This is a genomic window from Streptomyces triticisoli (genome assembly GCF_003270085.1).
GTDB classification, from domain to species: domain Bacteria; phylum Actinomycetota; class Actinomycetes; order Streptomycetales; family Streptomycetaceae; genus Streptomyces; species Streptomyces triticisoli.
Genome location: NZ_QFDQ01000068.1, coordinates 1 through 55,182, shown reverse-complemented (window position 1 = coordinate 55,182; position 55,182 = coordinate 1). Strand labels below are relative to the sequence as shown.

The 55,182-nt window shown below is 70.5% G+C and carries 54 protein-coding genes and 8 pseudogenes (1 of these 62 only partly in view); 26 read left to right on the top strand and 36 right to left on the bottom strand.

The genetic code is table 11. The features are described 5' to 3' along the window. The 3 genes from DEP02_RS12255 to DEP02_RS33955 all read left to right on the top strand — a co-directional run. A protein-coding gene (locus DEP02_RS12255; protein WP_198668400.1) for a serine hydrolase domain-containing protein crosses the window boundary here: on the top strand, positions 1–552 show its final stretch. 651 nt of this gene lie to the left of the window's left edge; only the last 552 of its 1,203 coding nucleotides appear in the window; its start codon lies off the left edge, out of view; its stop codon occupies positions 550–552. Then, the gene (locus DEP02_RS12250) at positions 549–2,069 is read left to right on the top strand and encodes an alpha/beta fold hydrolase (RefSeq protein ID WP_112467362.1); all 1,521 of its coding nucleotides are present in this window, start codon (positions 549–551) and stop codon (positions 2,067–2,069) included. The genes DEP02_RS12255 and DEP02_RS12250 overlap by 4 nt, the downstream gene beginning before the upstream one ends. A gap of 208 nt (positions 2,070–2,277) precedes the next feature. Further along, positions 2,278–2,547, top strand: coding sequence for a TetR/AcrR family transcriptional regulator (locus DEP02_RS33955; RefSeq protein ID WP_232839069.1), 270 nt, complete (start codon positions 2,278–2,280; stop codon positions 2,545–2,547). A gap of 574 nt (positions 2,548–3,121) precedes the next feature. Here the strand turns inward: DEP02_RS33955 and DEP02_RS12235 are convergent. Next, the gene (locus DEP02_RS12235; protein WP_112467359.1) at positions 3,122–3,859 is read right to left on the bottom strand and encodes a VOC family protein; all 738 of its coding nucleotides are present in this window, start codon (positions 3,857–3,859) and stop codon (positions 3,122–3,124) included. A 140-nt stretch (positions 3,860–3,999) separates the two neighbouring features. Next, on the bottom strand, positions 4,000–4,350 hold the full coding sequence (locus DEP02_RS12230; RefSeq protein WP_332871957.1) for a recombinase family protein: 351 nt from the start codon (positions 4,348–4,350) through the stop codon (positions 4,000–4,002). Between DEP02_RS12230 and DEP02_RS33950 the strand changes: the two genes are divergently transcribed. Further along, entirely contained in the window at positions 4,285–4,479 is a 195-nt protein-coding gene (locus tag DEP02_RS33950) for a hypothetical protein (protein ID WP_198668399.1), read from the top strand. The two genes, DEP02_RS12230 and DEP02_RS33950, sit on opposite strands and share 66 nt — an antisense overlap. A gap of 413 nt (positions 4,480–4,892) precedes the next feature. On the opposite strand, the gene DEP02_RS12225 is transcribed toward DEP02_RS33950, so the two are convergent. Next, positions 4,893–5,837 carry an aminoglycoside phosphotransferase family protein gene (locus tag DEP02_RS12225; RefSeq protein ID WP_438947756.1) on the bottom strand — a complete coding sequence of 315 codons (945 nt, stop codon included), beginning with the start codon at positions 5,835–5,837 and terminating at the stop codon, positions 4,893–4,895. 44 nt (positions 5,838–5,881) lie between these two features. Between DEP02_RS12225 and DEP02_RS34600 the strand changes: the two genes are divergently transcribed. Further along, complete coding sequence (locus DEP02_RS34600; RefSeq protein WP_232839068.1) at positions 5,882–6,331, top strand: hypothetical protein; 450 nt, start codon at positions 5,882–5,884, stop codon at positions 6,329–6,331. 737 nt (positions 6,332–7,068) lie between these two features. On the opposite strand, the gene DEP02_RS12210 is transcribed toward DEP02_RS34600, so the two are convergent. From DEP02_RS12210 to DEP02_RS12200, 3 genes and pseudogenes are all read right to left on the bottom strand, one after another. Beyond that, complete coding sequence (locus tag DEP02_RS12210) at positions 7,069–8,127, bottom strand: right-handed parallel beta-helix repeat-containing protein (RefSeq protein ID WP_232839067.1); 1,059 nt, start codon at positions 8,125–8,127, stop codon at positions 7,069–7,071. Positions 8,128–8,322: 195 nt separating this feature from the next. Then, positions 8,323–8,527 (bottom strand): annotated as a pseudogene (locus DEP02_RS12205) (cold-shock protein). A 291-nt stretch (positions 8,528–8,818) separates the two neighbouring features. Next, positions 8,819–9,073 carry a hypothetical protein gene (locus DEP02_RS12200; protein WP_232839066.1) on the bottom strand — a complete coding sequence of 85 codons (255 nt, stop codon included), beginning with the start codon at positions 9,071–9,073 and terminating at the stop codon, positions 8,819–8,821. Between the two features lie 478 nt (positions 9,074–9,551). On the opposite strand from DEP02_RS12200, the gene DEP02_RS34590 reads away from it, so the two are divergent. Further along, the gene (locus DEP02_RS34590; protein WP_232839065.1) at positions 9,552–9,719 is read left to right on the top strand and encodes a UvrB/UvrC motif-containing protein; all 168 of its coding nucleotides are present in this window, start codon (positions 9,552–9,554) and stop codon (positions 9,717–9,719) included. 461 nt (positions 9,720–10,180) lie between these two features. Here DEP02_RS34590 and DEP02_RS12185 read toward each other — a convergent pair whose 3' ends face one another. Then, positions 10,181–11,683 (bottom strand): LVIVD repeat-containing protein, encoded by a 1,503-nt coding sequence (locus DEP02_RS12185; RefSeq protein ID WP_112467353.1) that lies wholly within the window; start codon positions 11,681–11,683, stop codon positions 10,181–10,183. Between the two features lie 221 nt (positions 11,684–11,904). Here DEP02_RS12185 and DEP02_RS12180 point away from each other — a divergent pair, with 221 nt between their 5' ends. After that, entirely contained in the window at positions 11,905–12,450 is a 546-nt protein-coding gene (locus tag DEP02_RS12180) for a DUF305 domain-containing protein (RefSeq protein WP_438947755.1), read from the top strand. 1,171 nt (positions 12,451–13,621) lie between these two features. Here DEP02_RS12180 and DEP02_RS35295 read toward each other — a convergent pair. Together DEP02_RS35295 and DEP02_RS12170 are read right to left on the bottom strand one after the other, a co-directional pair. After that, positions 13,622–13,753 carry a hypothetical protein gene (locus DEP02_RS35295; RefSeq protein WP_269809357.1) on the bottom strand — a complete coding sequence of 44 codons (132 nt, stop codon included), beginning with the start codon at positions 13,751–13,753 and terminating at the stop codon, positions 13,622–13,624. Positions 13,754–14,163: 410 nt separating this feature from the next. Continuing rightward, the gene (locus DEP02_RS12170; protein WP_232839064.1) at positions 14,164–15,471 is read right to left on the bottom strand and encodes an MFS transporter; all 1,308 of its coding nucleotides are present in this window, start codon (positions 15,469–15,471) and stop codon (positions 14,164–14,166) included. A 474-nt stretch (positions 15,472–15,945) separates the two neighbouring features. On the opposite strand from DEP02_RS12170, the gene DEP02_RS33945 reads away from it, so the two are divergent. From DEP02_RS33945 to DEP02_RS12155, 3 genes and pseudogenes are all read left to right on the top strand, one after another. Beyond that, on the top strand, positions 15,946–16,101 hold the full coding sequence (locus tag DEP02_RS33945; RefSeq protein ID WP_198668398.1) for a hypothetical protein: 156 nt from the start codon (positions 15,946–15,948) through the stop codon (positions 16,099–16,101). A gap of 84 nt (positions 16,102–16,185) precedes the next feature. After that, complete coding sequence (locus DEP02_RS12160; protein ID WP_438947754.1) at positions 16,186–16,551, top strand: hypothetical protein; 366 nt, start codon at positions 16,186–16,188, stop codon at positions 16,549–16,551. Between the two features lie 142 nt (positions 16,552–16,693). Beyond that, positions 16,694–17,361 (top strand): annotated as a pseudogene (locus DEP02_RS12155) (MFS transporter); the annotation flags it as partial. 149 nt (positions 17,362–17,510) lie between these two features. Here DEP02_RS12155 and DEP02_RS12150 read toward each other — a convergent pair. From DEP02_RS12150 to DEP02_RS12125, 6 genes and pseudogenes are all read right to left on the bottom strand, one after another. Next, complete coding sequence (locus DEP02_RS12150; RefSeq protein WP_112467350.1) at positions 17,511–17,888, bottom strand: hypothetical protein; 378 nt, start codon at positions 17,886–17,888, stop codon at positions 17,511–17,513. Positions 17,889–18,287: 399 nt separating this feature from the next. Continuing rightward, positions 18,288–20,168, bottom strand: a complete 1,881-nt coding sequence (locus tag DEP02_RS12140; protein ID WP_112467348.1) for a propionyl-CoA synthetase — start codon at positions 20,166–20,168, stop codon at positions 18,288–18,290. A gap of 8 nt (positions 20,169–20,176) precedes the next feature. After that, positions 20,177–20,668 carry a helix-turn-helix transcriptional regulator gene (locus tag DEP02_RS34585; RefSeq protein WP_232839063.1) on the bottom strand — a complete coding sequence of 164 codons (492 nt, stop codon included), beginning with the start codon at positions 20,666–20,668 and terminating at the stop codon, positions 20,177–20,179. 415 nt (positions 20,669–21,083) lie between these two features. Further along, positions 21,084–21,263: pseudogene (locus DEP02_RS35835) on the bottom strand (IS701 family transposase); the annotation flags it as partial. A gap of 123 nt (positions 21,264–21,386) precedes the next feature. Next, a complete protein-coding gene (locus DEP02_RS12130) occupies positions 21,387–21,944 on the bottom strand; it encodes a DoxX family protein (protein WP_112467347.1) in 558 nt (185 codons plus the stop codon). Positions 21,945–22,146: 202 nt separating this feature from the next. Then, on the bottom strand, positions 22,147–22,950 hold the full coding sequence (locus tag DEP02_RS12125) for a helix-turn-helix transcriptional regulator (protein WP_332871954.1): 804 nt from the start codon (positions 22,948–22,950) through the stop codon (positions 22,147–22,149). A 479-nt stretch (positions 22,951–23,429) separates the two neighbouring features. On the opposite strand from DEP02_RS12125, the gene DEP02_RS12115 reads away from it, so the two are divergent. The 5 genes and pseudogenes from DEP02_RS12115 (at position 23,430) to DEP02_RS12085 (ending at position 26,743) form a co-directional block, all read left to right on the top strand. Further along, the gene (locus tag DEP02_RS12115; RefSeq protein ID WP_112467346.1) at positions 23,430–23,831 is read left to right on the top strand and encodes a hypothetical protein; all 402 of its coding nucleotides are present in this window, start codon (positions 23,430–23,432) and stop codon (positions 23,829–23,831) included. 1 nt (position 23,832) lies between these two features. Further along, positions 23,833–24,486, top strand: a complete 654-nt coding sequence (gene folE, locus DEP02_RS12110; RefSeq protein ID WP_112467345.1) for a GTP cyclohydrolase I FolE — start codon at positions 23,833–23,835, stop codon at positions 24,484–24,486. 57 nt (positions 24,487–24,543) lie between these two features. Further along, positions 24,544–24,713 (top strand): annotated as a pseudogene (locus tag DEP02_RS35475) (NF041680 family putative transposase); the annotation flags it as partial. 136 nt (positions 24,714–24,849) lie between these two features. Then, a complete protein-coding gene (locus DEP02_RS12100; RefSeq protein ID WP_112467344.1) occupies positions 24,850–25,395 on the top strand; it encodes a DoxX family protein in 546 nt (181 codons plus the stop codon). Positions 25,396–26,296: 901 nt separating this feature from the next. Then, positions 26,297–26,743 (top strand): DoxX family protein, encoded by a 447-nt coding sequence (locus DEP02_RS12085; RefSeq protein ID WP_112467342.1) that lies wholly within the window; start codon positions 26,297–26,299, stop codon positions 26,741–26,743. Between the two features lie 512 nt (positions 26,744–27,255). Here DEP02_RS12085 and DEP02_RS12075 read toward each other — a convergent pair. The 5 genes and pseudogenes from DEP02_RS12075 to DEP02_RS12055 form a co-directional block, all read right to left on the bottom strand. Then, positions 27,256–27,606, bottom strand: a complete 351-nt coding sequence (locus tag DEP02_RS12075; RefSeq protein ID WP_157977427.1) for a hypothetical protein — start codon at positions 27,604–27,606, stop codon at positions 27,256–27,258. Between the two features lie 173 nt (positions 27,607–27,779). Continuing rightward, a pseudogene (locus DEP02_RS12070) lies at positions 27,780–28,084 on the bottom strand (cation:dicarboxylate symporter family transporter); the annotation flags it as partial. Positions 28,085–28,555: 471 nt separating this feature from the next. Beyond that, a complete protein-coding gene (locus tag DEP02_RS12065) occupies positions 28,556–29,233 on the bottom strand; it encodes a DsbA family oxidoreductase (protein WP_112467340.1) in 678 nt (225 codons plus the stop codon). A gap of 99 nt (positions 29,234–29,332) precedes the next feature. Continuing rightward, complete coding sequence (locus tag DEP02_RS12060; RefSeq protein WP_112467339.1) at positions 29,333–29,728, bottom strand: MFS transporter; 396 nt, start codon at positions 29,726–29,728, stop codon at positions 29,333–29,335. Continuing rightward, positions 29,725–30,411, bottom strand: a complete 687-nt coding sequence (locus DEP02_RS12055; protein ID WP_157977426.1) for an MFS transporter — start codon at positions 30,409–30,411, stop codon at positions 29,725–29,727. Before DEP02_RS12055 ends, DEP02_RS12060 begins: the two co-directional genes overlap by 4 nt. A 300-nt stretch (positions 30,412–30,711) precedes the next feature. Here DEP02_RS12055 and DEP02_RS12050 point away from each other — a divergent pair, with 300 nt between their 5' ends. Beyond that, a complete protein-coding gene (locus DEP02_RS12050) occupies positions 30,712–31,239 on the top strand; it encodes a transglycosylase SLT domain-containing protein (protein WP_112467337.1) in 528 nt (175 codons plus the stop codon). A gap of 163 nt (positions 31,240–31,402) precedes the next feature. Here the strand turns inward: DEP02_RS12050 and DEP02_RS12045 are convergent. The 3 genes and pseudogenes from DEP02_RS12045 to DEP02_RS35825 all read right to left on the bottom strand — a co-directional run. Continuing rightward, a pseudogene (locus DEP02_RS12045) lies at positions 31,403–31,800 on the bottom strand (transposase); the annotation flags it as partial. A gap of 45 nt (positions 31,801–31,845) precedes the next feature. Continuing rightward, on the bottom strand, positions 31,846–32,208 hold the full coding sequence (locus DEP02_RS35830; protein WP_198668397.1) for a transposase: 363 nt from the start codon (positions 32,206–32,208) through the stop codon (positions 31,846–31,848). Positions 32,209–32,382: 174 nt separating this feature from the next. Beyond that, positions 32,383–32,735 (bottom strand): annotated as a pseudogene (locus DEP02_RS35825) (transposase); the annotation flags it as partial. 266 nt (positions 32,736–33,001) lie between these two features. Between DEP02_RS35825 and DEP02_RS12030 the strand changes: the two are divergent. Together DEP02_RS12030 and DEP02_RS12025 are read left to right on the top strand one after the other, a co-directional pair. Next, positions 33,002–34,000 carry a DUF1259 domain-containing protein gene (locus DEP02_RS12030; protein WP_112467335.1) on the top strand — a complete coding sequence of 333 codons (999 nt, stop codon included), beginning with the start codon at positions 33,002–33,004 and terminating at the stop codon, positions 33,998–34,000. Continuing rightward, positions 34,000–35,205, top strand: coding sequence for a cytochrome P450 (locus tag DEP02_RS12025; RefSeq protein WP_112467334.1), 1,206 nt, complete (start codon positions 34,000–34,002; stop codon positions 35,203–35,205). Before DEP02_RS12030 ends, DEP02_RS12025 begins: the two co-directional genes overlap by 1 nt. Before the next feature lie 14 nt (positions 35,206–35,219). Here the strand turns inward: DEP02_RS12025 and DEP02_RS12020 are convergent, their stop codons facing one another. The 9 genes from DEP02_RS12020 to DEP02_RS11980 all read right to left on the bottom strand — a co-directional run bounded on the left by DEP02_RS12020 (position 35,220) and on the right by DEP02_RS11980 (position 44,732). Continuing rightward, complete coding sequence (locus tag DEP02_RS12020; RefSeq protein ID WP_112467333.1) at positions 35,220–35,984, bottom strand: ABC transporter ATP-binding protein; 765 nt, start codon at positions 35,982–35,984, stop codon at positions 35,220–35,222. Beyond that, entirely contained in the window at positions 35,981–36,781 is an 801-nt protein-coding gene (locus DEP02_RS12015; RefSeq protein ID WP_112467332.1) for an ATP-binding cassette domain-containing protein, read from the bottom strand. The genes DEP02_RS12020 and DEP02_RS12015 overlap by 4 nt, the downstream gene beginning before the upstream one ends. Continuing rightward, complete coding sequence (locus DEP02_RS12010; protein ID WP_112467331.1) at positions 36,778–37,656, bottom strand: ABC transporter permease; 879 nt, start codon at positions 37,654–37,656, stop codon at positions 36,778–36,780. Before DEP02_RS12010 ends, DEP02_RS12015 begins: the two co-directional genes overlap by 4 nt. Next, positions 37,653–38,618, bottom strand: a complete 966-nt coding sequence (locus tag DEP02_RS12005) for an ABC transporter permease (RefSeq protein WP_112467330.1) — start codon at positions 38,616–38,618, stop codon at positions 37,653–37,655. Before DEP02_RS12005 ends, DEP02_RS12010 begins: the two co-directional genes overlap by 4 nt. Further along, positions 38,618–40,138, bottom strand: coding sequence for an ABC transporter substrate-binding protein (locus DEP02_RS12000; protein WP_112467329.1), 1,521 nt, complete (start codon positions 40,136–40,138; stop codon positions 38,618–38,620). The genes DEP02_RS12005 and DEP02_RS12000 overlap by 1 nt, the downstream gene beginning before the upstream one ends. Before the next feature lie 46 nt (positions 40,139–40,184). Next, the gene (locus DEP02_RS11995) at positions 40,185–40,913 is read right to left on the bottom strand and encodes a DUF1684 domain-containing protein (RefSeq protein WP_112467328.1); all 729 of its coding nucleotides are present in this window, start codon (positions 40,911–40,913) and stop codon (positions 40,185–40,187) included. A 218-nt stretch (positions 40,914–41,131) separates the two neighbouring features. Next, entirely contained in the window at positions 41,132–42,583 is a 1,452-nt protein-coding gene (gene rox / locus DEP02_RS11990; protein WP_112467327.1) for a rifampin monooxygenase, read from the bottom strand. 203 nt (positions 42,584–42,786) lie between these two features. After that, entirely contained in the window at positions 42,787–43,680 is an 894-nt protein-coding gene (gene rbsK, locus DEP02_RS11985) for a ribokinase (protein ID WP_112467326.1), read from the bottom strand. Continuing rightward, positions 43,677–44,732, bottom strand: coding sequence for a LacI family DNA-binding transcriptional regulator (locus DEP02_RS11980; protein WP_112467325.1), 1,056 nt, complete (start codon positions 44,730–44,732; stop codon positions 43,677–43,679). Before DEP02_RS11980 ends, rbsK begins: the two co-directional genes overlap by 4 nt. Before the next feature lie 306 nt (positions 44,733–45,038). Between DEP02_RS11980 and uriH the strand changes: the two genes are divergently transcribed. Both uriH and uriT read left to right on the top strand, forming a co-directional pair. Continuing rightward, a complete protein-coding gene (gene uriH / locus DEP02_RS11975) occupies positions 45,039–45,986 on the top strand; it encodes a uridine-preferring nucleoside hydrolase UriH (RefSeq protein ID WP_112467324.1) in 948 nt (315 codons plus the stop codon). Then, a complete protein-coding gene (gene uriT / locus DEP02_RS11970) occupies positions 45,983–47,425 on the top strand; it encodes a uridine transporter UriT (protein ID WP_112467323.1) in 1,443 nt (480 codons plus the stop codon). Before uriH ends, uriT begins: the two co-directional genes overlap by 4 nt. 57 nt (positions 47,426–47,482) lie before the next feature. Here the strand turns inward: uriT and DEP02_RS35820 are convergent, their stop codons facing one another. From DEP02_RS35820 to DEP02_RS11950, 4 genes are all read right to left on the bottom strand, one after another. Further along, entirely contained in the window at positions 47,483–47,659 is a 177-nt protein-coding gene (locus tag DEP02_RS35820; protein WP_269809356.1) for a hypothetical protein, read from the bottom strand. A gap of 182 nt (positions 47,660–47,841) precedes the next feature. Continuing rightward, positions 47,842–48,654 carry an SAM-dependent methyltransferase gene (locus DEP02_RS11960; protein ID WP_112467322.1) on the bottom strand — a complete coding sequence of 271 codons (813 nt, stop codon included), beginning with the start codon at positions 48,652–48,654 and terminating at the stop codon, positions 47,842–47,844. 322 nt (positions 48,655–48,976) lie between these two features. Next, the gene (locus tag DEP02_RS11955) at positions 48,977–49,984 is read right to left on the bottom strand and encodes a 1-aminocyclopropane-1-carboxylate deaminase (protein WP_112467321.1); all 1,008 of its coding nucleotides are present in this window, start codon (positions 49,982–49,984) and stop codon (positions 48,977–48,979) included. Positions 49,985–50,041: 57 nt separating this feature from the next. Beyond that, positions 50,042–50,752, bottom strand: a complete 711-nt coding sequence (locus DEP02_RS11950; RefSeq protein WP_112467320.1) for a GntR family transcriptional regulator — start codon at positions 50,750–50,752, stop codon at positions 50,042–50,044. Positions 50,753–51,046: 294 nt separating this feature from the next. Between DEP02_RS11950 and DEP02_RS11945 the strand changes: the two genes are divergently transcribed. The 6 genes and pseudogenes from DEP02_RS11945 to DEP02_RS11920 form a co-directional block, all read left to right on the top strand. Next, positions 51,047–51,349: an urease subunit gamma gene (locus tag DEP02_RS11945; RefSeq protein WP_112467319.1), complete on the top strand. Its 303-nt coding sequence runs from the start codon at positions 51,047–51,049 to the stop codon at positions 51,347–51,349. Further along, complete coding sequence (gene ureB / locus DEP02_RS11940; RefSeq protein WP_112467318.1) at positions 51,346–51,666, top strand: urease subunit beta; 321 nt, start codon at positions 51,346–51,348, stop codon at positions 51,664–51,666. The genes DEP02_RS11945 and ureB overlap by 4 nt, the downstream gene beginning before the upstream one ends. A 1-nt stretch (position 51,667) precedes the next feature. Then, on the top strand, positions 51,668–53,371 hold the full coding sequence (locus DEP02_RS11935) for an urease subunit alpha (RefSeq protein ID WP_112467317.1): 1,704 nt from the start codon (positions 51,668–51,670) through the stop codon (positions 53,369–53,371). Then, on the top strand, positions 53,371–54,036 hold the full coding sequence (locus tag DEP02_RS11930; RefSeq protein WP_112467316.1) for an urease accessory protein UreF: 666 nt from the start codon (positions 53,371–53,373) through the stop codon (positions 54,034–54,036). Before DEP02_RS11935 ends, DEP02_RS11930 begins: the two co-directional genes overlap by 1 nt. Next, entirely contained in the window at positions 54,029–54,748 is a 720-nt protein-coding gene (gene ureG / locus DEP02_RS11925) for an urease accessory protein UreG (protein WP_112467315.1), read from the top strand. The genes DEP02_RS11930 and ureG overlap by 8 nt, the downstream gene beginning before the upstream one ends. Then, positions 54,745–55,104, top strand: a pseudogene (locus DEP02_RS11920) (urease accessory protein UreD); the annotation flags it as partial. The gene ureG and the pseudogene DEP02_RS11920, both read left to right, overlap by 4 nt. Positions 55,105–55,182: the final 78 nt, after the last annotated feature.

Genomic DNA, 55,182 nt, shown 5'->3' with positions numbered 1-55,182 from the left:
GGCAACGCCCCCGAGGCGGAGATCACCCGCCGCATCCTGCGCCCGCTCGGGCTGCGCGACACGTACTGGCCGGGCGACGACATCCGCCTCCGCGGGAAGCACTCCCGCAGCTACTTCGCCGACCAGGACGGCCGCCGTGTCGACGGCACCGCCTGGAACATGACCTTCGGCGGCGTCGGAGGCGCGCTCGTCTCCACACCGGCCGATCTCGCGCGCTTCGCCCATGCCCTGCTCTCCGGCCGCCTGCTGCCCCCGGCCCAACTGGCGGCGATGCGGCAGACCGTGGCCGCCGATCCCGACCGGATCTGGCCAGGGGCCCGCTACGGCCTCGGCCTGATCTCGACCCCGCTGCGCTGCGGCGGCGCGTGGTGGGGGCACGCGGGGACCGTACCGGGCGGCCATCGCGCCTTCACCGCCGTCGGTCCGGACGGGCGCAGCGTGTCCGTCGCGCTCAACCAAGTGCCCTCCACGCTCCAGGCCGAACAGAACTTCCTCGACGTCGTGCAGACCGCGTTCTGCGAGGACCGCCCTTCCAGAAGGACATCTTCATGAACCGCCGCACCGCGCTCTGCGCGGCCCTCGCCCTGGCCGTCCCCCTGCTGTCCGCGCCCGCCGCCACCGCGGCCACGGGCGCCGGCGGCCCTCTGACCCGCTTCCACCACCAGCACCTCGCCTGGAAGAGCTGTGTCCAGGGCCCGGACGACGACACGGGCAAGGAACTCCACCAGGCCGGCGCCGAGTGCGCCGACGTCACCGTCCCCCTGAACCACGACGACCCCGGCGGGCGGACCATCACCGTCGCGATCTCCAGGATCCGGGCCACCGACACCCCTCACCGCGTCGGCCCGCTGCTGCTCAACGGCGGCGGCCCCGGCGGCCAGACGCTCGGCGACGCGCCGTGGGTACGCCAGGCGCTGAAGGACGTCGGCGCACGGTACGACGTCGTGGGGGTGGACCCCCGCTTCGTGGGCCGCAGCACCCCGCTGGACTGCCACTGGCCGACGGGCACCTCGATCCAGGGTGCGGGTGCCGGCCGTGCCGGGTTCGACCGCACGACGGCGTTCGCCCGTGACCTCGCGCAGCGCTGCCGGACGTCCGAGGGCCCGGTACTGCCGTACGTCACCACGCGCAACACCGCCCGCGACATGGACATCATCCGTGCCGCGCTGGGCGAGCGCAGGATCTCCTACCTCGGCTACTCCTACGGCAGTTACCTCGGCGCGGTGTACGCCACGATGTTCCCCGGCCGTGTCGACCGCATGGTCCTGGACGGGGTGGTCGACCCCGGCCGGTACTCACCCCGCCTGCTGCGGGGCGCCGAGGCGGCCAACCGGCACGCGCTGGCCAACTGGGCGTCGTGGACCGCCGCCCGGAACACCACGTACGGTCTGGGCCGCACCCGTGACGCCGTACTGGCGTCGGTGAACCGCATCCAGGCCGCCGCGACGCGCGCGCCACTGAAGGTGGGCTCCTACCGGCTGGACGATCACACCGTTCCGACGATCGTCTTCAGCGGTCTCTCCCAGGACAACGACGATGCCCACGGCGCCCTGGCGCGGGCCGTGCGGGACATGAGCCGTGCCGCCCAGGGGCAGCGTGTCCGGCCCGGTCCGGGCTTCGCCGATACGCTGAAGTTCGTGCTCACGGGCTCCGATTCCGCCTACGGCAGCGTGCAGTCGGCGATCCTGTGCGGCGACGTGGCCGCGCCGCGCGACCCGGAGGTGTACTGGCGCGACATCCAGCGCTCCCGGGCACAGGACCCGCTCTTCGCTCCCGTCACGCGGAACATCGGCCCCTGCGCCTTCTGGGCCCCGCCGCGCGAGGCCCCGACGGCCATCCGGGGCGACTTCCCGGCGCTGCTCGTCAACGCCACCGGTGACCCGCGCACCATCTACCCGGGCGCCGTCGCACAGCGCCGGAACTGGCCCAGCTCCCGCCTGGTCACCCTGCGGGGCACGGACCAGCACGCGGTGTACGGCGTGTTCGGCAGTGCCTGCGTCGATGCGAGCGTCAACAGGTACTTCGCGACCGGCCGCCTGCCGGCCGAGGACGTGACCTGTGACGCCTGAGGGGTGCTGCGGAAGGCTGTGATCACCCGGCACGCCGTGGCGGGCGGGACGCCGAACAGCGGGGCCGGCCGACTGCCGCACGGTGAGATTCGTGCGGCAGGTGCCGGCCCGGCAGCAGTACTCGTCCGGCCGGCGGCAACCGCCGCGGCCGGCCCCGTCCGCAACCCTCACCGCCGCGTTCCCGGACCGCTGCCCGTGCCGGCCCCTCGTGCCTGGTGGCATCCGCGCCGGCTGCTGCGCGGCCGGCTGCGGCACCCTGCGGGTCCGGCGCCCCCAGGATCAGGCCGTCGCCGGCCTGGTGAAGGAGATGATGGAACGGGAGATGATCGACAAGATCGCCGCCAGGCTCGGCGGTGTGGATGCCCGCGAGCGTGCCGGCGCGTTCTGTGCGCGGATCGCCGGCCTCGTCGTGACGCGCTGCATCCTGCGCCTCGCACTGCGCGAGTCCCCGCGCCACCAGCACCGCACAGCCCGATGAGGCAAGGTCAACCCACTGAGCCGACCGTCCGAGTCGCCGACAGCAGCCCGGATCCGTGACGCTGCCCGCGCAGGGGGCTTGGGCGGCCGGCGCGGGGGCAGGCGAGCAATGCTCAGAGGGCGGTGACGGTCTTCCGGGTGATCGCCAGGTGTGCGAGGCGGGTCCTCCTCCCGCGGCCGCCCCTGCGGTTCGGCGATCTGTCCTTGCAGGTCGCCGACCGGGGCCGGTGCGGCATTCTCCCGGAGGCCGAGTGCCTCGAGCGGGAGCTGGAGGTTCACGCATCCACCGCCTGCGCAGCGCGCCGGGTGGGGCGCTCGCGCCGGTGAGGCGGCGGGCATTGATGACGCTCGTTGAAAACGGCCACCCCCTGATCGGGAGTCACCCCACACCTACTCGATACCTGCTCGATGGACAGCCACTTCCAGGGGCGGGGCGGACTGTCCAGGGCGGCCTTCCTGGCATCCAATGACACGCGCTGGATCACCGGGGACACCATCCCCGTCTCCGGCGGCATGCGCTGACGCCACGCGGCCTTCGCCGCTGCCCCGCAAACGGCCGGAGCCGTTGCTCGAGGTCAGCGAGGGGTGAGGAGGCAGAACTCGTTGCCTTCCGGGTCGGCCAGAACCGTCCAGGAGATTGCGGACTGGTCGATACCAGGGTCGGTGGCACCCAGGGCGCGCAGCCGGGCTTCTTCTGCTGCCAGGTCGTCACCGGGGTAGGGGCAGACGTCGAGGTGGACACGGTTCCACACGCTCTTGGTGTCGGGGGTGCGGAGGAACTCCAGGTAGGGGCCGACGCCCTTGGCGGAGCGCATGGTCGCATGGTCGTCGGTGACCTCGTGCAGCGTCCAGTCCATCGCCCCGCCCCAGAACCGGGCCATCCCTCGTGGGTCGGTGCAGTCGACCACCACCGCGGCGATCGGCCCGGTGTCCCGGTAGATCGGACGGGGCTCCAGGACACAGAACTCGTTGCCCTCCGGGTCGGCCATGACCGTCCAGGGGACGTCACCCTGACCCACGTCGGCGAGCGTCGCGCCGAGGTCCTTCAGGCGCGCGACCAACTCCACCTGATGGGCGGTCGAGGTGGTGGCCAGATCAAGGTGCACCCGGTTCTTCACCGTTTTGGGTTCCGGGCGGGCGACGATGTCGACGCAGACGGCCACGGGGTCGGGGTAGGCGAAGCCCACGGGTTCGAGGTTGGTCACACCGGGTGCCTCGCTGTCGACACCCCAACCGAGCGCCTCCGCCCAGAACCGACCGAGCAGGGAGTCGTCCTGGGCCTTCATATTGATCTGCACGAGTCTTGTTGCCATGCGCAGATCCTAGAAGCTGCCGCCGGCCCGGGCCACCGAGATCAGACATGTGCTCGACCCGGTGCTGACCATGGCCGCCCTCGTCGAGACTGCACAAGTCCTTGTGAACGAACCGCCCTTGGTGCGGTGCGGGCCGGGGATCATCGGATTCCGCCTTCGAGCTGGGCCGGGACACGGTCGGCCCGGAGCTCCTGCAAGTCGGGGATGTGGTTGTACAACGTCCCCGGGCTGACGCCGAGCAGGCGGGCGATCGAGGTGATCGAGTGCTCGGGGTCGGGCAGCATGTCCCGGGCGGCGCGGATGATGTCCGCGTTGACGACGCCGGGCCGACCGCCGACCTTGCCCCGGGCGCGGGTGGCGGCCAGGCCCTCGCGGGTGCCGGAGACGATCAGCTCCCGGATGAACTCCGCCAGAGCGGCGAATACGTGGAACACCAGCCGCCCGCCGGGGGTGGTGGTGTCGAGCCGCTCGTGCGGCGAGGTGAAGCCGATCTCGCGCCTGCGCAGTTCGCCGACGACGGTGACATCGACGCGCGTAGGGGTGCTGTCGACGGAGGTGATCTCGTGGCCTACCTCGACATCCGGATCGGTGCACCGCTGGCTGCGACCCTGCCCATCTGATCAAGCGACCAGGACGGGGTGCCGCCGACGCGTTGGCCGCTACCCGCTCCCAACGCCACGCGGGCCCAATGGCCGGCGAGCAGGCCGCTGTACGACTCCCTGCGGCCGCTGCTCGCTCTCGGCTGCGCCCCGACCGCTCTCCGGGCCCATGAGCCGCTCCACGGGCACAGCAGGCGCTCCGCACTGTCCTCTGCAGCGACCGGCCGCCGATGACGTACGTGAGGGCCCCGGTGCCACACCCCAGGGACCGGGGCCGACCCGCATCAGCCAACGGGCTTGAACGTGCCGCAAGTAGTGCCTGCCGAAGTCCCCGGGCGCTCCCGCCTGTTCTCGCACGTCTCCCGTCTGGCTTCAGACAACGTTTGCCGACAGGACGGCGCCGGATGGCATCTCATCAGTCAGCGGCAGAAAACCTACGGGTAGCGCCTGTGCGTGGGTGCGGCACCTTCGCAGGGAGAGGGCCGGCCCAAGCTGAATGTCAGAACACGATCGAGCGCCGCCCGGCCCGCGGGTCCCCAAGTCGGCTTGCCGCCAGGAAGGCCCCGCTCCCCGTTCTGGCCCATGAGGACGAGGAAAAGGCTTTTCAGAGCAGCCAGCCCTCGGGCGCGTCGGATCGTCGCCCCGTCCGCATGCGCGTACGCGTCGAAGAACCGTGAGGCCGTACCCGCGGGAAGGAGCAGCCACGCGGCCGCGAGGTCCCACGCCGGATCGCCGGCGAACATGTCACCGAAATCGATCACGCCCGAGAGCGTGCCGTCCGAGACGACGACATTCGCGGGATGGAGGTCACCGTGCAGCCATGCCGGTGGGCCCTCCCACTCGGGGGCCGCAACGGCATCGTCCCAGACGGCCCGGACCTCGTCGGCAATGCCGCCGAGGGCGACGGCTTGAAAGAAGTGGTCGAAGCCGTCCGTGCAGTTCTTGGGGTGAGCGCCGCGGTCCGAACTGGTCGGCGCCTCGGCGGGCGCCTCCACATGGAGCGCCCTGAGGAAGCCCGCCAGAGTGTCGGCCGCGTGGTCGCCGCGGCTGATCGAGGTGGAGTCGAGTGGCTCGCCGGGAACCCACGTCATGATGGTCCAGGGCTTCGGGAAACGCGCGGACGGTTCACCGATCCGTACAGGGGTCGGAACCGGGAGCGGCAGGCGCGGGGCCAGGACGGGCAGCCACCGGCGCTCCTTGCGCAGGAGATCCGGGGCACGTTCCGTACGCGGCATGCGCACGGCCAACTCGTCCCCGAGGCGCCACTGTTGGTTGTCCCATCCGCCCGCTACTTCGCGGATGGCCAGCCCTGCAAGGTCCGGATGCTGCTCCTGCAGCAAGGAGCGCACCAAGCCCTCGTCGATCTCGACACCATCCATGTATGACATCCCATCGCTTGTGGCACCGGCATCTGGCTTTGCTCATGACCTTCCGGACAGGGTATGTGGGCGTCGAACTCCTCCAGGGCACCGAGCATCCGTCCCTCCAGTTGCTCCCGGGAGGCGGGGAGCTCGGCGGGCACCTGTACGTGCGGTGCGGCGAAGTCGGTGACGAACAGCGGCTGACCGAGACCGTGGGCGAGGGGTCATGCTGCCTGGCCGTAGCCGTCGGCCTCGGGCGGATCGTCGCCGCGGAGCGAGCTGAAGTCGACATCGAGGTGCGGGTCGTACGCCTCGGGCTCAAGGCCGAGTTCGTGGGTGGAGTACTCGCCGAAGCGGCGGATGTGCTCGATCAGGTACGGCGAGATGTGTGCCAGGTCCTCTGGGTCGATGATGTGGCCCTCCTCCTGGAGCCGCGCACGATCTCCGCGATGTCCAGCGCGTTGTGGAAGATCACCGCTTCTCTGAACCATCGGTCGGTTCCCGCCGAATGAGCTGTCGAGCTCAGCCACGCCGGTAGGCACGGCCCTGACGATCCTCAGTACATCTTCCCGATCTTCAATGCTCGCGCCCGCTCTCCGGTGTTCTCTGGGCGGATTCGCTCGGCCAGGCAGTGCCGGTGGGAGATGAGGGTGTGGCTTCCTGCACCGTCGTTGCTCCGCGAGTCCAGGACGAGGGCGTCTCCACCTGGGCTCAACGTGATCCGTTCACCACAGAAGTCGCAGCTCCAGGCCAGCGACTCCAGGTCGGCAGGTCGGATGCTGAGCCGCACTGATGCCGGCGGATGCCAGCCCTCTCGCCGTCGACAGCAGCGGGACAACCTTGGGCGCCGGCATCGTCAGTGTGGAGGCTGTGGGGAGCCCGTAGGCCGCTGAGCTGGAGCGCTTGGGCATCCGCACGGCCGCTGTGTACGCGGCGCTGCCCGAGAACAAGGCGCTGGCCTGCTTTGGCCGCTTGACCCGCAGAAGCAGCAACGGACTGAGGCGATCACTGGGGTCGTCATCGAGTACTTCGACACCTACGAAGGGGCGGTCCCCATCGCTCTGGAGGCAGCGTCGTCAAATTCCGACCCGCCCCGCGGCGCCGGGCACGCACTTCCCCAAGCTGCTTCGAGCAGGGGACCTCCGTCGGGAGCGCTCCCGCTCCTTGCGATCGCACGCACCAGATGTCGCGGGGCCCGTCCTTCGGGCGGGCGACGGGAATATGACGACATGGCCTACGGGTTACGGCCTCAGCACAGCCCGGCAGGCCTGGACGCCCGGCAGGAGTTGTGGGCGAAGGTGTTGCCGCTCTTGGTGCTCTCCTGGTTGACCAGGTCGGCGGGGGAGTTGTCCTGCAGCGAGTTGTCCCTGACCCGGTTGTTGTCGCTGGTTGCTCCGACGAAGCTCTTGAAGAGCAAGATGCCGCCCGACAGCGGGGACGTGCCGGAGTTCCCGGTCACCTCGTTGCCGGTGACGTCGGTCTTCTCGACGCCGGTCAGGATGATGCCCGAGCCCTGCAGGAAGGGCAGCCGTTTGGTTTTGGCGCAGTACTTGTTGTTCTTCACGACTTGGTTGCCGCGCACGGTCAGCGCGCCGGCCCTCGGCTTGTTCTCGTCGCCGACGACGAAGACGCCCGCGCAGTTGCCGGTGACGTTGTTGCTGGTGACGGTCAGGTTGCGCAGCCGGCGGACGGTGACGCCGATCCGGTTGCCCTCCAGGCGGTTGCCGGTGACCAGCGTGCCCTTGGCGTCGGCGGCACCCTGTTCGGCTGTGACGGTGTTGGCCAGGAAGATGCCCGCGTCCCCGTTGTTCCGGGCGGTGTTCGCCCGGTACGTGCTGTGCTCGGAGCGCTCTTCGGCGAGGCCCCACACGGCGTTCTTCTCGGCGGTCACCTCCCGCACGGTCAGGTCGTCGGTGGCTACGGAGATCACTCCGGTGTGGGAGAAGCCGGTCACCTTCAGGTCGGAGATGGTGACACCCTTGAGCCGCTTGGTCTTGGTGCCCAATACGCAGATGCCGTTGCCTCGCTTGCCGCAGTCGTTCGCGGCCTTCGCCGCCGGCTTGATGACGGTGGCGGTGCCCGTGCCACGCAGGGTCAGGCCGGGCGTCGTCACCTTGACGCTCTCGTGGTAGGTACCGGGCAGCACCTTCACGGTGTCGCCCGCCTTGGCAGAGTCCACTGCCTTCTGGATTGATTCCCCCGGGTGCACGAGGTACGTACGCTGCGCCGAGTCGGGCGTTGCGGCAGCGGTGCAGGAGGCGACGAGCCCTACCGCGCTCAGGAGAAGGACGATGTGGCATTTCTTCACATTCTGCACGTTATAATCAGACAGCTTTCTGGCTGCCGGATGGGCCATCCGAGGGCATGTCACGGGCGCGTGCGGCCGTGGTCAGGCGCGCAGGGCGCGGCCGATCTCCAGCTCACGGCCTGCATTCGATTGTCTCCCCGCACAAAAGAGGCGGGCTGCCTGTTCCGGCAACCCGCCTTGCATCACCGTGAGCGGTCAGCCCCGGACGATGTTTTGTGCCTGCGGGCCCTTCTGTCCCTGGGCGATGCCGAAGGTGACGTGCTCGCCCTCGGTCAGCTGACGGTAGCCGTCGCCCTGGATTTCGGAGTAGCGGGCGAAGACGTCCGGACCTCCGTTGTCCTGGGCGATGAAGCCATAACCCTTTTTCGGGGTTGAACCACTTCACGGTGCCGCTGGCCATGCTGCTATTCCTTCGTTCATGCCTGGAAACAGCCCTTGATCGTGGGCATGCTCCGGCTCCTGCAGCGGAAGGAGCCACCAGCCGTTCCACCCCGTACCGCCTGGTTTGCCCGGTCGGCCACACGTACACGAGCGGCCCAAGCGCTGGGGGGCGGCCACGAGCCTGGCCGCTGCTGCTCCTGGACAAACGGCGCATTACGGGGAAGCAGGACCGGCACGCCTACTGATCTTCTTCGACAAGGGGGCGCGCCCGCGATGAGCGCGCCCCCTTGAGTTCCAGCGGCGACCGCTACTAGCGCACGATGATCACGACGGGGCCGCGGTCGAAGCGGTGGTGGAAGTGGTGGTGGAAGCGGAACCCGCCGTGGTCGAAGTCGTCATCGAAGCGGAACCCGCCATGGTCAAAGCAGCGCCAGTCGTCGCCGAAGCACCGACTGGTGGTCACATGGGTGTGCACGGCAGGGGCTGCTGCTGCGGCCGTGCCAGCCGCGCCGATCGCAGCGCCGCCGGCCATCAGAACGGCGGCCGACGTCGCGACGAGACGCATAGCGCCTTTTGCTCGCATGATGAATGCATTCTTCCTTCTGCCGCGTCGGCCCGTGTGACCCGGCCGGCGCGGTCTTGGCGGCACGAAATGGATGACCGCGGCCGCAGGGGAGCGGCACGGTCGTGGGCGTCGCCCCGCACGTTCGAGGAGCACGTCTCGCATCCAAGATCCCCGCTGCGCGGGAACCAGCCGACCAGGGACGTATCCCCAGGTGTAGCCGTACTTCGGTTACGTAAGCGGCGCCTTTTTGGATTGCCGTTTTGGCGGAGGACCATGTGGCACGGCCTGCCGGAATGCCGTCAGAGACTCAGCGTGACGGCGGCACCGATATCGCCGAGTCCGAGGGCGAAGGCGGCTTCGGCCCAGCCGCCGGTACCTCAGCGGAAGAACCGGTCGACGGCGAGTCGGCCGGAGCCGATGGCAGCGATCAACAGGGCGATGACGGGAGCCATGCTCAGTACCTGTGGATCAGCCCTGGATGACCAGCATCCCGGCCGCCGCCCGGGTTCGGCTGCGCGCCAGGACAGCTCCGGCCGACACACGTGAGCTGGAAGACCGCCTGGCGGCACTGCGCCGGGAAAAGGACCAGGCCGTCGCCGAGGAGGACTACGACCGCGCCAAGAACCTGCGTGATCGGGTCAAGTAGGCCCAGGACGACCTGGCCGTCGCCCAGGAACAGAGCCGGGACGCACGGAAGAGCCCAAGGTCACGGCCGAGGACATCGCCGAGGTCGCCTCCCGCGCCACCCGCATGCCCGTCGCCCGGCTCACCCTGGAGGAACGCGACCGGCTTATGAAGCTGGAGGAGCACCTGCACCAGTGCGTCGTCGGCCAGGACGAGGCCGTCACCGCGGTTGCCCGTGCAGTGCGCCGGGCCCGCACCGGCATGGCCGACCCCAAGTGGACCGCGGGAGTACGGGACAAGGCGAACTGTTCCCCCGAGCACTCGCCTGGTACTGAGCGGAGTCGGCGGGATCATCCACCGCTTCGGTCTGGACCGGGAGCCGGGCGTCCCGCCGGGCGGTGAGCCGCCCGGCGGGACCGGTGCCATGGCGCTTGCCCGCGCCTCCGGGTTCCTGGGCCCGGAGCCCGGCATGCCTTTGCCGTGTCAGTCGAAGTAGTCCGGCTGGGTCTGGACGTTCAGCTGGTCCAGGCGGATCTCTCGGGCCGGGTCGGTGCGCCGGTCGCTGAGCTTGAGCACATCGAAGCCCTTGGCGATGTCGTTCGAGTAGATGTAGCCGTTGTAGTAGTACGCGGACCAGGAGCCGCCCACGGTCAGCAGGTCCGTGGTGAGCGGGCCCCGCTCGAAGTAGCCGATCTCCTTCGGTTTCGCCGAGTCGGTGAAGTCCCAGACCGAGACGCCGCCCTGGTACCAGGCCTGGACCATGATGTCGCGGCCCTTGACCGGGATCAGCGAGCCGTTGTGGGCGACGCAGTTCTCGGTGTCCGCCTGGTGCCGGGGGATCTTGAAGTAGCCGCGGAAGACGAGCTTGCGCCGGTCGCCCTTGCCGACGATGTCGTAGATGCCGTCGGCACCGCGGTTCGGGCCGATGGCCGCGTTGCAGGTCGCGGCGCCTCCACCGCCGAGTTCGTCGGTGAAGACGACCTTCTTCGCGGTCTGGTTGAAGGTCGCCGAGTGCCAGAACGCGAAATTGACGTTGTCCTGGACCCGGTCGATGATCTTCGGGTGCTCCGGGTCCTTGATGGACATCAGGATGCCGTCGCCCATGCAGGCACCGGCGGCCAGGTCCTTCGACGGCAGCACGGTGATGTCGTGGCAGCCGGTCGTCTTGGAGACACCCGGGTTGGTGGGCGCGCCGGGGTTGCCGCCGCCGTCGGGGCCGTCACCCGGGAAGAGCACCGCGAAGTTGACGACCGCGGCCTTCTCGGGGGCGTTGCGCGGCACCTTGACGATCGAGATGCCGTCGTGCGGGGGCCGGCAGTCGGGGAACGACGGGCTCGGGGAGTACGAGGACACGTAGATGTAGACGTTGCGGCCGCGGGGGACGAGGGAGTGCGTGTGTGAGCCGCAGCTGGTCTCGACGGCCGCGACGTACTTGGGGTTCTTCTTGTCGCTGATGTCGAAGATCTTCATGCCCTCCCACGACGACTTCTCGCTCGCGGGCTGCGTCGTGCTCGAGCAGGAGTTGTCGCTGCGTGAGGAGTCGGTGGACAGGAACAGCAGGTTCCCGGAGACGGATATGTCGTTCTGCGACCCCGGGCACAACACCTGGGAGACCGTCCTGGGAGCCTTCGGGTTGCTGATGTCGAAGATGCGGAAGCCGTCGTAGTTGCCGGCGAACGCGTACTTGCCCTGGAAGGCGAGGTCGGAGTTGAGATCCGGCAGGGCGTCCTTGGGGACGTTGGCGAGGTGTTCGATGTTGTCGGAGTGGACGATCTCGTCCGGCGCCGGTATCTCGCCCTTGGCGATGGCCGTGCTGATCTCGGTCGCCTCACTCTTCGACACACGCTGAGGCGCGGTGGTGGCGTCGCCGGGGTCGGGCGTCGCCACGGCCGGAGCTGCCGTGAGCAGCGCCGCCAGCAGGCCGGTGGCGGCTGCCACAACTCCCAGGTGTCTGCGCCGTGTTCGGGGACTGTTCAACAGGTTCACTGTTTCCTCCCTGCTCTCCGTTCGCAAGGGAACGGTGCACGGACAGCGGCAGTATCGTCTTTTTCATGTACAGATCAGAAGATGGCAACGCACTCGTCGTGAAAATCTTTGATCGTGTCAAGTGGCGGGCGGTCACCGCTCTCGCTCTTGCCGCCCTCGCTGTCAGCGGGTGCGACTCGGACGCGGACGCCCCGGGGAAGAAGAGCGCGCCCGGTCCCTCGGTGATCGCTCCCGGCAAGCCCGGTGAGCCCGCCCGGACCCTGCCCGCCGAGGACGCCGCGAAGGAGATGCCCGACGACTCCCCCAATGCGGCGGACTTCGAGTACATCCAGATGATGATCATCCACCACGGCCAGGCCCTGGAGATGACCGAACTCGCCGCGCACCAGGCGAAGTCGGACAGCGTGAAGCGGATCGCTTCACGTATTGCCGCAGGTCAGGGGCCTGAAATCGACGCCATGAAGGGGTGGTTGAAGCACCACGGCGGGGCGCGGCGCGCCAGTGGCGGCGCGAGCTCGGGGCACAATCACGACCATGCCGCGATGCCCGGCATGGCGACCGAGGCGCAGCTGAAGCAGTTGCGCGCGGCGCGGGGCGCGGCCTTCGACGAGCTGTTCCTGAAACTCATGATCACGCACCACGACGGCGCGATCATCATGGCCACCTCGGTGCTCTCGGACGGCAACAACGTACAGGTCGAGGAGATGGCGAACGATGTGATCGCACAGCAGACCAGCGAGATCAGCCGGATGCGTGAGATGCCCTGACGACCGGTGTGGCGTTCCGCGGGCCTCTCCCCCGGGCACCCGGCGATGCGATGCCGGAGGCAGCCGCAGTCGCCTCGCGCCCACCGGGCGCCAGGCACGGAGGGGAGTCCCCCTGTGCTCCAGGTAGCCGCCGTCGGTGGGCTCGGCAGCGTGCGGCTCACCTCCGCCCGCGCGGAAAGGACGACCAGACGGGTCCCGGGCCCCGGGCGATGTCGGGAACCCCTCCCGACGGGGCACGCGCCGCCGGGGAGGGGGACGGACGGGTCAGGTGATCTTGCGGGCGGACAGCGGGCTGGATCCGGGGACGGTCCGGACGCCGGGAAGGTTGTCAGTGGGAGTCTGCCGGCCACCGCACCGGCACTGATCTCACCGGCCTCGTACTGGCTGGTGCGGGCCGCCACTGTCTGCGCGACCGTCAGGAGGCTCCCGGCCGAAGGACCCGAGAATGCCTCGCGTATGTGGTGGGCGACGTCACGGCGGTCTCTGGGCACCTTGACCGCCGCCGGCCCGCCGACAGATGTGATCTTCTGCGCCTCCAGCCGAGGGGCCTGGGGGGTCTGCGACCAGGAGGGCGGGTGCGCCTCCCTCCGGGTGCTGCCAGCGCCGGCAAAATGCCGGAGCTCAGCTGCTCGGCCCACCAGCTCGGTGAACCGCTCCCTCCGGCCCACCCCCGTCTTGAGGCCGGTGTCGAACGGCTCAGAGGCCCACGGGTTGCAGTCCGTCACGCCGGTGTGGCAGGGCACCTCCTCGGAGTCGGCGACCGCCCTGAAATCGATGGGGAACCGGATGGTGTCCCTTGGAGTGCAACACCGGCGCTTTTGGCGGGACACGACCGGCTGCGACTCCTTCACGGTCTTTCCCGGCTCGTAACATGGGCCGGCCTGCGGTTCTGTGAGCCTGGTGAACATCCGGGCCGCGCCGGGAAGGTTTGGGCGCACCTGCGGGACTGGTGGCCCTCACGCAAAGGCGGCGGAACCCCCGGCGGACCCGGGCGGGGGTGAGCCGACAGGACTCGCTGGGCCGTTCCCAGGGCGGCGGAGGTCCTCGGCGAGGAGGGCGGGCGAGGCGGAGCTGGGGGTGGGCGACGGCTTCACGGCCCTTGGTGCCGCGAACGCCGTACAGGCCGAACTGTTTGTTCCGCTCAGGCATGCTGGTGGCGTTTCCGGAAGGCTCAGAAGATCCGGGGGCGAGGAAGGAGCTGGGCGTCCAGTGCAGGAGCGAGGTCGACGACCAGGCGCTCCCCGACGCCGCTGGGTGTGCTGGCGTCGGCTACGAGGTAGTCGATCCGGCGCAGTTCTGCCACTGCCTTGGCGAAGGCGTCGCGGCCCTCGGCGTTCCCACCGGCCCACCCCCGCCACCGGAATCCGCACCAGCGCCGTCCACCAGTTCAAGGGCGACGAAGCCGACGGAGTGCTCCTGCTCCTGTCTGAGCAGGACAGCGTACGCCGCTGGGCCACAGGCGATCCCGCCGGACGAGACGTTGCGCGTGTGGTACGTAGTCGTCACCCGCGCACGCCGCCTGGCCACTGCCGCCGTCCTGGAGGAGGAAACCGCCGTTCCCCGGGATTCGTTGACCGGCCATCGGGTGCCGGTCCGTGCCGCGTGCCCCTTGGCGGCCGTCCCGGCAGGTGTCGATACGGCCGCCGCCCCGGCCGGCCGCTCCCGCACCGGGCTCTGTTGGTGCGGCTCTCGACCGGGGCGGCCAACAGTGCTTCAAGCCGGGCCGAGCCCATCAGGTCGCCGGGGCCCCGGGGCGCTGCTCCCGGTTCCCGGAGGCTGGGGGGAGCGAGCAGGTTCATCCATGCTTTGGGCTGCCCTGACCTGTCCGGCTCCCGTCGAGGCTTCCGCACCGGACGACGTGATCACCACGGAGCCGGGGCCGCCTCGGTCCATGAGACCGCCGATGAGGGCCAGGCCGAGGCCTGCCGCGGCAAGAGCCGCGCCGACCATGCTGGGCGAGGCCCAGCCCCAGCCTGCCGAGATGGCCAAGCCGCCAAGCCAGGCACCGCCCGCATTGGCCAGGTTGAAGGCGGAGTGGTTGGAGGCCGCCGCCATCGTGGGAGCGTTCTTCGCCTTGGCCATGAGCAGCATCTGGACGGGCGTGGTGATGAAGGAACCCATCGCACCGATGAAGGTGATCGTCACCAGGGCGGGCACGGTGCTGTGGACGGTGAAATAGAACGCCACCAGTGCCACGGCGAGCAGAGCGTGCCCCGCGTACAGCGTCGGGCGCAGGGCCCGGTCCGTGAGAGGGCCCGCGATCAGTGTGCCGAGCGTCATGCCGACGCCGTAGAGAGCAAGAACCAAAGTGGTCGAGGAGCCGGAGACGCCCGTCAGGTTCGTCAGCATGGGCACCAGGTAGCTGTAGACGGCGAAGAACCCGCCGAAGCCCACAACTGCCGTGACCAGCCCGATCGCGACCTGCCTGTTGCCCATGGCCCGCAGCTCGTGCCGAATTCCGGACTGCCGGCCGCGCGGTTGGTGAGGAACGAAGAGTGCCAGCGCGGCGAGCGCGACAAGGCCGATCACGGCGACCGCGCCGTAGGCGGACCGCCAGCCCAACTGCTGCCCGAGGGCCGTTCCGGCCGGGACGCCGACAATGTTCGCGACGGTGAGCCCGAGGAACATCCTCGAAACGGCGCGCGCAGCCCGTTCGGGGGCGACCAGCCGGGAGGCCACGACGGCGCCCACACCGAACAGCGCCCCGTGCGGCAGACCTGCCAGGAAACGCGCGGCGAACAGCAGGCCGAAACTGGGAGCAAGCGCGGACGCGATGTTGCCGACCACGAACAGCCCGGACAGGAACAGCAGCAGCCGCTTGTGGGGTACCCGCGCGCCGATACCCGTCAGCACGGGTGCGCCGACGACAACACCGAGCGCGTAGGCCGAGACGAGGTTGCCGGCGTCCGGCACGGACACGCCGATCCCGTCAGCGATCTGGGGCAGCAGCCCCATCGTGACGAACTCGGTCGTACCGATACCGAACGCAACGACAGCCAGAGCCAGCAGAGCCAGTGGCATGACGCAGGAAAACCTTTCAACAACAGCAATCCAGGAACGAGGGGCAGAAAGGCCCGGGTCGTCTCCAGCCCCCGTGGCCCGTCGCGCTGAGCACCATTGCCCAGCACGCCCTTGGAACAGGGCAAGCCTTCAAGGAGTGCAGCAGTGGCAGGGGGCTGCGCATTCCAAGATCGAGCCAGACACTCCGTGACCTATGTCATGCCGCAATCGGGTGGGCCCCAGCAGGGCGGCTGGTGTTGATGCGCGATGGAAGTTTTGACCTGCTTTGCCGCACCAATCACCAACGCGCACAGTTTGAAATGCCTGGAAGTCCGTACTGTTCGCCGACCGCATCATCCAGGGTGGTCCGGCCCGGTCGTCCCTCTCTGCCTGATCATGCCGGGGTGGAGGCGACCGAGTCGAAGACGTACGGCACCCCGCTGAGCGTGATCACTGCCGTCAACGGCGGCATCGCCGGTGTCGACGCCCCGGCCCGTGGCTTCCGCCGGCAACCACGGCTTCCGGTCGGCCTTCCGGACGACGGCCGTCGTGGCGATCCTCGCCACCGTTCTGGTCGCCGCCCTGGCCCCCGAGTCCAAGCCACCCGCCGCGGCCGGATGGACCGGCCGGGAGTCGCACTCCTCGCCGTGACGGACTGACCCCGGCACTCGCCCAGGACGAGCGGGCGGACCGATGGGCAGCCCCGTAAGTCACGTCCTCCGTCGCCGGAGGCGATTGCCGAACTGGCGGATCGTCCGCTTCGAGGACGCGGCGAACATCGTGCTCAACGGGCTCGGCATCGTCCTTTCCCCCAAGGGGAGTCCAGGGTTCCTGCCCGGCCTGAGCGCGGGGGCGTTCAGCCCCGGTACCGGTCTCAGCTTCGCGCTGCTGTACGCGGTCAAGACGGCGGCCCTGCCCTCCGTTCCCACGTCGCCCGCCGACCGCACCGCCGGCATGATCGCCGGAGTCGTCGACCTGGCCGCCGCCATCGCGACGTCCTTGACGGCCTGCGGCTGTTCCCGGTCCGCGCCGGACCGTTCGCCGGCACGCTCCCAGAATGCCCGGCAGCCCGGGCTCGTCTCACATCTTGGCATGAGGTGACTGATGAATGAGATTCTTGACATCGTCACCATGCCCGCACCGTTCGCGCAGCCGTCTCCCGAAGGGGAACGCGTGCCGTCGTGCGGACCGTCGGCGCATACCGCCGGCGACCGTTCTTCGCCCGCGTGCGAAAGACCAAGAAATGCCCGCACCAACCACCAGCCCAGCCCAGGCACCCGTCAACTCGCGGTCCCGCGTCCTCGTCGCGAGCCTCATCGGCACGACGATCGAGTTCTACGACTTCTACATCTACGCGACCGCCGCCGTCCTGGTCTTCCCCGCGCTCTTCTTCCCGAGCAGCGACCCGACCACAGCGTTGCTGTCGTCCTTCGCGGTGTTCGGCGCCGCGATGGTCGCCCGCCCGATCGGCGCCGTCGTCTTCCGGACACCCCGGCGACCGGATCGGCCGCAAGGGCACGCTGGTGGCCTCGCTTCTCACCATGGGCATCGCCACCTTCCTCATCGGCGTGCTGCCCACCTACGCGCAGGCCGGCTGGATCGCCACCGTGCTGCTGGTGCTGATGCGGCTCGCGCAGGGTTTCGCACTCGGCGGCGAGTGGAGCGGCCCCGCCCTGGTCGCCACCGAGAACGCCCCCAGCGACAAGCGCGCCCTCTACGGCACGTTCCCCCAGCTGGGAGCCCCGCTCGGCTTCATCATCGGCAACGGGCTCTTCCTGATCATCGGCGCGCTGCTGCCGTCCACGGCGGGTGCCGACCCGTCGCAGCCCTCCGAGGCCTTCCTGAACTGGGGCTGGCGCGTGCCGGTTCCTGTTCTCCGCCGTAATGGTCGCGATCGGCCTGTGGGTACGGCAGACGCCCCGCGCAGCCGCCGCGCACCGCCCGACCATGACCCTGCCCACAGCCCCCGGCGCCTCCAGACCAGCAAGAGCCGCGAGCACGTCCGGCCCCGGCGCGTACAGCACCGCGACGGCGGCGGCCGCACCGCCGAGCAGCCTCGATCATGCCGCGTGAGCCGTTTTCCGCACCAAGCGCTGGGCAGCGGTCAGGGTGTCGGCGGGCCGGACGCGGTAGATCGTCCTGCCCGGGTCGACGAGCGGCTCACCCAGCGTGATCCGTCCGGTGGAGTGCAGTATGTCGCACACGTCAGTCGGCAGGGCGACGTAGCAACTCCCCTTGCCGGTACGGGCGTCGAACGGCTGCCAGTAGCTGTATCTGCGGCGTCCGCCCGCGTGCACCGTGAGGAACACCGGCGTGTAGGGGTCGCAGATGATGCGCAGCAGTTCACCATCCGCGACATCCAGGGGATGGAGCGGAACGACGTCGCGGCTGCGGTAGTGCAGGACGACGGCCTGTGCCGGGCGGGAGACGGACCGCATCAGCGTGACCTTCCTGAAGGCGGGACTGAAGATCGCTTACCCAGCACGGGCAAAGTTGATCTCTCTTTCTGGCGGCATTCTCCGTCACCGCACCGACATCCCACCAGCGCCTCTCCGGCCATGATCCCCAACGACACGGTGGCCGGAAATCGCCGGTATCCGGGTCCGGTGGAGCCGCTCATGCCGACGGTGGAGCCCGCCGGGATCAGCGCGGCCGCCTCGTCGGCAAAGACGATCCTGTGCGCCGGCCTGCTGTCGCGTCCTGCTGTCGTGCGCAGCCGGCTGCGCCGGCCCGCGGGGCGCGGCCGGGTGGTGGCTGCTGCCCGGGGCGTGGTGTGTGCGCCCGGCGTGGGTGGGGCCTCTCCCCCGCACGAGACAGCGCAGAGGGAGAGGCTCGGCTCAGGCCCTGGGGCGGAGGGTGCTGCGCAGTGCATGCAGTACGGCCGGGTCCTCGACCGTGGCGGGCGTCGGGGTGTCACGGCCGTCGGCGATGTCGCGCATGGCCGCCCGCAGGATCTTCCCGGAGCGGGTTTTCGGCAGTGCGGGCACCACGGTGACCTGCTTCAGGGAGGCGACGGCGCCCACCTGGTCGCGTACCTCGGCGACGATCTCCCGTTCCAGCCGGTCGGGCGTGGTGTCGGCGCCGGACTTGAGGACGACGAGGGCCCGCGGCACCTGTCCCTTCAGCTCGTCCCGCACGGCGATCACCGCGCACTCCGCGACATCCGGGTGGGCGGCGACGACCTCCTCCATGGCGCCGGTGGACAGCCGGTGCCCGGCGACGTTGATGACGTCGTCGGTCCGGCCGGTGACGAAGACGTAGCCGTCCTCGTCGACGTGCCCGCCGTCGCCGGTGAGGTAGTGCCCCGGATACGCGGACAGGTACGAGGCCACGTACCGCTCGTCGTCCTCCCAGAGCGTCGGCAGGGTGCCCGGCGGCAGCGGCAGCCGCAGGGTCACGGCGCCGTCCTGGCCCGGGGCGCACTCGTGGCCGCTCGGGTCGAGGATGCGCAGGTCGTAGCCGGGCATCGGCACGCCGGGCGAGCCGGGCCTGATGTCCACTCCGCCGACGCCGCGCGGGACAGCGGTGATGGGCCAGCCCGTCTCGGTCTGCCACCAGTTGTCGACCACGGGCACCCCGAGGACGTGCGTCGCCCAGGAGTACGTGCCGGTGTCGAGGCGCTCGCCCGCGAGGAAGAGGCTGCGCAGGCCGCTCAGGTCGTGCCGGGCGAGCAGGGCCGCGTCCGGGTCCTGCTTCTTGATCGCGCGGAGCGCGGTGGGCGCGGTGAACAGGGCCTTCACGCCGTGCTCGGCGATCACCCGCCAGAAGGCGCCCGCGTCCGGGGTGCCGACGGGCTTGCCCTCGTAGACGACGGTCGTGGCGCCGATGATCAGCGGGGCGTAGACGATGTAGGAGTGGCCGACGACCCAGCCGATGTCGGAGGCGGCCCACCACACGTCGCCGGGGCCGATGCCGTAGACGTGACGCATGCTCCAGGCGAGGGCTACGGCGTGGCCGCCGTTGTCGCGGACGACGCCCTTGGGCCGGCCTGTGGTGCCCGAGGTGTAGAGAATGTACAACGGGTCGGTCGCGGCGACCGTCACGCAGTCGGCGGGTTCGGCGGCGGCCATCGCCTCGTCCCAGTCGAGGTCCCGGTCGGTGAGGTCGGCCAGGGCCTGCGGGCGCTGCAGGATCACGCAGCGCTCGGGCGCGTGGTGGGCCAGCCGCAGCGCCTCGTCGAGCATCGGCTGGTACGGCACCACGCGGCCGGCCTCGATGCCGCAGGAGGCGGAGACGACGACCTTGGGCCGGGCGTCGTCGATGCGCACGGCGAGTTCCTTGGCGGCGAAGCCGCCGAAGACGACGGAGTGGACGGCGCCGAGCCGAGCGCAGGCCAGCATCGCGACCACGGCCTGCGGCACCATCGGCATGGAGATGACCACGCGGTCGCCCCTGCCGACGCCGAGGCCGCGCAGCACGCCCGCGAACCGGGCGGTCAGGTCCAGCAGTTCGGTGTAGGTGAGGCTGCTCTTCGTGCCGGTGACCGGGCTGTCGTGGATCAGGGCGGTGCGGGCGCCATGGCCGGCCTCGACGTGACGGTCCAGGGCGTTGCGGCAGGTGTTGATCCGGGCGTCGGGGAACCAGCGGTGGAAGGGGGGCCGGTCCGAGTCCAGGACGCGCACCGGGTCGCGGTCCCAGGTCACGGTCTTGGCGGCCTCCGCCCAGAAGGCCTCGGGGTCGGCGATGCTGCGCCGGTGGAGCTCGCGGTAGACGTCCATCTGCGGGTTCACTCCTTCGTGGTCCCGTCCGCGCAGCACGGCCCGACCGCCCGCGCAGGAGTACGTCCGCTCCCGCGCCGGGCTGCCGGGGCGGAAGGGGGTGGCAGCTCATCAGCCATCATCCGACCATCACGCGCCGTCCACCACCTCCAGTGGGACACCCCCGCTTCTTGAAGCTCGAGGAGAAGGACCCCAGGCTGGTGAAGCCCCAGGCTGGTGAAGCCCACCAGTGCGCAGATCTCGGTGACCGACAGGTCGGCGGTGCGCAGCAGGTTCTCCGCGCGCTCGATGCGGCGGCGGCTCAGATACTGCCCGGGTGTCTGCCCGTACACAGCCCGGAAGACGCGGACGAAGTGGTAGCGCGAGTACCCGGCGTGCGCGGCGACCGCCTCCATGTCGATGGGCTCGGCCCAATCACGGTCCATGGCGTCCTTGGCCATGCGTAGCTGCCGCAACTGCGAGAGCTGGGCGTCGCGCGTCGAGGCCGGGGTGGCATTCATCCCGCGATGGTGACACACCCACCCCGACGCCCCGTCCCGGACAGACTGATCCGCGTTTCGGCTGCCGGTACGGCCTCATCGACCATTCACCGCGTTCGTCGTCCGCCCCCTGCACGATCCGGTCGCCGGCCCGACGGGCCCACCCGACGACGTCACCACCAGGCCCGAGCCTGGGCCGGCCATCGCCGCTGACAGGCCGCGAATCAAACATGAAGATCACGATCTGCTGCTGGGGTACTGATACTCCAGCAGCACTTTGATGTCTGACCTGGGGAAACGTCGAGCGGTGGGAGTGTAGCGGGCGGGCTGTGGTCACGGGCGGCTTCTGCCCGCCCGCCCCTCGAAGGGTGCCCCCGACGGCGGTAGTGGCAGTGGCTGGCCACGGCCCGGCGTCGTCGGCGCCGGCGCGACCGGTTCAACGCGTGGATGTGAGGGTGGCGGGGAGCGCGAGCTGCCACAAGTCGCCGCACTTCCGCCACGGTGAGCTCGATGGCCTCAGCTTCCTCACCGGTGCAGCCCCCTTTTCGCGCTCCTGCGCGGTCATCACCGCGAGGAAGGCGTGCGCGAGCATCGCGAGGGTGATGTGCCGGTCCCAGGGAACTGCGTTCGTTCGGCCACGAACAACGCCGACGTCGCCCGGACCCGGTTCACTTCATGTGCGTCCACTCGTCCAACGTGCTCTTGAACAGGACCGAAAGGAAGACCTGATGGAGTTTTACTAGAGGCTGAGCGTGATCGCAGCTGCGGCGCCGCCCAGGCCGAGGGCGAAGGCAGCCTCCTTCCAGCCGCCCGCGCCCCAGCGGAACAATCGGTCGACAGCCAGCCGGCCCGGACCGATGGCCGTGACAGCCAGGGCGACGACGGCGATGCACACGCTGTATTCGACGCCACCGTCGGTCTCCCACAGGCCGTGGGCGCCGGTGACCGTTGCCATCGCATTGATCATGACGCCGATCAGGGCGGCAGCCGCGAGCGGCGTGAGCAGCCCGAGGGCCAGGCCGAGGCCGCCCAGCGACTCGGACAGGCCCCCGATCAAGGCGAAGAGCTTTCCCGGACGATAGCCCAGGGCCGCAAAACCCTTGCCGGTCGCCGTCAGGCCACCACCTCCGAACAGCCCGAAGATTTTCTGGGCACCGTGTGCGGCCATCAGCAGGCCGAAGGTCAGGCGGATGAGCAGCAGGCCGCAGTCGGCCGCGGTCGCCGTGGGCGCGGCGGTCGGACGCGCTGCCGGTTCCGTGAAATGTTCAGATCGGTTGAGGATGCGCTTGGTCGACATGATGATGCTCCGGTAGGCAATACCAGAACGGATATGTCCCCCCAGCTCGGTCGAATGCCGAGGCACCGGTCACTTGGTGAACCCCGCGTGGCGTCGTGGAGAGCTTTCCCTCCCGCCGGTCCTTCCGCAGCGGAGGGGGTCGTGCGTCCGGGCCCGGTCTGTGAGGAGGCCGACGCGGAGTCAGAGGTCTTCGGCTGTCTGATCAACGCCCGTCGGATCTTTCCGCAGCGGACGTGGTCGTACGTCCGGGCGCGGTCTGCGGAGAGACCGGGGCGGGGTCGCCATCGGTGTCGCCGGGCTCGAGCCGGACGCAGCATTCGCCGGGCTCGGGCGCCAGGACGGCTTGGACTCCGTTGACCTGAAGGCCGTTGAGGTAGCCGCTGAGAAAAGCCTGGTTCATGCCGCACACCAGGTCGGGAGCCCTTGCGGCCAGCGGGTGGAAGGGGCAGTTGCGCAGCCGGAGCCGGGTGGGGGTTTCCCGGACGGGCTCGTAGCCGTAACGGTCCAGCAGGCGTTCGCAGGCGGTCAGCCCGCGCTCGGGGCCCAGCCGGCCCGGCCGGGTCTCCTCCCGCGCGGCCTCGCCCATCCGTCGGCCCCGCTGTTCGGCCGACCGCACGGCTGCCTGCGTGGCGCTCTCGTCGGCGCCTTCGGTCAGAACGGCATCCAGCAGAAGGTCCGCCAGGAGTTCGTGGCGCCGCTCGGGGATGCTGACCGTGATCTGGGCGTCGGTGGCTTCGTACACCTTCGGCCGCCTGCCGACCTTGCGGATCCCGCCGGGTGTTTCGTAGTACGCGCGCAACAGCCCGGCATCGACGAGTTTGTCGAGGTGGAAGGCTGCGAGTTTGCGTGAGATGCCGACGCTGGCAGCGGCCTCGTCGCGGGTGACGGCGCGGCGGGCGCGCCGGATGAAGGCGAACATGCGCCGCCGTGATTCGTCACTCAGGACGCTGACGGAGTCGATGGCGGTGCCGGCGGCGTCGGCCGACACGGTTGGTTCGGAGACCACGAGACCACCGTAACTCCCATTCACGTAGGCGCAACCGCTCTTTTCAGCTTCTGCGCCGAGGCACCTTGACGCCCTCACGCAATAAGCCAAGACTTATTGGTGAAATTACCGGAGGTTGCGATGGCCAGTGAGTCTCAGCTTCGGGCGAGGCGTCCGGTCGGCGCCTCGCTCGCCGGCCCGCACGGCCACCCGTTCCACCCGATCCTGGTGACGGTGCCGATCGGCGCCCTGTCGGCGTCGGCGAACTCGTGCGGTCTGCGCTCAGCCCGGCCGCTCGGGCGGTCTTGGGGTTCCTGGGCGGCAGGCTCGCCCACCGCTACGGCGTACGAGTCGCCGACGAGAGCACCCAGCCCGCGGGATACCCGCCCGGCCGGACCGCACAGGGCGTGCGTTCCGTCGTGTGAGCCGCTCCGAGCGCCTGCCACGACGGCCGGTGCCGTCCGGACGCCTCCGTCATCGTCATCACTTGGGGGTTCCCCATGGACATCGCCGCACTGATCACCCGGGCGGCCACCGCCCTCGGCGGCCTTCACCTGCTCGGCGCCTGGATCCGGCACAGCGGGATCCGCCGGCAGCAGTCCGGTACCAGCCGCCTGCCCGCGCCGGTCGTCTTCGGGCACTTCGCCCTGGCCCGGACTTCGTTCGGTCTGCTGCCGCCGGCCGCCCTGCCGGGGTTCGTGATGCCGGCCCGCTGGATCCCCGCCCACCGGGACCACGCCTCTGCCGGGGCGATACCGGCCGCCGCCACGGCGCACGGAGCCGGAGGGGCCGTCCCCACCGAACGGCGCTTCCCGCTGCCGGTGGTGCCGGCACACGGCCTGTTCGCCGTGGTCACTCTCGTCCTGGTCCTGCCCACCGCCCTGAGCGTCGGGAGCGGCTGACATGACCGAGCGCCCGCACCGCGCCACCGCCCGCGCAGACGCATACGAGGACGGAACGGCATCCGCACGGCCCGCCCTGCGGGTGGTCCACGAGCCCGGCGGTATCGACCTGGCCGCCGCGGAACACGCGGTCGGCCAGTTCCTCGACGCTCTCGGCATCTCCACCGCCTCGGAGAGCCTGCGCGGCACACCGGGCCGGATGGCCCGCGCGTATGCCGAACTGTTCAGCCCCCGTCCCTTCGACCTGACCACCTTCCCCAACGACGAGGGCTACGACGAACTCGTCCTGGCCCGCCGCATACCCGTCCGGTCGGTGTGCGAGCACCATCTGCTGCCGTTCGTCGGCACCGCCCACGTCGGCTACCTGCCCGGCGCCCGCATCCTGGGCCTGTCGAAGCTGGCCCGTGTCGTCGAGCACTTCGCCTGTCGGCCGCAGGTCCAGGAACGCCTGACCAAGCAGGTCGCCGACTGGCTGCAGGCGCATCTGGAGCCCAAGGGCGTCGGCGTGGTGATCGAGGCCGAGCACACCTGCATGACCCTGCGCGGCGTCCAGGCCACCGGCTCCAGCACCATGACCTCCACCCTCCTCGGTCTGCTGCGCACCGACGCCCGCTCCCGCAGCGAGTTCCTCGCCCTCACCAGCGCGGCCTCCTGACCCGTGCCGACGTCATGGCAACACCGTTGAGGCCGACCGTCCTGCAGGGACTGACCTCATGGAAGCGAGTTCGTCTTCGGCCGGCCCGGCACCCGGAGCACCCCGGACACCGAAACCGTCACCCGTGCACGTCCGTACGGAACCGCCACCGCCCGCTCCTGGGACCGGCTCCGCTCCAAGCCGCCCCACCACGCTCCTCCTGGGCCACGGCAGACGGCACCTCCCCGTCGCCAAGGCAACCGTGATCTGCGTGGTGCTGGAGCCGATCGAAAAGTTGTTGAACTTTCACGCATGGATTACCCTCGACCAGGAGCTTGAATTTTCAAGCTCTTCCTCTCGTTCCTTCAGAAAGATCCGTGCGACATGACTTCCCCCCTCACCCGCTCCACCGCTTCCTCCCCCACCGTCACCGAGGGCACCTCGCTGCACTCCTACGACGCCGGGTTGCTGATCGTCCGCGTCGCCCTCGGACTGACCGTCGCAGCGCATGGGGCACAGAAGCTGTTCGGCTGGTTCGGCGGCGGAGGGATTGAGGGCACCGCCCAGTTCTTCACCATGAGCGGCTACCCCTCGGGCGAGACGATGGCCGCGATCGCCGGACTCAGCGAGACCCTCGGCGGGCTCGGCCTTGCGCTCGGTCTGCTGACGCCGCTCGCCGGCGCGGCCGTCCTCGGCACGATGATCAACGCGCTGGCCGTCAAGTGGGGCGGCGGCTTCTTCGCTCCGCAGGGCGTCGAGTACGAAGTCCTGCTGATCGCCGGTGCGGCCGGACTGGCCCTCACCGGGCCCGGCAGGATCGCCGCCGACCGTTTCCTGCCCGGGCTGCGCGCGCACCGGCTGGTACACGGTGTCGCCGCCGTCGTGCTCGCCGTCGTGCTCGCCGGCCTCGTCCTGCTCATCCGCAACTGAGCGCCGTCGCTTCGACGCCACGCGGAAGCAGGTCTGCTGCGGTGCCGTGCCAAGGCCGTAGGGAGGTGCACCTCCCTACGGCCTTCGTACGTCGGGGTTCCGTTGTTCCGGAACCTGCTGCCGCCCCACCCCGCATCCCCGCCCCACCGTTTCGCGGACCGGGCCGCCCACCGGCCGCTGCCGGACGACAGCGAACTCGCCCAGGCCGTCGCCGTGTCGGCCCGGGCTCAGCAGAACGCGGTCCGGGACCGCGCTCAGGCCCGCAACACGCTCCGCTCCCGCTTGCGCGAGCGCTTCCCCGGACTCCTCGCCACCTTCCAGCGCACGCGCGGAGGGTTCCGTCTGCCCCCGGCCCCCACCATCCTGCAGCCCGACCGAGGAGGACCGGCTGTACCCGACCACCGTCATCGACATCGCTTCCCGCCGCGTGGCCGGCTGGGCCACCGCCGTCCACCTGCGGACCGAACCGGTCGCCGACGCATTGCGGGCCGCCTGCCACGGCCGTCGTCCGGCCGTGCCCAGTCGGGCAGCCGCCCACACCGCGGTCCTTGAGTGGATCGAAAGCCGGTACGACTTGCGGAGGCTGCACAGCAGCCTCGGCTACCGCAGTCCCGCCGAGTACGAGACTGTCCTCGCGGCCCGACCACCACACCGATGGTGTCCGCCGAGGCGGAGCGAGCCCGGTCCTGTCCGGCGTGCACGGGCGCTGCTCGGCGATCGTCACCGGATGTGCGCCAGGCATGGAGTGCGGCACTGGTTGCCCCTTCAACGGCGTCCTCGCCGCCGACGGGCGGGGTTCCGCTGAACCGCCCGCCCGGCGCGCGCGTAGAGAAGGGCGGAGGGCCTCTCCCGTTGGCCCTCACCCCTACGGCGCACCGACCGATTCGAGGAGTACACACCGATGAGCACCGTTCGCCTGGGCGACCGGCTGTCGAGCCACCAGCCTCTCGTTCTGGGCTTGTTCCGTATCGTCCTTGGTCTGCTGTTCACCAGCGAGGGTGCCGCCACGGTCTTCGGGGTACTGGGCCGGCGGAGCAGCCCCACGGGTGACTGGCCGTTCTGGTACGCAGGGGTGATCGAGCTGGTCTGTGGCGCTCTTGTCCTCCTCGGAGTCGCGACACGCAGCGCGGCATTCCTCAGCTCGGGAATCATGGCCTTCGCCTACTTCACCGAGCACCAGAAGGACGGGCTCTTCCCGCTGCAGAACGGCGGCCTGTCCCCGGCCTTGTTCTGCTGGGGCTTCTTGCTGCTGGTCTTCTTCGGACCGGGAGCCCTGGCCCTGTCGGGCCTGGTCCGCCGCGGCGGCACCAGGAGCTCCGCCCGGCCGGTGCCCGGACAGGTCCGGTGACGCGCAGGCATTCGGCAGGATCGGGGCCGAGGCCGATCGGGGCCGGCGCCGGATCCAGGCCAGTGCTTGGCCTCGGCCCGGCCGGTCCGGGTGGCCGCAAAGTCGTGGCGAGGTGAGTTCCGGCGCTCGGCTGTCCAGGCCCCGGGCCATTGTGAGGGAGCCGGTGAGAGCCAGAAGACACACGTCCGTGCAGCCCGTCTCGATGATGTGCGGGAAGAGATCTCCTTCCTCCGCGCCGCTCGCCTCGTCGAAGCCGCGTGGCGTACCCGGCGCCGAGCCCGGCTGCATGACGAGCAGAGTGCAGTTCTCCAGAGCCTCGAGGCCGTGCAAGGGCCCTGCTCCGGATCCACCGATGTGCAGAAGGAACTGCCGGTACGGGTCGGGGAGAGTGACGGCGCGTTCGGACTCGAGTGCTGCGATCCGGGCGGCGGTCGGCTTGCGCCGCACGCGGGGTGTGCGAGGGTCCATCGGGCTGCTTCTCGCGTCGAGCACAGCCCAGTGGGCCGGCACGCTCAGCGGGCCGGCAGGGCCCGCTTGCGCAGCAACTCGAAGCCGGTACGGCCGAACATCCGGCGCTTGAGCATCTTGATCCGGTCGACATGGCCTTCGACAACGCCCGAGTTCCCGCGCAGGGTGAAATCGGCGATGACGGCGTCGCGGTCGCCGTGTACTCCTGTCTCGGACTCGGCGAGGTCACCACGCTTCCCGAGGAGCCCACGGCGAAACAGACAACCCCCTACGCGGTCATGCTCGTGGTTGTCCTCGGCCGCATCCTCTCCCCGGCCGTCGCCTCCATCATTGCAACTGGTCCACCCGGACGGCGCGTTCGGCGATCCCGGGGCCGCCTCCTGCACCATGTCCACCGAACTGGCCCAATGAGATGAGCTGTCAAGGCGCCGGGCAGCGAACCACCTGCCACCGCCTGTCGGCGCGGTCAGCGCCGGCCCGCACCCGCAACCCGTTCCTGGACGCGCCCCGCCCTGCCGACTGTCGGCCGGCAGGGCGGGGAGGTCGTGTGCCCGGAACGAGACGGGCGTCAGGCGGACACCGGGGCGGCCGGCTGCGGCTCGTCGTAGACGCTCTGCACGTGGCCGGCCGGGGAGGCCGAGGCGTTGTCGTACTTCGTCCGGTCCAGGATCTCCGCGTAGGCGGAGACGAGCACCGGGACGAGGGCCTGGCCCGCGACGTTGCCGACGGTACGTATCATGCCCGGGATCGGGTCGACGGCGAGCAGCAGGCCCACGTCCTCCATCGGCAGGCCGAGGGTGGACAGGGTGAGCGTCAGCATGACGGTCGCGCCCGTCGGACCGGCGGTGCCGCCGAGCCGATCACCGAGACGAAGGTGCCGTAGGCGGTGCAGGCCCGCGGTGCGGTGGTTCGTTCCGCACATCCGTCAGCGGTGCCTGGACGGCCGCGGATGTGCCGGCCAGGCCTCCGCCGGGGTCCGGTGCGAGTGCGGGTGGGGGCGGTCAGTCGGTTCAGGGCGCGCGCCCGGGCGACCAGGACAGAGGGACTGGGACTGCTGCCGAAGGGGCTCTCCCCCCAGGGGCCCGGGCGCGGCCGGTGCCGCAGTCACCGCACCCAGGCGTTCCTTTCCTGCCGGGCGGGGCTGGTCAGTGGACGGCCAGCCGCTGTTCGACCCGGGTGCGGTGCGCCAGGAGGGTTTGGGTGTCCGCTGGGCAGTTCCCGGATGGTCCCGGAAGGCCGGCCGTCCGCCCACCGCGCAGGCGGCGTAGCGGCGGTGGCCCGCCGGGCGTGCGGCGTGGGGGCACACGATGCGCACCGTGTGCCCCCACGGTCCGGGCCGGCTTGTCAGCAGCCGTCGATGCCGCAGGTCGGTCCCTGCGCGTCGGTGCTGTGGGCCTGTGCGTCCAGCACGGCCTTGCGGATGCGTGCGGGGTCGGGGACGCCCTCGATGCGGGTGTGCCCGTCGATGATCAGGGTGGGGACGACGGTGATGCGGTGTGCCGCGGCCTCGCGCAACGCCTCCTGGTGGGCCCGGGTGAAGGTGCCCTGCTCCAGGGCGGCGGTGAAGCCGGCGGCGTCCAGGCCCAGTTCGGCGGCGATGTCACTCAGGACACCGATCCGGCCGATGTCGCGGTTCTCCTGGAAGAAGGCCCGCAGCACGCGGGGGGTGTACGCGTCGCCCTTGCCGTGGGCGGCGGCGTACTGGAAGCCCTCGAAAGCCAGGCGCGTGTAGGGCTGGGGCGAGATGGTGGGGAGGGTGATGTCGACACCGAGACGTTCGGCCATCGGGTAGACGCCGCGCTCCCACGTCGTGGGCAGGTAGGGGTCCTCGGGCCGCAGCGTGGGGGTCGGGTGGGGCCGCAGCTCGAAGGGCATCCAGTGGATGTCCACGTCCAGGTCGGCGGTCGCTTCGCGCAGAGGCGTCTCGGCCAGCAGGCAGAAGGGGCAGACGAAGTCCGACCAGACGCGGATGGTGACCGGCTGGGAGGAGCGGGGGGCGGCGGACTGGGGGCGGGGGCTCATGAGATGCCTTCCTTTCATGGGCGGGCAGGGCGACGGGGGGCCTGACCGGGGTGTCCGGCCAGGCGGGTACGGGCGGAAAACGGGGCGGCTCGTTCAGCCTCAGCGGCGGCCGGCGGGGAATGCGGTGCGGTGGGAGGAGGCAACCGCGCCGAACGCGACGAGGGCCGCGGCGCCCATCGCGGCGGGAAGGGCCGCGGCTCCGGTGCCTTCGACGAGGACGGCGCCGATGACGCCGCCGACGGCGATGGCCAGGTCGAACGCGACGGTGAACACCGACACGGCCGCATCCGTGTCCGGGCCGGCGGCCCCGGCCAGCGCGGCCTGCATCTGGGTGGCGGCACCACCGAAGCCCAGGCCCCACAGCACCAGGCCCACCACGGCGGGCACGCCCGACACCTCACCGGTGCTCAGGAGCACCGCGGCCGCGATGAACAGCACCAGTGCGCCCAGGGTAACCCGGCGCAGCGCCCGGTCCACGACCGCGGCAGTGATCACCAGGCCGGCCGGCGAGGGACACCGAAGATCAGCAGCGCCAGGTCGACGTCCGGGGAGATGCCGAAGCCGTGCGGGTAAGGGCCGATGCAGGTGTGGAGCACGTTGTGGGCGAACATCCAGGCCACGACGGTGACCAGGATCGGCACCATGCCGGGGATCGCGGCGACCTTCAGCAGCGGCTTGCGCGCCTGCTTGGGCTGCCCCGGTGCGTCCGGGACGACCAGCAGCGCCCAGGCGATGACGATCACGGACAGCACCGACATCACGCCGAACGTCCAGCGCCAGTCGGTCACGCTGCCGAGCCAGGACCCGACCGGTGCACCGATGGCCAGGGCGACCGGAGTGCCGGCGGTCGCCACGGCCGGCGCACGTCCCGCGAACCGCGGGGCGACGATGTGCCGCACGTACCCGGCCGGCATGCTCCACAGCAGCCCCGCGAAGGCCCCCGCGAGCAGCCGGCCCACCAGGGCCACCGCCAGAGAGGGGGCCGGAGCAGTGATCGTGTTGGCGACGAGGAAGCCGCTCAGCCCGCCGATCAGCACCGGCTTACGGCGCGGACCGCGCGTCATCGCGGTAGCCGGAATCGCGGCGAGAACGGTGCCCAGCGCGTACACACTCACCAGCTGTCCCGCGGAGGCCCGAACGGCGGCCTCGATGGGGCCCGTCGATGTGATGCCACCCATAGGAGCCGGATCACGTCCTACCGCGGGTAGTAGAGGTCCGACCGCACCAAGCAGCGCAAAAGGTTCCGAATTTGAGCATTTCGGATATTTCTCCGTAGTCGGGTAGTACGTCACACCTTTGCGCTCCATCCCGCCCGCCGCTAACCATGGCTGTCGTTGCTTCGAGCCACGAGACGGACGACCGGGCGGACTCCGCCGGATCCGCGCTCAGGCCCGCAGCACGGGGCCTCGCCCCAACGCCACCGCGACCGACAGCGGCCGGCACCCCTGACGACGTACCCCACTGGAGATTCCTTCCGCATGACCGCGACCACCCGCACCAGCCGCCTCGCCCGCCTGCGCACCCTCACCCTGACCGGCATCGCCACCACCGGCGCCGCAGCCGCCGCGCTCACCCTGATGCCCTCGCCCGCACAGGCCGCCGAAGCGACGCAGGTGAACGCCTCCTCCGTGGTCACGGCCGCCTCCCACGACAGCCGCACCGCCTACCAGGGCAAGACCGGCTACGCCAACAACCTCGACGGCTGGATCAAGCAGTCCCTGAAGGTCATGAAGGCCAAGGGCATCCCCGGCAGCTACGAGGGCCTCAAGCGCAACATCATGCGCGAGTCCGGCGGCAACCCCAACGCCCAGAACAACTGGGACGTCAACGCCAAGAAGGGCACCCCCTCCAAGGGCCTCCTCCAGGTCATCGACCCCACCTTCAAGGCCTACCACGTCTCCGGCACCGCCCACAGCGTCACCGACCCGGTCGCCAACATCACCGCAGCGGCCAACTACGCCGCCCACCGCTACGGTTCCATCGACAACGTCAACTCCGCCTACTGATCCGGCGCACCCCGCACGGGGCGGGCCGGTGTTGCCCGGGCCGCGATGCCCTGACACTGCTGCGGTCAACTGCCGACCGCAGCAGTGTCAGTTGGGTCTATCAGGAATTCAGGCGTGATTCGCCTGTTTGGCCTACGAGTTGGTCGGTGAGCTGATCGGTCCGCACTCGTCCGACGGCAAGGCGGCCGTCGAAGAGGACGTCGAACTCGCTGAGGGCGGACTTCCAGCGGTTGTTCCAGCACCGGCGGCCGCGGCCTGTGGGTCGAGGGCGAGGGCGGCGAGGTGGAGGCGTTTGAGGGCGGCCTGCTCGTTGGGGAAGTGCCCGCAGGCCTGGGCCCCGCGCCGGTAGCGGGCGTTCAGGCTCTCGATGGCGTTGGTGGTGCGGACGACCTGCCGGATGGCGTCAGGCAGGCCGAGGAAGGGCACGAACTCGCTCCAGGCCCGCTCCCGGGTTCCCGTGATCGAGGGGTAGCGCTTGCCCCAGGTGGCGTCGAAGCCGACGAGACGCGCCCGGGCCTCTTCCTCGTTGACGGCGGTGTGGACGGACTTGAGACCACGGGCGGCCTCGGCGTTCTGTCGACGATCTTGTGATCCGGGTGGTCCGGCTCATCGTGCGAGCAGGACGCGTTCGCGAAGGAGATCGAGTCCGGCCCGGCCGAACATCTGGCGTCTCAGCATCTTCAGCCGGTTGATGTCACCCTCCACGGCACCGGAACTACGGGGCAGGGACAGCCCGTTGCGGACGGCGTCGAAGTCCCGGCGGAAAATGCGGGCGAAGGGCGCCGGCGGGGCCGGGGTGTTCCGTTCGACGTCGGCGATCCAGTTCTCGAGACGGTCGCCGTGGTGGCCGGTCATCATCGCGGCGAACCTCCTGACGTACAGGGTGAGCCGGTCCGGCTCGGGATCCCGCTCGCGCAGACGGTGCGGCTTGTCCGCGTCCTCGTCCCGCAAGTGTTCCGGGTGGGTCATGATCCACGAGGTGGCCTCGCGGACCGACGGAGGTTTGGGCCCCGCCACGGATGCGTGTCCACGCCCGGCCCGGTAGCGCAGCAGATGACGCTGAACTGCCAACTCCCCTCCGGGACAACCCAGTTCTTTGATCTCGCGGCAGAGCTGTGCGGCGTTTCTGACCCCCTTCGTTCCAGCGCCGGTGCGGCGGGCGTACCCGGGCAGCAGCCGGGGCCGGAAAGTGCCCAGCCGGTCCCGGGGACCTGCACCGTCACCGCGCCGGCCTCCGTCATGACCTTCTTGGCCCGGTAGCCGTTGCGCATGTTGCCGCCCGAGCGGGACCCGCGCCCGCCGCCCCGGCCGGCCTCGGCGGCCAGGTGCTCGTCCATCTCCGCCTCCAGGGCGGCCTGCATCAGGTGCTGGGCCAGTTCGGGCAGCAGCCCGCCCTCGCCCATCAGCCGCAGTCCCTCCCCGCGGACCTTCTCGGCCGCGAGCGCGGCCGGTTCCTCCAGCAATTCGCGGGACAGACCGTTCGGCGACACCGGCATCGACTTCACGTCGGCACCCTGGACACTGCCGTCGGCCACGGCAAGCGACACGCTGGCCAAGGTCTCGATCCGGTGATCCGTTGTCGTACCCATCAGGTGACTCCTTCGGGGAGCCGCACACCTGATTCATGACACTCCCGCGCGGTTGCGGCGGGGAAGGTCCAGGTGACGGGGAAGAGCCGTTAGCCCACCTGGCTGGGCGTGGCGGAGCGGGTCACGGGTCCGCGCTTTCTCCCGTGATTCCATCGCGCCAGGAGGCATATGGTATGGCTGATCAACTACAGTACGAAACCCGTTCTCGATTCACTACGTCCCGGCGCCGCGTACTGGCCGCGGCGGCCCTGGCACCCGCGCTCACCGGGGTGTCGGCAGGTGCCCGCGCCCTGTCCGCCGGGCCGGGAACCCGCGCTCCGGTCGAGCCGGTGATGACCAAGCTGGCGGACTGGAAGGACGTGGGCAGGGTTCTCGGCCGACCCGGTGACATGAGGCGGTTCATGTACCACACGGGCTTTCCGCGCCGGGACCTCACGGTCCACTCCCACGGCATCCGGATCCACCCCGCACTCGCCCTGGGCACGCACGTGTCCTTCGTCCGGTACGCCGATCACAGCACGTTCCTGATGGGCGACGCCGTGGTCACGGAGCGCGAACTGCAGCGCTTCGTCGACATCCTGCAGGCGCGTGGGATCATGCAGACCGCCCTCCACAAGCACCTGCTCGCCCACGAGCCGGACATCTGGTGGGTTCATGTGCACGCCCACGGCCACGACCCCGTCGCCATCGCCCGCGGTCTGCGCGCCGCGATCGACTCCACCGGCACCCCGCCCCCCGTACCCGTCACTTCTCCGCCGCGCGTCGACCTGGACACCGCCGCGATCGACGCCGCGATGGGTGTCAAGGGATTCGCCGACGAGGAGATCTACAAGTGCACTTTCGTCCGCCGTGAGACCGTGGTCGACGGCTCTGTGATCCTGCCTCCGGGTCTGGGCGCCACCACCGCCGTCAGCTTCCAGCCGCTCGGCGGCGGAAGGGCCGCGATCAGTGGTGACCTGGTGATGATCGCCAATGAGGTCCAGCCCGCCCTCACGGCCCTGCGGCGCGGCGGCATCGAACTCGTCGAGCTGCACCACCACAACCTGACCGACGAACCGCGCCTGTTCTTCGTCCACTACTGGGCCGTCGGCGATGCCGTGAGGCTCGCACACGCCCTTCGCCAGGCCGTGGACACCACCAACGTCGTACCCATGCCCGGAGGAGCCGACTGATGACCGGTGAGAACGAGACGGTCAGCTGCCCGTTCGATTTCAGTGAAGCCCTGGAGTTCGACCCCGCGCTCGCGGACCTGATGCGCCGTGAGTCCCCCGCACGGATCCGGCTTCGCTACGGCGATGCCGACGCCTGGCTGGTCACCGGCTTCGACGCCGTCAAGCAGGTGACCACCGATCACCGGTTCAGCCGGGCGGGCATCATCGGCCACGACTACCCCCGGATGACGCCCGAGCCCATCGTGTCGCCCGAATCGATCAATGTGATGGACCCGCCGCACAGCAGCCGCGTCCGCCACCTGGCCTCGCAGGCCTTCACCCAGCAGCAGGTCGAGAGCATGCGCCACCGGATCGTCCGGCTCGCGGATCAGCTGCTGGACGAGATGGAGCAGGCGGGCCCGCCGGCGGATCTGGTCCAGCACCTGTCCGACCCGCTTCCCCAGCACACCGTGCTGGACCTCCTCGGCATCGAGCGGGAGGAGTGGCCCCGCATCCAGGAGTCCGTGCGCCAGCTGCTCGTCGTGGACGCGGACAACAAGGAGGCCTCCGCGAGCGCCAAGGCCGATCTGACGGCCTACTTCGCCAAACTCGTCGGACAGCGCCGGAGCTCGCCCGGTGTGGACCTCATCAGCGCGATGGCCGCGGCGCGGGACGGTGCGGAGCAGCTCGACGACAGGGAACTGGCGGTCATGGCGCTCACGCTGGCGCTCAGCGGCCAGGACACGGCGACCTGCGAGATCAGCGACATCGTGTATCTGCTCCTGACCCGCCCCGAGCTGATGGAGCGTCTCAGGAGCCGGCCCGGGACGCTGACCGACGTGCTGCACGAGTTGCTCCGCCACATCCCGTTCCGCAAGGGGGTGGGAATTCCCCGGGTGGCCCTCGAGGACGTGGAACTGGACGGTGTGCGCATCCCGGCGGGCGACTTCGTCCATGTGTCGTACCTGACCGCCAACCGTGACCCGGAGCGCTACCCGGACCCGCACGTCATCGACCCCGACCGGCCGAACCGCCCGCACATGACGTTCGGCTGGGGCGGGCACCGCTGCATCGCGATGCCCTTGGCCATGGCGGAGCTCGAAGTGGCCGTCGGGCGGCTCGTGGAGCGTTTTCCCGGGCTGCGGCTCGCGGTGCCGCCGCAGGAGGTGCGGTGGGACACGGAGACGATCAGGCGGTTTCCCCTGGAGCTGCCGGTGGCCTGGTAGGTACGGTCGGCGGTTCAGGCCGGCAGCCGCGGCACGCTGTCGATCAGGTGGCGGGTGTACGGGTGCGCGGGCCGGCCCAGTACCTGGGCGGTGTCGCCGTGTTCGACCACACGGCCGCGTTCCAGGACGGCGGTGCGCTCGCACAGGGAGGCGACGACCGACAGGTCGTGGGAGACCATCACGAGCGTCAGCCCCTGCTCCTGCTTGAGCTCGGCCAGCAGGTCGACCACCTTCACCCGGGTGGTGACGTCGAGCGCGCTCACGGGTTCGTCGGCCAGCAGGACCCGCGGTGAGCAGACGGTGGCGCGGGCGATGGCGATCCGCTGGCGCTGTCCGCCGGAGAACTCGTGCGGATAGCGGCCTGCCGCATCGGCCGGCAGGCCGACCCGCTCCAGGGCCGCGGCCACCTTCGGTCCGGCCGTGGCGCGGCGGTCGATGCCGAGGGAGAGCAGCGGTTCCGCGACGGTGGCGCCCACGCGGCGGCGCGGGTCGAGCGAGGAGTAGGGGTCCTGGAAGACGCACTGGACGCTGCGCCGGAAGCGGCGCATCTGCTCCCGGTTCCGCCCGGACAGCCCGGTGCCGTCGAAGCGGACCTGGCCGGCGGTGGGGCGGGCAAGTCCCAGCAGCAGTCGCAGCAGCGTGGTCTTGCCCGCTCCCGACTCGCCGACCAGGGCGAGACTGTGTCCGGCCTCGACCGCGAGGGAGACGCCCTCGACCACGTTGTGCGTGCTGCCCCGGTAGCGCAGCGCGACGTCGGACAGTTCCAGTACGGGGGTCATCGCGCGCTCCTCAGGTCCAGGGCGGACTCAAGTCGCCGGGCACTGGCCACGAGGGCCTTGGTGTACTCCTCGCGGGGTGCGCCGACGATGGTGTGGACCGCGCCTTCCTCCACGACCCGCCCGTCCTTCAGTACCAGGGCGCGGTCGGTCACCTTGGCCACCACGGCGAGGTCGTGGCTGACGAACAGCACGGCCATCTCGCGCTCACGGACCAGCGTGTCGATGAGTTCGAGCATCTCGGCCTGCACGGACACGTCCAGGGCGGTGGTCGGCTCGTCCGCGACGAGCAGCCTGGGTTCGCAGGCCAGGGCCATGGCGAGGGCCACGCGCTGGCGCTGTCCGCCGGAGATCTCGTGCGGGAACGCGCGGGCGATGCGCTCGGGGTCGGGCAGCCGTACCTGTGCGAGGGCGTGGGCCACGGCGCGCCGCAGGTCCTTGCCCTTCAGGCCGGTGCGCCGGCCGAGGGGTCCGGCGATCTGGCGGCCCACGCGCATCAGCGGGTCGAGCGCGGTGAGCGGCTCCTGGAAGACGGCGGCGGCGTCCCGGCCGCGGACGGTGGTGAGCCGCTTCTCGGGGGCGCCGATGACCTGGGTGCCCGCGAGTTCGACGCTGCCGGTGGCGGTCATGCCGTCGGGCAGCAGGCCGAGCACGGCGAGCGTGGTCAGGGACTTTCCGGAGCCGGACTCGCCGATGAGGCCGAGGCGTTCGCCGCCGGCCACGGTGAAGGACACGTCGTCGACCAGGGTGCGGCCGTCACCGGTGCGGACGGTCAGCCCGCGGACGTCGAGGAGGGTCATGCGCGCCTGCCGCGGGTGGCCGGGTCGAGGGTGTCGCGCAGGCCGTCGGCGATGAGGTTGACGCCGATGACGAGCAGGACGAGCAGGATGCCGGGGGCGAGCGCGCCCGCCGGGGCGGTGGTGAAGGTGGCCTGGGCCTCCTGGAGCATCCGGCCCCACGAGGCGTTCGGCGGGGGTGCGCCGAGCCCGAGGTAGGACAGTCCGGCCTCGGCCAGTACGGCGAGCCCGAACTGGAGGGCGAGGTTGACCACAAGGGTGGGCCAGATGTTGGGCAGCACGTGGCCGGCCACGGTCCGGGGCCAGGAGGTGCCGGAGGTGCGGGCGGCGGTGATGTAGTCCTGCGCCAGCACCCGCTTGACGAGGACGCGCACCAGCCGGGCGACGACCGCGCTCTGCGCCAGGCCGATCGCGAGGACGGCCGAGCCGAGGGTCGCCGAGCGGGCGGCGACGATGAGCATCGCGAGCAGCAGCGTCGGGAAGGCGATCAGGATGTCGAGGAACGCCGCGAGCGTGTCGTCGAGCCATCCCTGCGCGAACGCGGTGAGCACACCGAGGGTGACGCCGATCGCGGCGGCGATGAGCACCGACCCCAGGCCCGCCTGGACGGCGATCCGCGAGCCGGTCATCACCTGGGTGAACAGGTCGCGTCCGAGCTTGTCGGTGCCCAGCAGGTGTCCGCCCCCGGGGCCGGCCAGCCGTCCGCCGGAGGTGTCGTCGGCGGGATAGGGCAGCCAGAACAGGGAGACCAGGGCGAGCAGCGCGATGAGACCGGCCAGGACGCAGCCGGTGACGAGGGTGGCGGAGCCCCGCGGCTGGCGCCCGCGCGGCGGTGCCTTCTCGTCCCGTACGGGCCTGAGCACGTCTGTCCGGGTCATCGGGCGCCTCCCGAGAGTCGTCCGCGCAGCCGCGGGTCGATGATCCGCTGGGCCAGGTCGGCGACGAAGCCGATGAGCAGCACGGCCAGGGTGGAGACGAACAGCACGCCCTGGACGACCGGGTAGTCGTGCTGAGCGATGCCGGTGGCGAGCAGGGAGCCGAGGCCCGGCAGCGCGTACACCGACTCCACGACGACCGCGCCGAGCAGCGTCGAGGCCAGCTCGATGCCGAGGATGGAGATGACCGGTACGGAGGCGTTGCGCAGGCCGTGCCGCCACATGGCCCGTCCGAACGAGGCCCCCAGGGCGCGGGCGGTGCGCAGGTAGTCGCTGCCGAGGACGTCAAGGGTGGCGGAGCGGACGTAGCGGATCAGGGACGCGCTCATCACCAGGGCGATGGTGGCGACCGGCAGGACGAGTGCGCGGATCGCCTCGGCCGGCTCCGACCAGCCGTCCGGGGGGAAGCCGCCGGCCGGGAGCCAGCCGGCGTTCAGCGCGAAGACGGCGATGAGGATCATCCCGAGCCAGAACACCGGGACGGCGATGCCCAGTTGGGACACGCCATTGAGCAGCGCGCCGTACCAGGTGTGCCGTTTGTGTGCGGCGACGAACCCGGCGGGTACGGCAATGAGGACGGCGAGGACGAACGCGGCGAGCGTCAGCGGCACGGTGACGTTCAGCCGGGAGGTGACCTCGGGTCCGACGGGCAACGAGCTGACGAAGGAGGTGCCCAGGTCGCCGTTCGCCAGCTGCCCGAGCCAGTGGGTGAACTGCTCGGGCAGCGGCCTGTCGGATCCGATGGCCTGCCGTGCCGCGGCGATCTGTTCGGGGCTCGCGCCCACCGCGGTGAGCGCGTTGGCCGGGTCGCCCGGCAGCATGCGCAGCAGGGCGAACAGCACCACGCTCGCCAGGCCCAGCGACACCAGGAGGAAGGCGAGGCGGCGCAGGAGATAGCGGGCCATCAGCCCTTCTTCTCGATGTCGTAGGCGTAGAACTGCGAGTTGAGGCCGTTGACCGGGTAGCCGGACAGCTTGCTGCTCGCGACGACGATCTGGGGGTAGAGGTAGAGCCAGTCGCTGGCCGCGTCCTCGGCGGTCTTGCGGTTCACCTTCTTCAGCAGTTCGGTCTGCTCGTCGGTGGTGGAGGCCTCCTCGGCCTGCTGGACCCACCGCGTGACCTGCTTGTCGTCGTAGCCCCAGTAGAAGTCGGGGTTGCCGTACCAGACCAGGTCGCGGTCGTTGACGTGCTCCTGGAGCGTGGCCGTGAAGTCGCGGTTCTTGTAGACCTTCGTGTACCACTCGTCCGACGTGATCGTGTTGATCTTCACGTCGACGCCGACCTTGGCGAGCTCGGACTTGATGAAGGTCGCGGCGGTGGGGTGCGGGTCGTAGTTCGGGGTGTCGAGGGTGAAGCTGAAGCCCTTGTCGTAGCCGGCCTCGGCGAGCAGCTTCCTGGCGCGGTCCGGGTCGTGGGCGTTGACCTTGGTGAGGTCCTCGTACCAGGGGTCGGAGGGCGGCACCATCGAGCCGATGAGCTTGCCGTACTCGCCCCAGACGGACTGCAGCAGCTTCTTGTCGTCGATGGCGGCGGAGACGGCCTGTCGCACCTTGACGTCGGTGAAGGGCTTGGCCCTGTTGTTGAAGGCGAGCAGCAGCTTGGTGGTGGAGTTGCCGTCGGTGACCTTGTAGGCGGGGTTGTTCTTGAACTGGTCGAGGGCGTCGGGCGACTGCTCGCTGGTGACCACGTCGACGGCGTTGGTCAGCAGCGCGTTGTTCAGCGCGGTGGCGTCCTTGTAGTAGTGGAAGACGACGCGCTTGTTGCTCGCGGCGTCTCCCCAGTAGCCGGGGAACCGGTCGAGGCTGAGGGCGGAGCCGCGGGTCCACTTGTCCAGCGTGTAGGGGCCGGTGCCGTCCTCGGCCGTCTTCAGGTCCTTCGCCTGGGAGTTGACGATCCAGACGTAGGTGAGGTTGTAGACGAAGGAGATCGACTTCTTCGACAGCGTGACCTCGACCGTCCGCGCGTCGGGGGTGGCGATGTCCTTGATGACCTCGAGGTTGCTCTTGCGGGCGGACTGGGAGTCGTCCGCGATGACCCTCTCCAGGCTGTACTTGACGTCCTGGCTGGTCAGCTGCTTGCCGCTGTGGAACTTCACGCCGTCGCGCAGGGTGAAGGTGTAGGTGAGCCCGTCGTCGCCGACCTTGTAGTCCTCGGCGAGCAGCTTCTCGACCTTGCCGTCGTCGGTGAGCTTGAACAGCCCTTCGTAGACGTTGCCGTTGAGGGCCTCGGTCACGCCCTGGCCACCGCCGGCGGTGTTGTCGAGGTTCTGCGGCTCGTAGAGGGAGCCGATGTTGACGGTGGCGTTCTTGTCCCAGGTGCCGCCCGAGGCGCTGCCGCCCGAGCCGGAGCCGCCGCAGGCGGTGAGGGTCAGGGCGAGGGTGGCCGCGGTGGCGGTGCCGTACAGGAACGTCTTGTTGAGGCGCATGGGTGAGGAGCTCTTTCGTGCTGCGGTGCGGGAAGCGGTGGGGTGATCAGTGCTGCGCGGGGAAGCCGCCGCGGAGGACGGGGAGCTTCTCGCCGGCCTCGACGCGCAGGTGGAAGCGGTTCTGCCGCGGCGGCATCGGACAGTTGTACTGGTCGGAGAATCCGCAGGGCGGCACGAAGGCGCGGTTGAAGTCGAGCAGGACGCGGTGGTCGTCCTCGGTGCGCCGGACGAAGAGGAAGCGGCCGGCTCCGTAGGTGGTGTCGCCGTTGGTGGGGTCGCCGAAGACGAGCAGCAGGGAGCCGTCGTCGTCGAAGGCGCTGAGGGTGTAGGCGCGGCCGTCGACGGTGAGGGTGATGTCGCCGGGGACGACGAGGTCACGGGTGCCGCCGTTGTCCCGGATGTGCTCGAAGGGGACGCGCCGGGCTCCGGGCACGGGCGTGTAGGTGGCCGCGAGCACCCAGGCCGGGTCGTAGGGGAAGACGTCGACCCGGTCGAAGTGGCGGACGGCGGGCGAGTCGGCGTCCCAGAACCGCAGGCCGTGCTCCCTCTCGCCGGTGGCGAGGTCGGTGCGCTGGAGCGTGGTCACGGTCACCGTGTGCGGCCGGCCGGTGCGGGCGGCCTCGGGGTCGGGGCGTTCACCGGCCGGCAGCCAGCGGGTCTCGACGAGGGCGAGGTTCCCGGTCGGCGAGGTGAGGGCCCGATGACGCTCCGCGCGCCAGGCCTGCCACTCCCCCGCGGGAGCAGCGGCGGGCAGGCCGGGGGCGGACTGGGGCATGTCAGGACTCATTCACGCAGCGTTCGTCGGTATCACGCCGCAGATGTCACGCCGCGTGAATAGGTGGCCAAAGCATCATCTTTATCTGCCATAAGGGTCTCTAATGTCAAAGAGAACCCCAGCTCAGGTGGTCCTTCTCACAGGCGCGTGCGCGGCCGGCGCCCGTGTTCGGCCCACCAGGCGGAGAGGGGCCCCGCCTTTTCGCGCCCCCGCGGCCCTCAGCCGGTGGCGGCGCCGAACCACTCCGGCAGCCGGCTGAGCAGTTCCTGCTGGTCTTCACCGACCCACGCCACGTGGCCGTCCGGCCGCAGCAGCACGGCGGGTACGTCCAGTTCCTCGCCGGCGTCGACGACGTGGTCGACCCGGTCCGCCCAGCCCGTCACCGAGAGCCGGCCGGTCCGGTCGAGCAGCAGCCCGCGGCCGCCGTGCATCAGCTCGTAGAGGCGCCCCTGCTTCAGCCTCACGTCCCGCAGCCGCCGGCCGAGCAGTTCGTGCCCCTCGCCGAAGTCGTAGCGGACCTCGACCGCAGTGATCATCCCGGTCACGTACCGGTTCACCTCCTCGAAGTCCATCAGCTTCGAGAACAGCTCCCGCAGCGCGGTCGCACCCGGATCGGTCCCCAGCAGCGTCATCTGCGCGCGGGTGTTGTCCAGCACCCGGGCACCCACCGGGTGCCGTTCGGCGTGGTAGCTGTCCAGCAGCCCCTCCGGTGCCCAGCCGCCCACCGCTGCGGCCAGCTTCCAGCCGAGGTTGAACGCGTCCTGCACACCGAGGTTGAGCCCCTGCCCGCCGGTCGGCGGATGGATGTGCGCCGCGTCGCCGGCCAGCAGCACCCGGCCGACCCGGTAGCGCTCGGCCTGCCGGGTGGCGTCGCCGAACCGGGACAGCCAGCGCGGCGAGTGCACACCGAAGTCGGTGCCCGCGAAGGCCCGCAGCTGCTTCTTGAACTCCTCGAGGGTCGGCGAGGCCGTGCGGTCCTCGGCCACCCCTTCGGCGGGCACGACGATGCGGTACGCGCCGTCCCCGACGGGGGCGGCGCCGAACCGCAGTTGGGTCTTGCGGACTTCCGCGACGGCGGCGGCGATGGCCGCCGGATCCTCGGTCACCTCCATGTCGCCCAGCAGCGTCTCGACCTTGGCGGGCTCGCCGGGGAAACCGACGCCGAGCCGCTTGCGCACCGTACTGCGGGCGCCGTCGCACCCCACGAGGTAGCGCGAGCGCAGGTACGTGCCTCCCCCGCCGGCTGCGCCCTCATCACTGGCCAGCTCGACGGTCACCCCGTCCTCGTCCTGGCTCAGCCCGACCACTTCGCAGCCGCGCCGGATCTCGGTACCGAGTTCGAGGGCACGCTCGTTGAGCAGCCGCTCGGTGACCGGCTGCGGGGTGGCGAGGCCGTACGGGTGAGCCGTGTCCAACCGGTCCGGCCACGGCTTGACGATGCCGCCGAAGAGACCGCCGACCTGGAACTTCTCACTGACCGCGAGGAACCGGTCCAGCATGCCGCGCTGGTCCATCATCTCGACGCTGCGCGTGTGCAGGCCCTGCCCTCGGGACTGCCCGGTCGGCTCGGTCAGCTTCTCCAGCACGACCACGTGCACGCCGTGCAGCCGCAACTCGCAGGCCAGCATCAAGCCCGTCGGTCCGCCGCCGGCCACGATCACGTCGATCATCACAACCCCCGTTTGTCTCCACAGGTTCTGGCTTCGGCCGGCGATTCTGCGGCATGACCGGGGTCTTGCCGCAAGCCCCCCGGTGCGCTATACGTTGAGAGTGGCAAGGAGTGGGTGACTTCCTTGCCTTTGCCTTTTGTCGTCCGCTGCGGGGGACCAGCTCCTCGCGAAGCGCATCGCGGCCGGGCTGGCCGGGTGGGGTCTCAGCGCTGGAGGAAGGCCTCCACCTCGTCGCGGCGGGGCAGTGACGGCTGGGCACCGGCGCGGGTGGTGCTGAGTGCCGCCGCGGCGCAGGCCCAGCGGGCGGCCTGTTCCAGGGCGCGGCCCTCGGCCAGTTCGACGGCGAGCGCGCCGCAGAAACAGTCACCGGCCGCCGTGGTGTCCACCGGCTCGACCGTGAAGGCCGGGATGTGCAGGTACGAGGTGCCCTCCAGGAGCAGCACGCCGTCCCCGCCGAGGGTGACGACCACGGCGCCCGCGCCTCTCAGTTTCCCCGCGGCGGCGACGACCTCGTCGACCGTCCTCGGCTCCGGGGTGCCGGCGAGGGCCGCCAACTCGGTGCGGTTGGGGACCAGCACGTCGACATGGCGGGGCGGGAGGGCGCCGGTGACGGCGGGGGCGGGGTTGTGCACGACGATGCCTCCGGCCAGTTCGGCGGCGGCGTGGTTGGCCTCGTCGGGGACCTCCTGCTGCAGGACGGTGACCTTGGCGCGGCCCAGCACGTCGGCGGCGCCTCGGCAGTCGGCCGCGGTCAGGCGGGAGTTGGCGCCGGGGCTGACGATGATGGAGTTCTCGCCCGACGGGTTGACGGCGATCAGCGCGCGCCCGGTGGGCACGCCTTGAGTGCGGACCAGGTGCGTGGTGTCCACGCCCTCGGCGCGTACCGCCGCGGCCATCACGTCGGCCGCGTCGTCCTCGCCGACCCGGCCGATCATGGCGACCTGTCCGCCGAGCCGGGCCGCCGCGACCGCCTGGTTGGCCCCCTTGCCGCCGGGGTGCTCGGCGATGTCCCCACCGAGCACGGTCTCGCCCGGCACCGGGTGCCGGGGAACGGGTGTGACGAGATCCAGGTTGAGGCTTCCGACGACTGCGATCACTGGTGTTCCTCTGAGGTTCTGCTGCTGGGGATGACGGCTCTGGGCGCGGCGGCGCGGGCAGAGCTGGAGGCGCGTACGACGAGTTCGGGCGCGAGGCGGACGGACCGGTGTGCCTCCGCGCCCCTGCCGGCGAGCCGCTGGTCGAGGAGCCGGAGCGCCTCGGCCGCCACTTCGGCGGCCGGCTGGCGGACCGTGGTCAGGGCCGGTTCGGCGAGGCTCGCCATGGGGATGTCGTCGAACCCGGTGACGGCGACCTCGCCGGGCACGTCCACGCCGAGTTGCCGGAGGCGTTGCACCGCACCGACCGCGATGAGGTCGTTGGCGCAGATGACGGCGTCCGGGCGGGCCGGCCGGATCCGGTCCACCGCGGCCCGCCCCCATTCCACGGAGAAGTCGCCGAGTTCGACGCGGCCGGGGGCCGATGGGTCCAGAGCGGCGACCCCGGTCTCGTAGGCGATGCGCCGCTCGACGGCTGTCGAGGCGGTTCCGGCGGCGCCCAGGAAGCAGAAACGGCGGCGTCCGGTGCCGGCCAGGTGGTCCAGGACGAGGGCCATGCCGGCGGCGTTGTCGACGGCCACCGAGTCGGCGATCCCGGGGCCGCAGGCCCGGTCCAGCAGCACCAGCGGCACCCGGGCCGCCGCGAGCGCGACGGCGTCGCGGCTGCGTTTTTCGTCGACGGGGATGACCAGCAGCGCGTCCACCTGCCGGTCCAGCAGGGCGGTGATCCGGTCCGCCTCGGTCGCCGGGTCGTCGTCGCAGTCGGCGAGCAGCAGGCCGCGGCCCCCGGCGTGCAGGGCGTGCTCGACCTCCCGCACGAGGGAGGGGAAGAAGGGGTTCATGATCTGCGGCAGCACCAGGCCGATGGTGCCGGTGGAGCGGCTACGCAGGGCACGGGCGACCTGGTTGGGCCGGTAGCCGAGGCTTTCGGCCGCGGCCCTTACGCGGCGCGCGGTCTCGGCGCCCACCGGACGGGTGCCGGCCAGCACCCGGGACACCGTGGCGACGGAGCAGCCCGACACGCGGGCCACGTCCCGCAAGGTCACCTCGGTCACCGCGCTCCGGCCCCTTCTGTCGGTCGACTTCCCGGCAAACACACGCCTCCAGCACCGGTGTCGGAGAACGTTATCACTCGGCTCCCCGCCTCCGATGTGCGCGATGAGGGACGTGGACCTGTGTGACGAAAAACAAGGTGTAGTTGCCATTGACATCTGAGCGAAAAATAGGTGACCGTTCGGGAGAACGTTTGCCCAAACGTTTCCCCCAGCGCCGAACCCACTCGGCGCCCCTCCGGCTTCGACCGCCCGCGCGTCCCCCGGAGATCGGTTTCACCACAGTTCAGCAAGCGAAGGGGCTCTCCGTTGGCCAGAAAGATCATCCTCGACTGCGACCCCGGCCATGACGACGCCATCGCCATGCTTCTGGCACACGGCAATCCCGACATCGAGCTGGTCGCCGTCACGACCGTGGTCGGGAACCAGACCCTGGAGAAGGTGACCCGCAACGCCCTGTCCGTGGCACGCATCGCGGGGATCACCGGAGTGCCCTTCGCCGCGGGCTGCCCCAGGCCGCTGGTGCGCCCCATCGAGATCGCGCCGGACATCCACGGCGAGTCGGGGCTCGACGGACCCGTGCTGCCCGAGCCGACCCTGGAGCTGGACCGCCGGCACGCGGTCGACCTGATCATCGACACGGTGATGTCGCACGAGCCGGGTGAGATCACGATCGTGCCGACCGCCGGTCTGACCAACATCGCCATGGCGGTCCGCAAGGAACCGCGGATCGCCTCCCGAGTCCGCGAGGTCGTCCTGATGGGCGGCGGCTACCACGAGGGCAACTGGAGCGCGGTCGCCGAGTTCAACATCAAGATCGATCCCGAGGCCGCCCACATCGTCTTCAACGAGAGCTGGCCGGTCACCATGGTCGGTCTCGACCTGACGCACCAGGCGCTCGCGACACCCGATGTCGTCGAGAAGATCGCCGCGGTCGGCACCGGGCCCGCCAAGTTCGTCCTGGAGCTGCTGGACTTCTTCGGCGCGATGTACGAGCAGGCGCAGGGCTTCCGGTTCCCGCCCGTGCACGACCCGTGCGCGGTCGCGTACGTCATCGACCCGGACGTCATGACGGTGCGCAAGGCGCCCGTGGACATCGAGCTCACCGGCACCCTCACCCTAGGCATGACCGTGGCGGACTTCCGGGCGCCCGCCCCGGACGACTGCCACACCCAGGTCGCGGTGAAGCTGGACCACGAGCGGTTCTGGAATCTCGTGGTGGACGCGCTCGAGCGGATCGGTGACGTCGAGGCATGACCGCTCCCAGCTTTCCCACGACCGACAAACCGCCCTGCCCGGCGCAGGGCTCCCCGGTCCGGATCGGTGTGCTGCTGACCGCGCTGCTCGCCGCCTGCGTGGCCTTCCAGCTCAACGCCAGCATGCTCAGCCCGGCACTGAAGAGCATGGAGGGCGCCCTCAACGCCACCTCCGCCGAGATCGGGCTCACCCAGACCGCGTTCTTCACCTCGGCGGCCCTGTTCTCGCTCTTCCTGCCCCGGCTGGGCGATGTCATCGGCCGCCGCAAGGTCCTCACCGGGATGCTGGCCCTGATGGCCGTCGGATGCGTCATCGCCGCGTTCGCGCACAACGTGCCGGTCCTGTTCGCCGGACGTGTCCTCCAGGGCGTGTGCGGCCCGGTCGTCCCGCTGTGCCTGATCATGCTGCGGGTGGAGGTGCCCGAGCCCAAGCTCTACGGCACCCTGCTCGGTGTGATCACCGCCTTCAACGGCGGAGTCGCCGGCGTCGACGCCCTCGCGGGCGGCTACCTCTCCGACCACCACGGGTTCCAGTCGGTCTTCTGGACGATGGCCGTCGTCGCGGCCGTCGCCACGGTCATGGTCGCTCTGATGACCTCCGAGTCCAAGGCGCCCGTCGCCGCCCGCATGGACTGGCCCGGCGTCGTTCTCCTCGTCGTCTCGGTCGGCTCGCTGCTCATCGCGCTGAACGAGGCCGGAAAGCTCGCCGCGGCCAACTGGCCGCTCGTCGCCCTCCTCCTCGTGGTCGCCGCCGCCGCCTTCGTCCTGTTCTGGCGCACCGAGGGCCGCAGCGGGCACCCGCTGGTCGCCACGCACCATCTGAGGCAGCGCTCGACCTGGGCGCTCCTGCTGACCACGGTGCTCACCATGACGGGCGTGTTCGCCATCATGAACGGGCTGATCCCGGCGTTCGCCGAGGACGCCCAGACCGGACTGGGCATGTCCGCCCAGCAGTCCGCGTGGTGGACCCTCACGCCGTACGCCCTAGCCGGGCTGGCCATGGGCCCGCTCGCGGGCCGGCTGGCCGCCGGCCTCGGGTACGGGCGGGTCCTGCGGTTCGGCCTGGTCGGGGCCGTGGGGACCGTCGTCCTGCTGGTCCTCACCCTCGGCAGCCACTCGCGCGCCCTGCTGCTGACGGCGTCCATCCTGGTCGGGATCACCTATGCGGGGATCGGGAACATCGTGCTCAACGGGCTCGGCATCGTGCTGTCCCCGCGCGAGAACCCCGGGTTCCTGCCCGGCCTGAACGCGGGTGCGTTCAACCTCGGCGCCGGTCTGAGCTTCGCGGCACTGTACGCGGTCAAGACCGCGGTGGCGCCCGCGGATCCGGCATCGACCGGCGGCTACACCACCGCCATGATCACCGGTGCCGTCATCATGACCGTCGCCATCGCGACGTCGTTCCTCATCCCCAAGCCGGTGGTCGCGGAAGCACGTTGAGCACCCCCTCTCCCGCCGGAAAGTCCTTCCCGGTGGGAGAGGGTGGAGGTGCGCCGGTCAGTACGGTCCGGCTGGTCGGGTGTCGTCGAGGACCTCACGCGGCCACGACGTCATCACGATGAAGGCCGCCGTGCCGGCACCCCAGCCCTTGTCCTCGTACGCCTCACGGACTCCCGGTGCCCGGGCGCGCTCGGCAGCCCGGGCACCGGGAGTCCGGAGGACCTGCGTCGTCATGGCCGGTGGACCCCACCTCGCCGAGAGCCCGTCGGAGCCCGCGCCCGCGGCGTCCCCTGTGCGGCAGTCGTACTTCTGAGTCCGCGTGCGAAACACCCCGGGCTCCCGCTCACTCGGAGCAACCGGTCGGGGTGCGGCTCGGCCGGACGTGGGCCCGTCGGGTGTAGGCCCGTCGGGTGTGGTCAGGGCTTGCGGGCGAGGCCGCCGTGCTCGGCGACGGGTTCCGCGGCAGGGGAGCCGGGATCCGGGCGCCAGTGCGGGACGGAGACGACTCCGGGGTCCATGAGGTCCAAGCCGTCGAAGAACGTCGTGATCTGCTCGACGGTGCGCAGGTTGTAGGAAACGGCGCCGCTTTCGTTGTAGGCGTCCTGGGCCTGTTCGAAGACCGGGTCGACGCCCCGTGAACCATCGTTGATGGAGAGGTAGCTGCCGGACGGCAACGTGTCCATCAGGCGGGTGACGATGGAACGTGCCTGGTCGAAGTCGGAGATGTGGCCCAGGATGTTGCTGAGGATGAGGGCGGTGGGGCGGGTGAGGTCCAGCGTCCTGGCGGCGGCCGCCAGGATGCGGTCCGGGTCCAGTACGTCGGCGTCGACGTAGTCGGTTGCCCCCTCCGGTGTGGAGTGGAGCAGGGCGCGGGCGTGTGTCAGGACCATCGGGTCGTTGTCGACGTAGACGATCCGGCACTCAGGGGCGATGCGCTGGGCCACCTCATGGGTGTTGTCAGCCGTCGGCAGACCGGTTCCGATGTCCAGGAACTGGCGGATGCCCGCCTCGGCGACCAGATATGTGATGCCGCGGCGCAGAAAGGCCCGGCTGCTGCGGGCGATGGTGACGATGCCGGGGAAGACGGCGGTGTACGCGTCGCCGGCCTCCTCGTCGACGGGGTAGTTGTCCTTCCCGCCCAGCCAGTAGTTCCAGATCCGGGCCGAGTGCGGCACCGACGTGTCGATCTTCCGGTGCGCCGCTGGTTCCGGAGTCGTCCGGTGGGTCATGGGTACCGCCCGTCTTCAGCCGAAGGGGAGCCGACCGGTGGCGGCTCTGTGCGTGGACCCCGGCCGCCGGTCGGGACTGAAGCCGAGCCTAGGGGCTGAACTCCCTTTCGTGGGGCGGGATTTCTCCGATCACGGCGTCAAGGCGCCGGTGGTCGCACCCGGCGGCCTCGATGCGTCGAGGCTGGATGTGGGGATCCGTCGGACGACCGGCAGACGGACACCGAACCCACGGGCGACATCGGCGATGAAGTGCGTCCGCAGGGCGCTGATGAGCCTGGACCCGGCCGGGGATCCATGAGGGCCGGCCGGGTGCGTGCCCGGATCAGTGGAAGACGCCGCTGTAGGCGTTGAGGGCGGGCTGGCCGCCCAGGTGGGCGTACAGGACGTTGGAGTCCTCGGAGATGTCTCCGAGCTGGACCAGGTCGATGAGTCCGGCCATGGACTTGCCCTCGTAGACGGGGTCGATGATCATGCCTTCGAGACGGCCGGTGAGCCGGATGGCATCCAGGGTGGACTCGACGGGGATGCCGTAGTGGTCGCCGGCCCAGCCCTCCAGGACAGTGATCTCGTCGTCGCGCAAGTCCCGGCGGAGGCCGATGAGTTCGGCGGTGTTGCGGGCGATCTTCTCCACCTGGGCACGGGTCTCGACGATCTTGGCGGAGGCGTCGATGCCCAGCACGCGGCGGGGCCGGTCCTGGCCCGCGAAGCCGGCGATCATGCCCGCGTGAGTGCTCCCGGTGACGCTGCACACCACAATCGTGTCGAAGAAGACCCCGAGCTCGCGTTCCTGCTGCTGGACCTCGTAGGCCCAGTTGGCGAAGCCGAGGCCACCCAGGGGGTGGTCGGAGGCTCCGGCGGGGATCGCGTACGGAGTGCCGCCGGCGGCCCGGACGTCCTCCATGGCCTGCTGCCAGCTGTCCTTGAAACCGATGCCGAACTCCGCCTGGACCAGGCGCACGTCGGCGCCCATGATGCGGGACAACAGGATGTTGCCGACCTTGTCGTTGACCGCGTCCGGCCAGTCCACCCAGCTCTCCTGGACCAGGACGGCCTTCAGACCCGCCTTCGCGGCGACCGCGGCCACCTGCCGGGTGTGGTTGGACTGGACCCCGCCGATGCTGACCAGGGTGTCCGCACCCTGCCGGAGCGCGTCGGGGATCAGGTACTCCAGCTTGCGGGTCTTGTTGCCGCCGAAGGCCAGCCCGCTGTTGCAGTCCTCCCGCTTGGCCCAGACGCGGGCACCGCCGAGGTGATCACTGAGCCGGTCCAGCGGGTGGACCGGGCTGGGGCCGAACAGCAGGGGGTAGCGCTCGAAGGCCTCGAGGGACATCTGTGACTCCTTGCAGGATGCGCCCGGCGTGGGCTGTGGGTCGTGCGGAGTGCTGGATCAGTGCGGGGAGGGAACACCGCCGGATCCGCCGTCCGGCTCGTCGCCGTCGGGGAGCACGGTGTCGAGCAGGGGCAGCAGTGTCCGCCAGTTGGCGCGGGTGGCGGCTACGGCCCCCTCGACGTCCCCGGCTTCGCACAGCGCGATGATCCGGTCGTGCTGGGCGACCGATCCCCGGCCGCTCAGCGAGGAGAAACGCAGCCTCTCCAGTCGCCGCAGCACCGGTGTGAACTGCTCCAGGACGGTGCGGACGGCCGGATTGGCGCAGGCGGTGACGGCGACGCCGTGGAAAGCGTCGTCGGCCGTGATCGCCGCGTCGACGTCATTGCGGCACAGAGCCTCGGTGAAGCGTGTGTTGGCCTCGCGCATGGCATCCAGTTCGGCGGCGGACAGGTGGGGCATCGCCTCGCGGACGGCGAGTTCGTGCATGGCCGCGGTCACCGACTGGGCCGCCCGCACAGCGCGGACGTCCAGCGGACTGACCATCGTGTAGCGGCCGGGCTTCGTCTGCACCAGGCCGGCCTGCTCCAGACGCGCCAGGGCCTCCCGGACCGGTGTGCGGCTGACCCCCAGCCACTCCACCAGGTCACTGTCGTTGAGGCGCTCCCCCGGTGCGAGCGTGCCGTCGACGATGGCGTCCCGGATCGCCCGGTAGGCGTTGTCCCGGAGGAGTGACCTGGAGACGAGTCCGCGGCTCTGTGGAACTGGCATGCAACATATTGCATGCCGCATGACAGTCACCTGTCAAGACCCTTCCCCGACCCTGACGAGACGGCACCGCCGCCGCTCGGACCCCTTCGCGGAACACCCGGTTCATGCCTCCGCCCCCATCCCCTCAATGGGCAAAAACTGTCCGTATTGCCCGTATATGGCAGGCGATAAGGGCAGAAAGGAACTTATCGCGGTGCGGTTCGAGTTGCCACGATGAGGCCAAGAGGTTTATAAGAGGAGCGTGGCCGAAGCGATTCCGGGAATTCCGGTGACTGCCGGCCACGGAGGTTTCCCATGTTTCTCACTCCGTCCGACACGGAGAAATTGCTGCTGAGTGTTGCCGGAATGGTCGCCCGTGACCGACGGGAGCGCGGGGTGCGGCTCAACTACCCGGAAGCCGTCGCGCTGCTCGCCTGCTGGGCGATGGAGCGTGCCCGCGAGGGCGCCCGCGTCAGCGACCTGATGGCCGAGGGGCGACATGTCCTCACCCGTTCTGACGTGCTCGAAGGAGTTCCCGAGATGCTCCATGACGTCCAGGTCGAGGCGACCTTCCCCGACGGGCGCAAGCTCGTCACGATCACCTCGCCGATCCCGTGATCCCCGGCGAGATCCGGACCGGGTCCGGCGTACTGGAAATAAACGGAAACCGTACTCGACTTCAGGTGACAGTGGTGAACGAGGGCGACCGCCCTATTCAGACAGGATCACATCTGCATTTCCCCGACGCGAATCCCGCGCTTTCCTTCGACCGCTCTTTGACCCGGGGATTCCGGCTCGACATTCCCTCCGGCACGTCCCTGCGTTTCGAGCCCGGGGTCGGTGCCGAGGTCACCCTCGTCGAACTGGGCGGCCGTCGGGAGGTGCCCGGCATCGTCGTGCCCGGCGACCGGGCCGCGGGAACGGAGGACACGTGACATGGCAGAACTGACCCGGGCCGCCTATGCGTCGCTCTACGGGCCCACCACCGGCGACCGCGTCCGCCTCGCCGACACCGACCTGTGGATCGAGGTCGAGGAGGACCGCTGCTTCGGCGGCGACGAGGCCGTCTTCGGCGGCGGCAAGTCCATCCGCGAATCCATGGGCCAGGCCACCACCTCGCGCGCCGACGGCGCCCTCGACCTCGTCATCACCAACGTCGTCGTCCTCGACCACTGGGGCATTGTCAAGGCGGACGTCGGTGTCCGGGCGGGCCGGATCGTGGCCCTCGGCCGGTCCGGCAACCCCGACATCAGCGACGGCGTCCACCCCGGCCTGGTGATCGGCCCCGGCACCGACGTGGTCTCCGGAGAGGGCCGCATCCTCACCGCCGGAGCCGTCGACACCCACGTCCACTTCCTGATGCCCGAGGCCCTGCACGAGGCCCTCGCCACCGGCACCACCACCGTCATCGGCGGCGGCACCGGCGCCACCGAGGGTTCCAAGGCCACCACGGTCACCCCCGGTGCCTGGAACCTCGCGATGATGCACCGCTCCCTGGACCGCGTCCCGCTGAACGTCATGCTGTTCGGCAAGGGCTCGACCGTCGGCGAGGAGGCCCTGCGCGAAGCGGCCCTCGGCGGCGCCGGAGGGTACAAGGTCCACGAGGACTGGGGCGCCACCCCCGCCGCCATCGACGCCGCGCTGAAGGCGGCCGACGCCTACGGTGTCCAGGTCGCCCTGCACGCCGACAGCCTCAACGAGGCTGGCTACGTCGAGGGAACCCTCGACGCCATCGCCGGACGCGGCATCCACGTCTTCCACGCGGAAGGCGCCGGCGGCGGCCACGCACCCGACATCATCACCGTCGCCTCCCACCCCAACATCCTTCCGGCGTCCACCAACCCGACGCTTCCGCACACCGTGAACACCGTCGCCGAGCACCTCGACATGCTGATGGTGTGCCATCACCTCAATCCGCGCGTCCCCGAGGACCTCGCCTTCGCGGAGTCCCGCATCCGCGCCACCACCATCGCGGCCGAGGACGTCCTGCACGACATCGGCGCCCTGTCCATCACCTCCTCCGACGCCCAGGCCATGGGGCGCGTCGGTGAGGTCGTCTGCCGTACCTGGCAGGTCGCCCACACCATGAAGCAGCGCTTCGGCGACCGTGCGGGCGAACTGCCCGCCGACAACGAGCGCGCCCGCCGCTACGTCGCCAAGTACACGATCTGCCCGGCCGTCGCCCACGGCATCGACCACGTCGTCGGCTCCGTCGAACCGGGCAAGCTCGCCGACCTGGTGCTGTGGGACCCGGCCTTCTTCGGCATCCGCCCCGCCGCGGTGATCAAGGGCGGCATGGTGGTGTACGCGCCCCTGGGCGACGCCAATGCCGCGATCCCCACCACCCAGCCCGTCCTGCTCCGCCCCACCGCCGCGGCCGGTGCCGCCCCGCACCTCTCGGTCAGCTTCGTCGCCCCGCTGGCCCTGGAGGACGGCCTCGCGGAACGCCTCGGCCTTGGAAGGGAGTTGGTCGCCGTTCGGCCCACCCGCCACCTCACCAAGGCGGACCTGCCGAACAACACGGCGCTCCCGGACATCGACGTGGACCCGGAGACGTTCGCCATCCGGATCGACGGCGAACTCGTGGAACCCGCCCCCGCCACCGAACTGCCGCTCGCCCAGCGGTACTCCCTGTTCTGATGCCCGGCCTCGCACCCCTCCTGCTCGGCGACGGACGGCTCCCGGTCGGCGCGTACACCTACAGCGCCGGACTCGAACCGGCCGTCGCGGCAGGCCTCACCCGCGAGCACGTTCCCGCACTGCTGCGGGCCCGGCTGCGCACCGCGGCGGTCACCGAAGCCGCCGCGGCCGTCCTCGCCCTGCGGGCCGCCGTGGAAAACCCCGTGGACTACGGTCCCGTACAGCGGGCCCTCGCCGCCCGGACACCCACCGCGCCCCTGCGCGAGGCGTCGGCGGCACTGGGCCGGGGCGTGCACCGCCTCGCACGACGGCTGGCCCCGGACCACCCCGCGGTCACCGCCCTGTCCGCGGTCCGTCCCCGCCCGCTGCGGCCGGTCGCGCTCGGCGCCCTCGGAGCCGTCATGAAGGTGTCCGAGGAGGACCTGGCGCACGGTGTCGTCTACGACGAACTGCAGACGGTCACCTCGGCGGCGCTCAAGCTGCTGCCCGGCGACCCCCTCGACACGGTCGCCTGGATCCTCGCCGCCGAGCCGGACGCCACGGCCGCGGTGAACGAGGCCCTCGCCGTACGGACCCCGGCCCAACTGCCCGTCCGTACACCCCTGCTCACCGAGCAGTGGGCACTTGAACACGCACGACGAGAACGGAGACTGTTCCTTGCCTGACCAGCAGCCCCGCCGGCACCACCCCCAGCCGCTCGGCCGGCCCCGCGCCCTGCGCCTCGGAGTCGCGGGCCCCGTCGGCACCGGCAAGAGCTCGGTCCTCGCCACCCTGTGCCGTGAACTGGCCGGTGAACTCGCCATGGCTGTCGTCACCAACGACATCTACACCGACGAGGACGCCCGCTTCCTGCGCTCGGCCGGTGTCCTGCCGACGGAGCGCATCCGCGCGGTGGAGACGGGCGCCTGCCCGCACACCGCCATCCGCGACGACGTCAGCGCCAACCTCGACGCCGTCGAGGACCTGGAGGAGGAGTTCGGGCCGCTCGACCTGGTGCTCGTCGAGAGCGGCGGCGACAACCTCACCGCCACGTTCAGCCCGGCCCTCGCCGACGCCCAGCTGTTCTGCATCGACGTCGCGGGCGGCGGCGACGTCGCCCGCAAGGGCGGTCCCGGCATCACCGGCGCCGACCTCCTGATCGTCAACAAGACCGACCTGGCGCCCCATGTCGGGGTCGACGTGGACACGATGGTCGCCGACGCCCGAAGCGCCCGCGACGGTCTGCCGGTCCTCGCGCTCTCCCAGCACGATCCGGCGTCGATCATTGAACTCGCCGACTGGGTACGGTCGGTGCTCGCACGCCACCGCGACGGCACCCACATCCCCACCGACCCGGGGCCGATGGCACCCCACAGCCACGCCCACCACGACTCGTGACCGGACGCACGGCTGCCGGCACCGAGCCGGCCGATCCCACGATCGTCGCCGTCGAACGCGAGGGCGCGGGCCGCCACCTCGTCCGCGAACTGCGTCCCGGCGCCTTCCTCGCCCCCCGCCCCCTGCTGCCGGTCCCCGACCGTGTGCGGATCGCCCTGGTCGGCACCCGCGCCGGTCTGCTCGCGGGCGACGACCTGCTGCTGCACATCTCGGTCGGCCCCGGAGCCCGCCTGGAGCTGACCGAACCGTCCGGCCTGGTCGCGTACGACCACCGCGGCGGCACATCGAGGTGGCGGGCCCGCGTCGACATCGCGGAGGACGGCGAACTGCACTGGGACGCCAGACCGTTCGTGGTCTGCGACTGTGAGGATGATTGTGTTCCGCACGGGGCCGTGGCCTGACCCGGTCTGCGACTGACCAAGGTGTCCTGAGCG

Bases quoted from the DNA above. Each gene is read 5' to 3' on its own strand.
- DEP02_RS12250 (WP_112467362.1), top strand. From the start codon at position 549: ATGAACCGCCGCACCGCGCTCTGCGCGGCCCTCGCCCTGGCCGTCCCC.
- DEP02_RS12235 (WP_112467359.1), bottom strand. From the start codon at position 3,859: ATGGCAACAAGACTCGTGCAGATCAATATGAAGGCCCAGGACGACTCC.
- DEP02_RS12225 (WP_438947756.1), bottom strand. From the start codon at position 5,837: ATGGATGGTGTCGAGATCGACGAGGGCTTGGTGCGCTCCTTGCTGCAG.
- DEP02_RS34600 (WP_232839068.1), top strand. From the start codon at position 5,882: ATGACCTTCCGGACAGGGTATGTGGGCGTCGAACTCCTCCAGGGCACC.
- DEP02_RS12200 (WP_232839066.1), bottom strand. From the start codon at position 9,073: ATGCGTCTCGTCGCGACGTCGGCCGCCGTTCTGATGGCCGGCGGCGCT.
- DEP02_RS34590 (WP_232839065.1), top strand. From the start codon at position 9,552: ATGACCAGCATCCCGGCCGCCGCCCGGGTTCGGCTGCGCGCCAGGACA.
- DEP02_RS12170 (WP_232839064.1), bottom strand. From the start codon at position 15,471: ATGCCACTGGCTCTGCTGGCTCTGGCTGTCGTTGCGTTCGGTATCGGT.
- DEP02_RS12150 (WP_112467350.1), bottom strand. From the start codon at position 17,888: ATGCGGTCCGTCTCCCGCCCGGCACAGGCCGTCGTCCTGCACTACCGC.
- DEP02_RS12140 (WP_112467348.1), bottom strand. From the start codon at position 20,168: ATGGACGTCTACCGCGAGCTCCACCGGCGCAGCATCGCCGACCCCGAG.
- DEP02_RS34585 (WP_232839063.1), bottom strand. From the start codon at position 20,668: ATGAATGCCACCCCGGCCTCGACGCGCGACGCCCAGCTCTCGCAGTTG.
- DEP02_RS12130 (WP_112467347.1), bottom strand. From the start codon at position 21,944: ATGTCGACCAAGCGCATCCTCAACCGATCTGAACATTTCACGGAACCG.
- DEP02_RS12115 (WP_112467346.1), top strand. From the start codon at position 23,430: ATGGACATCGCCGCACTGATCACCCGGGCGGCCACCGCCCTCGGCGGC.
- folE (WP_112467345.1), top strand. From the start codon at position 23,833: ATGACCGAGCGCCCGCACCGCGCCACCGCCCGCGCAGACGCATACGAG.
- DEP02_RS12100 (WP_112467344.1), top strand. From the start codon at position 24,850: ATGACTTCCCCCCTCACCCGCTCCACCGCTTCCTCCCCCACCGTCACC.
- DEP02_RS12085 (WP_112467342.1), top strand. From the start codon at position 26,297: ATGAGCACCGTTCGCCTGGGCGACCGGCTGTCGAGCCACCAGCCTCTC.
- DEP02_RS12065 (WP_112467340.1), bottom strand. From the start codon at position 29,233: ATGAGCCCCCGCCCCCAGTCCGCCGCCCCCCGCTCCTCCCAGCCGGTC.
- DEP02_RS12055 (WP_157977426.1), bottom strand. From the start codon at position 30,411: ATGGGTGGCATCACATCGACGGGCCCCATCGAGGCCGCCGTTCGGGCC.
- DEP02_RS12050 (WP_112467337.1), top strand. From the start codon at position 30,712: ATGACCGCGACCACCCGCACCAGCCGCCTCGCCCGCCTGCGCACCCTC.
- DEP02_RS35830 (WP_198668397.1), bottom strand. From the start codon at position 32,208: ATGACCCACCCGGAACACTTGCGGGACGAGGACGCGGACAAGCCGCAC.
- DEP02_RS12030 (WP_112467335.1), top strand. From the start codon at position 33,002: ATGGCTGATCAACTACAGTACGAAACCCGTTCTCGATTCACTACGTCC.
- DEP02_RS12025 (WP_112467334.1), top strand. From the start codon at position 34,000: ATGACCGGTGAGAACGAGACGGTCAGCTGCCCGTTCGATTTCAGTGAA.
- DEP02_RS12020 (WP_112467333.1), bottom strand. From the start codon at position 35,984: ATGACCCCCGTACTGGAACTGTCCGACGTCGCGCTGCGCTACCGGGGC.
- DEP02_RS12015 (WP_112467332.1), bottom strand. From the start codon at position 36,781: ATGACCCTCCTCGACGTCCGCGGGCTGACCGTCCGCACCGGTGACGGC.
- DEP02_RS12010 (WP_112467331.1), bottom strand. From the start codon at position 37,656: ATGACCCGGACAGACGTGCTCAGGCCCGTACGGGACGAGAAGGCACCG.
- DEP02_RS12005 (WP_112467330.1), bottom strand. From the start codon at position 38,618: ATGGCCCGCTATCTCCTGCGCCGCCTCGCCTTCCTCCTGGTGTCGCTG.
- DEP02_RS12000 (WP_112467329.1), bottom strand. From the start codon at position 40,138: ATGCGCCTCAACAAGACGTTCCTGTACGGCACCGCCACCGCGGCCACC.
- DEP02_RS11995 (WP_112467328.1), bottom strand. From the start codon at position 40,913: ATGCCCCAGTCCGCCCCCGGCCTGCCCGCCGCTGCTCCCGCGGGGGAG.
- rox (WP_112467327.1), bottom strand. From the start codon at position 42,583: ATGATCGACGTGATCGTGGCCGGCGGCGGACCGACGGGCTTGATGCTG.
- uriT (WP_112467323.1), top strand. From the start codon at position 45,983: ATGACCGCTCCCAGCTTTCCCACGACCGACAAACCGCCCTGCCCGGCG.
- DEP02_RS35820 (WP_269809356.1), bottom strand. From the start codon at position 47,659: ATGACGACGCAGGTCCTCCGGACTCCCGGTGCCCGGGCTGCCGAGCGC.
- DEP02_RS11960 (WP_112467322.1), bottom strand. From the start codon at position 48,654: ATGACCCACCGGACGACTCCGGAACCAGCGGCGCACCGGAAGATCGAC.
- DEP02_RS11955 (WP_112467321.1), bottom strand. From the start codon at position 49,984: ATGTCCCTCGAGGCCTTCGAGCGCTACCCCCTGCTGTTCGGCCCCAGC.
- DEP02_RS11950 (WP_112467320.1), bottom strand. From the start codon at position 50,752: ATGCCAGTTCCACAGAGCCGCGGACTCGTCTCCAGGTCACTCCTCCGG.
- DEP02_RS11945 (WP_112467319.1), top strand. From the start codon at position 51,047: ATGTTTCTCACTCCGTCCGACACGGAGAAATTGCTGCTGAGTGTTGCC.
- DEP02_RS11935 (WP_112467317.1), top strand. From the start codon at position 51,668: ATGGCAGAACTGACCCGGGCCGCCTATGCGTCGCTCTACGGGCCCACC.
- DEP02_RS11930 (WP_112467316.1), top strand. From the start codon at position 53,371: ATGCCCGGCCTCGCACCCCTCCTGCTCGGCGACGGACGGCTCCCGGTC.